Genomic DNA, 57,671 nt, shown 5'->3' with positions numbered 1-57,671 from the left:
CCGCTTATTTGGGCCCACCAAACTTCACGGCTCGTGCCTTGCAACGCGTCCAAATGACCTCCAGCGGCGCTCATGTGCAATTAAGGGACACAGCCTGATCCCCATAGTAGAGAGCGACAGCGGGTGGCGACCAATACATTGTTGCCCGCTGATTTATTCTGTTTACCTATAAATACCCTGCATCGGGAGGCCCGAAAAACCATGAAAAAGCCACTACCCGACCCTAGCCGGATCAACTTTCGCCTGCTGCACTATTTCCGCGTGGTGGCGGAGGAGATGAACTTTACCCAGGCCGCACAGCGGCTGAACATGTCCCAACCGCCGCTCAGCAAACATATCAAAGAGCTGGAAAGCCAGCTGGGGGTGGAACTGTTCAAACGCACCACCCGCTCCATGGCGCTGACGCAGGCTGGCCGCACGCTGTTCCATAACGTCGAAACGTTGCTCGATCAGGCGGGCAATGCGCTCAATCAGGTGCAGCAACTGGGCCGTGGCGAGGCCGGCCATATGGTGATTGGCATGGTAGGCACCTCTGTCTGGGGCGGTTTGATCCCGGCACTAAAACGCTTTACCGGGCAGGAAGAGAAGGTCACCTGGACGTTGAATGAACAAACTCCCAGCCAGCAGATCGTCTCATTGCAGAAGCGGCATATCGATATCGGGGTCTGGCGTGAGGCAAAACAACAGGCGCTGCCGGGGCTGGCCTGTCAATTATTGGCGCGGGAGAAGATCTCGGTGGTGCTGCCAACGGGGCATCCACTGGCAACCGGGGAAGAAATCCAACTGCAAGCCCTGGAGCATGACAAATTTATCGTGCTGCCGCCCAACGAGGCCAGCCTGGGGCTGTATCTGCACAACCTGTGTCTGCAACATGGCTTTGCGCCGGACATCGTCCATCAGGTTAATGAACCGCAAACCCTGATGGCGCTGGTGGCGGAAGGCTTTGGTATTACGTTACTGCCGGACAGCTACGGGCGCATACCCTGGCCCGGCGTACGCTTCTGCCCGTTGCAGGCGGCCCCTTCGGCGGATCTGTATGCGATCTACCACGCCGAAAGTGCCACTCCGGTGGTGAAGGCGTTCCTGAAAATGCTGCGAACGCCCGGGGCTGTTTAAGCGGAAGCCTGAACCACAAACTGGCCGGTCGAACCGCGATCGGCCATTTCCAACGTCTGGCTGTAGAACAGGAACGGGAAGTGCTCCGAGGAAACCTGGTTGAAGTACACCAGTAGCTCCACGTCGCCGTCGACCCAGACGGTATCCTTCCAGCCGCGATCTTCCGCCATCGGCTGCGCGCCATTGACGCGTTTTATCAGGAACTGTACGCCCTGAATGTGGAACGCCTGTGGCGTATCGGCATGAATGGTCCAACGCTCCCAGGTGCCCTGCATCGTTTGTACGTCGATGCGGTTCATATCCCAGATAGCCCCGTTGATCCCGGCCATCTTGTCGCCCAGACGGAATTCACGTGAGCGGCTGACGTTACCATCCAGCAGTTGATCTGCCAGCAGGCGCATCGGCAGATTGTCGGTGACCAGCGGCAACAGGCCTGTCGGTTTCAACGTCAGTACCTGGGTGGAAACCAGCATGCTGGAAGGTTCAAACAGGCCACGTAGACGATCCATGATCCCTGCCGCTTCACCGGCGGTGAGAGTCACTTCGGCCCCCTGCGACATGTCGATCAGCACTTCGCGGCGCTCACCAGGAGCCAGAGAAAGTTGCTGTACCGCGACCGGTGCAGGCAGGAATCCCTGATCGCTGGCAATCACGTTGATCGGCCGCCCATCGCTAAGCTGCAACGAATAGCGCCGTGAGTTTGAGGCATTCAACAGGCGCAGGCGAACCCAGCCACGTGAGACTTCGATAAACGGGTTCTGCACGCCGTTGACCAACAGCGTATCGCCAACAAAGCCCCCCTGCGCCGGAGGATCGTATTCCGGCGTACCGAAGTTATCCAGGCGCTTATCCTGAATGATCAGTGGGAAATCATCGACACCGTAATGGTTCGGCAGCGGCAGGTTTTTACTGATTTCATCCTCGACCAGCCATAGGCCGGCCAGACCGTTGTAGACGTGCGGCGCCATACGGTTCGGCGTATTGGCGTGATACCAGCAGGTGGCCGCAGCCTGACGAATAGGGATAACTGGCGACCAGTCAACATTGGGCGACATCATGCGCGGCGCACCGCCCATCAGGGTACCAGGTACCTGCAACCCACTGACTGTCATCGATACCGGCTCGGGCAGGCGGTTGCTGTAGATCAGTTTGACGTCGTCACCGTTGTAGACCCGCACCGTCGGCCCCAGATACATGCCGTTAACCCCCCAGACGGACGCTTTGCGGTTGTCCATAAAGGCCCAATGGGCACGTTGCAGGGTTAAAAACAGCGGTTGGCCACGGCGGGATTCCAGCAGTGGCGGGATCGGTAACGGAGTTGGCATCCCGCTCGCTTCGGCCCTCAGCGGCACGGTTCCCGCGCATAGCGCCAAGCCCGATGCCTGAATAAACTGACGTCGACTGAGTGACATATCTTCTCCATGAAAACAAAGCTGAACCGTGTGCAAAGCCCCGCTAAAGCGGGGCATAAACGGCATGAGGCCGTATGAAAATAGCTAACTGCGTTCTATTATTTTTTGGCGGCGTCTAACTTGGCGACTTCCGCATCCAACTGGTCAATCTTCGCCTTCATCAGCTCGCGACAATGGGCCGCCAGCTCACGCACCTGTTCTTTACTGTAATTACTGGTATCGACAGGTTCCAGCATCTCCACAATCACATGGCCGTTGTTCCAACGATTCAGCTTGATCTTGTCGGTAGAAGAAACACAGATCGGCACAATCGGCACACCGGCCGCGATCGCCGCGTGGAACGCACCGGTTTTAAACGGCAGTAAGCCACGGCCACGGCTGCGGGTTCCTTCCGGGAACATCCAGATCGAGATGTCCTGTTTCTTGAAGGCATCCACCACCTGAGCAATGGTGCCATGGGCTTTAGCGCGGTTATCCCGGTCAATCAGCAGGTTACCGGTCAACCAGTAAAGCGGGCCGAAAAACGGGATCCACACCAGGCTTTTTTTGCCCACGGTCACGGTGCGTGGCTGTACCGCATTAGAAACCGTCACCATGTCGTAGTTGTTCTGATGGTTGGCAATGTAAATACATTTGCCGTTATTGTCCGCGCCAGCAGGCTTGCGGAGTTCAACCTGGATGCCGAACACTGTCGACAGGCGGCCAAACAGATGGCCAAAGGTCGCTACATGGCGGGGGTTACGCGGGCTGAACAAGCAGTAAAGCGAACCGAAAAAACTCACCAACAGGCAATAGACCGTGACGATTATCGCACGTAATATCAATAACATAACAACCTCATTAGCACACTGCCAACCCGGCCACTGAGCGGCCGCGAAGATTTCTTTTTGTATGAGGAGCGCAGGCAGAAGAACGCACGGCGCTTCTAAGTTCTCTATTTTCCCGCCAGCCAGCGATCGGCACAATAAATTTATAGCCGGAAAAATTAACTAACTTAAGAAAATAAACCAAGAAAAAAGTCTGATCGATAGTTAAGCGGGCGCAGTATGTTGCGCCCCTACGTTCTGCGAAACCGTTGAGATTTACTCTTCGCTGTCACCCATCGATGCGCGCTCCGGCATATCCACCTCAACCCGATCGATACGCTGCAGGCCACGTGGCAACAACGTGCCCTTACGGCCACGCTCGGCGCGGAATTTCTGCAGATCTTCCGGGCGCAGTTTCAGCTTGCGTTTGCCCACGTGCAGGGTGATCGAGGTCTGCGGCGGCAGTACGAACAGCCAGGCCAGTTTATCTTCCCCGCTGGCGGCCTGCGCCGACGGTATCGAGATAATCTTGTTGCCCTTGCCCTTCGACAGCTGTGGCAGATCGGCGACCGGGAACATCAGCATACGACCAGCGGCGCTGATAGACAGCAGCATATCGTCGCTGCCGTGGATTTCCATCGGCGGCAGCGCCTTGGCGTTGTCCGGCAGCGTAATCATCACCTTACCGGCGCGGTTGCGTGCAACCAGATCGTTGAAGGTACACACGAAGCCGTAGCCAGCATCGGAAGCCATCAGCAGCTTCTGATCGTCCGCAGCCATCAGCACCTGCTCGATGGTGGCACCCGGCGGTGGCGTCAGCTTGCCGGTTAACGGTTCACCCTGGCCACGTGCCGAAGGCAACGTCAGCGGATCGAGCGCATAGCTGCGGCCAGTCGAATCGATGAACACCACTGGCTGGTTAGTCTTGCCACGCGCGGCGGCAAGGAAGCTATCCCCGGCCTTGTAGCTCAGGCCGCTCGGATCGATATCGTGGCCCTTGGCGCTACGCACCCAGCCCATTTGCGACAGCACAATCGTCACCGGCTCTGAAGGCACAAAATCGTGCTCGCTCATGGCCTTGGCTTCTTCACGTTCGGTCAACGGTGAACGACGATCGTCGCCATAAGCCTGCGCATCGGCCTGGATCTCTTTCTTGATCAGGTTGTTCAACTTGCGCTCGGAAGCCAGCAGCGCCTGCAGATGATCGCGCTCTTTTGCCAACTCATCCTGCTCGCCGCGGATCTTCACTTCTTCCAGCTTGGCCAAATGGCGCAGCTTCAGCTCGAGGATCGCTTCGGCCTGGGTATCGGAGATGCCAAACCGCTGCATCAACACCGGCTTCGGCTCATCTTCGCTGCGAATGATGTGGATCACTTCATCGATATTGAGAAACGCGACCAGCAAACCTTCCAGGATGTGCAGCCGTTTAAGCACTTTTTCCAGGCGGTAATTCAGGCGGCGGCGCACCGTATCGCGGCGGAAGACCAGCCATTCGGAAAGGATCTCCACCAGCCCTTTGACCTGCGGGCGGTTGTCCAGACCGATCATGTTCATGTTGATGCGGTAGCTGCGCTCCAGATCGGTGGTGGCAAACAGGTGGTTCATCACCTGATCCAGATCGATACGGTTCGAGCGCGGCACAATCACCAGACGGGTCGGGTTCTCGTGGTCGGACTCATCGCGCAGATCTTCCACCATCGGCAGCTTTTTGGCGCGCATCTGGCTGGCGATTTGCTCCAGCACTTTGGCACCTGAAACCTGGTGCGGCAAGGCGGTGATCACCGCGCTACCGTCTTCTTTCTTCCAGATGGCACGCATGCGTACCGAGCCACGGCCATTCTGGTAAATTTTGCGGATCTCTTCGCGCGGGGTAATAATTTCCGCTTCCGTCGGGAAGTCCGGCCCCTGCACAAACTCCAGCAAATCGTCGAGCGATGAGCCTGGCTTGTCGATCAGGGCTACCGCCGCGGCGGCAATTTCACGCACGTTATGTGGTGGAATATCCGTTGCCATCCCTACCGCGATACCGGTCGTCCCGTTGAGCAGGATGTTCGGCAGACGTGCAGGCAGCATCTTCGGTTCTTGCATGGTGCCGTCGAAGTTGGGCACCCAGTCCGTGGTGCCCTGGCCCAGCTCGCCCAGCAGCACTTCGGCGTATTTCGACAGGCGCGATTCGGTATAACGCATCGCGGCGAAAGATTTAGGGTCATCCGGTGCCCCCCAGTTCCCTTGGCCATCTACCAGCGGGTAACGGTAAGAGAAGGGTTGCGCCATCAGCACCATAGCTTCATAACAGGCGCTATCACCATGCGGATGATACTTACCCAATACGTCACCGACGGTACGGGCAGATTTTTTGAATTTGGCGTTATTGCTAAGCCCCAGCTCCGACATGGCATAGATAATGCGGCGCTGTACCGGCTTTAAACCATCGCCGATATACGGCAGCGCCCGATCCATGATGACGTACATGGAATAGTTCAGATAGGCGTTTTCAGTGAATGTGTGCAGCGGTAGACGCTCAACACCGTCATGAGTCAGTTCGCTCATTACTCAGATATCCTCAGACGACAAAGGGTCGATTCTGCCCGCGATAGTAACCCATCTGCGGGGTGGCTGTCACAGATGCTGCGTGGATCGGCCATTGATGCTGGCGATCGCCCCGGTTTATGCGAAATTTTGCCATCAGTGGCCGCCTTTCTTGACTCACAGTCAACACTGTTGTGCGCTAGATCGCATTTTTCCCTGCTTCAGGAAGGATTACACTCCGTTTCAACGATATGCCTTACGGCCATCACATTCTATATTCTGACAGGAACCCAGCATCCATGAGCAATATCCTGATTATTAACGCCAAGAAGCAATTCGGCCACTCCAACGGTGAGCTGAACCAGACCCTGAGCGACGTAGCGGAAACTTTCCTGCGCGATGCCAAGCACGATGTACAGGTCACCGTAGTCGATGACGGCTATGATATCGACGCCGAAGTGCAGAAATACCTGTGGGCCGATACGGTGATTTACCAGATGCCAGGCTGGTGGATGGGCGAGCCCTGGATCCTGAAAAAATATCTCGACGAAGTGTTCACCGCTGGCCACGGCAGCCTGTATGCCAGCGATGGCCGCACCCGTTCCGATGCCAGCAAAAAATACGGTTCTGGCGGGCTGATCCAAGGCAAGACCTACATGCTGAGCCTGACCTGGAATGCCCCATTGGAAGCCTTTACCGACCCTGACCAATTCTTCCACGGCGTGGGCGTAGACGGCGTTTATCTGCACTTTCACAAGGCCAACCAGTTCCTGGGGATGGAAGCACTACCGACCTTTATCTGCAACGATGTGATTAAACAGCCGGATATTGCCAACGATATCGCACGTTTGCGCGCACATCTGGGCGAAGTCTTTGCTTAACTGTGATGGGTTTTATCAATCATACCTTTAACCAGTGAGGCCGTAATGATCACCGTAATTGCAGAAATCAGAACCAGACCGGGTCATCGTGAAAGCGTATTAAAAGCGATTGAGAAGCTGTTGCCAGCGGTGTTGGCGGAAGAGGGCTGTGGCGGCTATCAGCCAATGATCGACGCCGACACCCAGGCACCGTGGCAGAAGCGTTCGCCGGATTCGATCTTTATGTTGGAAAAATGGCAGAGCCAGGCGCATCTGGAACAACACCTACAGACGGATCACATGCTCAAGCACCGTGAAACCATCAAGGACAGCGTGCTGGACACGACCATTTACGTACTGGATAACGCCTGACTCACATCTGTGCATCGGTGATATGCGCGCTGACATAGTCTAGAAAACAGGTGATCCGTGCGGCCAACTGGGCATTGCGATAATACACCGCATTGATTGGCTGGCGGACATCCAACGTTTCGGCCGCCAGCAACTGAACCAGACGCCCTTCCCGCTGATCTTCCCGCGTCATAAAATCGGCCAATTGGGCAATCCCTTCTCCCCGTAGCGCCAGTTGCCGCAGCGTTTCGCCGCTAGAGGCTGATAGCGTTGGGATAATGGCAAAGCGCTCCGCCTGCCGATGGCGCAGCGGCCACAGATTGAGCGACTCGGGCTGCGTAAAGCCCAGCAGGCTATGGTGGTTTAGCTCTTCGACACTCTGCGGTGCCCCAAAGCGGGCAATATAGTCCGGGCTGGCGAGGATGCGTAACCGGCTGGCCCCCAGCAAGCGCGCGTGGATGGTGGAGTCTCGCAATGCGCCAATACGAATGGCGATATCGGTGCGCTTCTCCAGCAGATCGATAATCAGGTTATCGGTGTTCAGCTCCAGCTCAATCTGTGGGAAACGTTGGCGGAAACCGGCGACCAGCGGCACGATCACATGTTCCATAAAGGGCGCGGCAGCGTTAACCCGCAGCCTGCCCGCCGGGTTCAGACGACGTAGCGCCATCTGCTCCTCGGCATGTTCCACCGAATTGATAATTTCCCGCGCATGGGCCAAAAAGCTCTGCCCCTCTTCGGTCAATTCCAGACGACGTGTGGTGCGGCGCAGTAACGTGGTATCGAGTTTTTTTTCCAGACGGCTCAGCGCCCGGCTGATGCCAGAGGTGGTTTGGCCAAGCTGCTCGGCGGCGGCGGTAATCGAACCGCTGTCGATCACGGAGGTATAAGCCAATAGTTCTTCGAGGGTGATTTTCATGCATTCCGCCCTGGGTTATCGGGCGCAGCACGCAGTGCGCCAGGGATGGCACAATGTCAAAACGTGGGGCCGCGGTTGCGGCCCCACAGGCATCAGACTGAAAGCTCGGCGGTATCGCCCTTGTCTTGCAGCCAGTTGCGGCGGTCTTCCGAGCGCTTCTTCGCCAACAGCATGTCCATAATGGCCATGGTCTGATCGGTATTCTCGTCATCGATGGTCAACTGCACCAGACGGCGAGTGTTGGGATCGAGCGTCGTTTCACGCAGTTGCAGCGGGTTCATTTCACCCAGCCCTTTAAAGCGCTGTACGTTCGGCTTGCCCTTCTTACGCTTCAACTGCTCCAGCACGCCGGCTTTCTCTTCCTCGTCGAGGGCGTAATAGACTTCTTTGCCCAGGTCGATACGGTATAGCGGTGGCATCGCAACGTGCACATGGCCACCCTTTACCAGCGAACGGAAGTGGCGCACAAACAACGCACACAGCAGCGTGGCGATGTGCAGGCCATCGGAGTCCGCATCCGCCAGGATACAGATTTTGCCGTAGCGCAGTTGGCTGAGATCTTCGCTGTCGGGATCGATGCCGATCGCCACCGAGATATCATGGACTTCCTGCGAGGCCAACACTTCGTCTGAGGAAACTTCCCAGGTGTTGAGGATCTTGCCCTTCAGCGGCATGATTGCCTGATATTCGCGATCGCGCGCCTGCTTGGCCGAGCCGCCCGCCGAGTCCCCTTCCACCAGGAACAGTTCGGTCATGCTCAGATCCTGCGAGGTGCAGTCCGCCAGTTTGCCCGGTAACGCAGGCCCACTGGTCAGCTTCTTACGCACCACCTTCTTCGCCGCACGCAGGCGACGTTGAGCGCTGGAGATCGCCAGTTCGGCCAGTTGCTCGGCCGCCTGGACGTTCTGATTCAGCCACAGACTGAAGGCATCTTTCACCACGCCGGAAACAAACGCCGCGCACTGGCGAGAAGAGAGCCGCTCTTTAGTCTGGCCCGCGAATTGCGGATCCTGCATTTTCACCGACAGCACGTAGGCACAGCGATCCCAGATATCTTCCGCAGACAGCTTCACGCCGCGCGGCAGAATATTGCGGAATTCACAGAACTCGCGCATCGCATCCAGCAGCCCTTGGCGCAGGCCGTTGACGTGCGTGCCGCCCTGCATGGTGGGGATCAGGTTGACGTAGCTCTCCGTCAGCAGTTCCCCGCCTTCCGGCAGCCACAGCAATGCCCAGTCCACCGCTTCGGTATCACCGGCAAAATTGCCGACAAACGCCTTTTCCGGCAGGGTGATCAGACCGTTCACCGCTTCCATCAGGTAGTCGGTCAGGCCGTCCTGGTAGCACCAGCGTTGCTCGGTGTTGTTCAGCTTGTCGATAAAGTAGATTTCAACGCCGGGGCACAGCACCGCTTTGGCTTTCAGCAGGTGCGACAGGCGGGAAACCGAGAAGCGCGGGCTGTCGAAGAACTGCTCGTCAGGCCAGAAGTGAATGCTGGTGCCGGTGTTGCGCTTGCCGCAGCTACCGGTCACCGCCAAATCCTGCACCTTGTCGCCGTTCTCAAAAGCGATGCTATAGACGTTACCGTCGCGCTTGACGTTGACTTCCACCCGCTTGGACAGGGCGTTGACCACCGAAATCCCCACGCCGTGCAGGCCGCCGGAGAACTGGTAGTTTTTATTGGAGAATTTCCCGCCCGCATGCAGACGACACATGATCAACTCAACCGCCGGCACGCCTTCTTCAGGGTGGATATCCACCGGCATGCCGCGGCCGTCGTCGATCACTTCCAGTGACTGATCGGCGTGCAGGATCACGTCGATACGCTTGGCATGGCCCGCCAACGCTTCATCGACGCTGTTATCTATCACCTCTTGGCCGAGGTGGTTCGGACGCGTCGTGTCGGTATACATACCGGGACGACGGCGCACTGGTTCTAGACCGCTGAGTACTTCAATGGCATCAGCGTTATAGCTGGATTGAGTCATCGTTGATTATTTTTTCGTGGTTGAGGGAAGGTGCCGAAATCGCCCGCTGCCTGTTCAGTATATCTGTGATAGCTGAAGTTGCTGCGGCGTCATAGCCCTAAAAAATCCACAATCTGGGGGAAGTAGTGCTCGAAACCGACGAAAGCGTGGTTTCCGCCCGACTCCACCGTTTGCCGGCAGGCGGTGTAATAAGCCACTGCCTGACCGTAATCGAGAATTTCATCGCCCGTTTGCTGTAGCAACCAGATTAAATCCGGCGACTCCAAGGGATCGACCTGCATCACTTTCAGATCATAAACGTGGCGTGACTCTAACACATATTGCTGCCCGGTGTAGGGGTTCTCGTTGCTCCCCAGATAGTCGATCAACAGCTCATACGGCTTCACCGCAGGGTTTACCACTACCGCTGGCAACGCAAAACACTGCGATAACCAGGTGGCATAATAGCCGCCCAACGAGGAGCCTACGACGCCCATCGTCTGGCCTGCCCGCGCCATCACCATATCTTCCAGCATTTCCGCCGCCTCCGCCGGGTAGGGCGGCAACTGCGGTACCAGCATGTCGATATGGGGATGATTTTCCGCCAGCCAGGCTTTGAAAGCCGTGGCCTTGGCCGAAAGCGGCGAGCTGTTGAAACCGTGCAGGTAAAGTAAGGTTGAAGGCATCAGTAGCCGTCCGAATCCATGTCGGGGCGGAAGTCATCGTTTTCCAGCCGGAATACCTGGGTTTCCACCCGGCCATCCGGCAACAGGTCGAGATAGCGCCAACCTGGGGAAACGTCGTCGATCGTAAAATTGGTGCAGTGCGGCTTGAATTGCACACAGGTGGACGGCGTGGCCAACAGCCGACGCCCGTGCCAACCCAGATCCAATTCCTGGTGGATATGTCCGCACAGCAAGGTATTCACTTTCGGATAGCGCCACAGCACGGCCGCCAGCGTATGCGGGTTACGCAAACTGTGTTGATCAAGCCAGGTGCAGCCGGAAGGCAACGGATGGTGATGCAGTAACAGCAGCGTGTAGCGCTCTGGATGAGCCTCCAGACAACGTTCCATCCACTCCAGCTGGTATTCACTCAGCTCGCCGTGCGGCACGCCAAACACCTGGCTATCCAGCAATAACACCTGCCAGTTGTCCCCCAGCAGCACCTGCTTGGAAGGTGAGATACCGGCTGCGGCCAGCGCATCTACCATCGCAGGCTGAAAATCGTGGTTCCCCGGCAGCCAGACACAGGGCGCGGGCAAACGGGTGATGCCATCGGCAAAGTGCCGGTATGCCGCCTGGGAATGATCCTGCGCCAGATCACCGGTTGCCACGATCAGGTCGCACTCACGCTGCTGCGCGATCACCGCATCCAGCACCGCGTGATAGCTGGCATAGGTATTTATGCCAAGCAAGGTCTCATTCTTGCCAGCAAACAGGTGGGTATCAGTTATTTGTAGGATCCTGACCTTGGCCCCACTCGCCACGGGCAGTCTAAACAGGCTTTCCAAATGGTGTCCTTTGTTATCTCCGTCGACCTAACAAGCCGGAACCGCCATTGCTCCATGCGCTAAACAGTAGCGCAACCAATCAGCAAGAAACTGGTTAATTTGATGCTTTTCGTCACGTTGATGCAACTTTTTGTTCGGATAATCATAACGCGCTTTAAACCGATAGATCTGCTGACTGGAACACACTTCCGCAACCATCGCGTCGTGGTACAGCCGCACCGTCATCGCAGGCAGGCTCCAGTAGCTGACCGCAGGCGCAGTCTGCTCGATCTGCACCAGCGTAGTGTAACGGGTAGATTCAACAATAGTCAGACGATAGTGGGCGCCATTCACCTGATAAGTGACGGTTTCATCGACTTCGTCGTTACGCGGCATCAAACGCCGCAATTGCGCGAAGTTGGTTTCACACAATCTCATCATTTCGGGGAAGTCAGGGGTATAGCGCTTTTGCATTTAGTTGGCCCATTCTGCTTTAAGCGATTCATGGTGCAACGCCAGCCACTGCAATGCAATCACTGATGCGGCATTATCAATCGCGCCTTCTTCAACCCAGCGGTAAGCCTGTTCGCGGCTGACCACGTGGACACGGATATCTTCATGCTCTTCGGGCAATCCGTGGATCCCTTCGGCCGTCAGGGCGTCAACCTCACCAACCATAATAGACAGACGTTCGCTGGTGCCACCAGGGCTGGCCAGATAGCTCAGCACCGGCTTGCAGCGCCCCACCACCACGCCAGCCTCTTCCAATGCTTCACGGCGGCATACGTCTTCAACGCTCTCTCCCGTTTCGATCATACCCGCAACCATTTCCAGCAGCCAAGGAGAAGCTGAGCTATCGATGGCCGGGATCCGCAGTTGTTCAACCAGCACGACTTCATCCCTGATGGGATCATAGGGTAGCAACACCGCCGCATGGCCGCGCTCAAAAACTTCGCGAGTGACCTCACCGCTCATTTCGCCGTTGAACAGACGATGGCGAAAGCGATATAAGTCGAGTGAAAAAAAACCACGGTATAGCGTCTCTCGTGCAATAATTTCTACATCATTTTTGTCGAAAGTAACGGGTGAAGGTTGCGAACGTTTCATCTACGAATTCTCCTGTGTGATTATGCCGGCAAAATAAAGGGATTTGATGACAGAAACGGCGGGGTTATCTTCACCCGCTTTGTGTTAGATTGTGAACCATGATATCAGGTAGCGCAGATGCAAATAGCCAAGTGTCAGTCAACGTAGCGTACACCAAGGTAAAAGTTCTGTGAGATGGCACATTAAGCCACCCTCAGCGCTCGGCAGACTCTGCTAGAATTGGCAACTATTCGTCTATCGTCAGCGCTAACATAGCAATATTGCTGCACAACAAGGAATGCAAATGAAGAAACTGCTCCCCCTTCTTATTGGTCTGAGCCTCGCAGGCTTCAGCACCATGAGCCAGGCAGAGAACCTGTTGCAGGTTTACAAACAGGCCAGGGAAAGTAACCCGGATCTGCGTAAAACCGCTGCCGACCGTGATGCGGCGTATGAAAAAATCAACGAGGCACGCAGCCCGTTGCTGCCACAGCTTGGCTTATCTGCCGGTTATACCTATAACAACGGCTTCCGCGATGCCAATGGGCTTAACAGCAACACCACCCAAGGCTCGCTGGCGCTGACCCAGACTATCTTTGATATGTCCAAATGGCGCGCGCTGACGCTGCAGGAAAAGACCGCCGGCATTACCGATGTCACTTTCCAGACGTCATCCCAGAAATTGATCCTGGATACGGCCACCGCCTACTTCAACGTACTACAGGCGATCGATGCCCTGTCCTACACCCAGGCGAATAAACAAGCGGTTTACCGTACGTTGGATCAGACCACCCAGCGTTTTAACGTAGGCCTGGTTGCCATTACCGACGTGCAGAACGCCCGTGCCAACTACGATACCGTGTTGGCCAACGAAGTAACCGCCCGTAACAACCTGGATAACGCGGTAGAATCGTTACGCCAAATTACCGGCGCCTTCTACCCGGAACTGGCCTCGCTGGATACCAACAAGTTCAGCACCAAGCGCCCGGATGCCGTCAACAGCCTGTTGAAGGAAGCAGAAAGCCGTAACCTGAGCCTGCTGTCTGCCCGCCTGAGCCAGGATCTGGCCCGTGAGCAGATCAAATCGGCGCAAACCGGCTATATGCCAACGGTTGATTTAAATGCTTCTACCGGGATCACCAATTCCAAATACAGTGGTTCCAGAGCTAACACTGGTACTAGTGGCAACGACTCGATTAATGGTCAGAACCAGGTCGGCATCAGCGTTAGCGTGCCACTGTACAACGGCGGCATAACCAACTCGCGGGTAGAACAGGCGCAGTACAACTTCGTCGGTGCCAGCGAGCAGTTGGAAAGCGCCCACCGCAGCGTGGTGCAAACCGTACGTTCCTCCTTCAACAACGTTTCTGCGTCCATCAGCAGCATCAGCGCTTATAAACAAGCGGTGGTTTCTGCCCAGAGTTCTCTGGATGCGACCGAAGCCGGTTATGAAGTGGGTACCCGTACCATCGTTGACGTGTTGGATGCGACAACCACGCTGTATAACGCCAAGCAGCAGCTTTCCAATGCGCGTTATTCTTACCTGATCAACCAGTTGAACATCAAATCCGCGCTCGGCACGCTGAACGAAAACGATCTGATGATGCTGAACGGAGCACTAGGCAAGCCAATCTCCACCGCACCAGACGTGGTGGCCCCACCAACAACGGCGCAAGATGCCTACGTTGACGGTTCCAGCACCACCCGGCCAACGGCCAGCAGATAATCTGCGGCGGCTTTGAGCTACCGAATAACGGAGCCCGGTTTTTACCGCGCTCCGTTTTTTTATCCAATGATCCTGCTTCTGCCCATCGCCTCACAGCCTCTGTAAATGGGTTAATGTTATGATTAGTTCCCTATTTGGGTTTACCTGCTGAACGGGATCTGATGGACAACGCTTCACTCTGGCAACGGTTGATCACCGAAGGCGCGTTACCGCCACAGTTGCGCCCTTCCCCTGCCATTTATGCCTCCTGGCTACGCTGCAGCCACCTGATGCAACCCGCCGTGTGGAAAGCCCCACATCGCGCCCTGGGCACCACCTTCGACTCGATCTGCCGGCGTAAGGATGATTTCATTACGCTCGGCCAGGCGGCGTTGGAGGATGCCTGGGAATATATGGAACAGCGCCACTGCGTGTTGCTGATCCTCGACGAAAGCGGCTGTACGCTGTGGCAATGTGGCGACAAGACGACCGGCGAACAGCTGCTCGAACTGGGTTTTGCTCCCGGCGCTTATTGGGCAGAAGGCGACATCGGCACCAATGCCCCTTCTCTGGCCGCATCCGAGGGCCATCCGGTACAGATCCATAGCGATGAACACGTGCGCCAGGCGCTGCATGGCTGGTCATTCTGCGCCGCACCGGTGCATGACAATAGCGGCCGCCAGCGCGGTATGCTGGCTTTGGGCTGCCAGTTGGCCGATTGTAATGCGGGCGATCTTTCCCTGATCCTGGCGATCGCCCGGGAGATCGGCAATGCCCTGAACGCCGACGGCCTGCTGGCCGAATCCAACCGCCATCTCAATCAGCTCAACGGGCTACTGGATAGCGTAGACGACGGTGTCATGGCCTGGGATCACCGGGGTTATCTGCAATATATCAACCCGCGCGCCGCCGCTATGCTGAAGCTGCACGAACAGCAGAGCCAGGGCAAGCCGCTGACACAGTTATTGACGCTACCGGCCTTGCTTAACCGCGCCATCAGCCAACGCCAGCCGTTACAGCATGTGGAAGTCACCTTTGAAAGCCAGGGCCAGTTTATCGCCGCGCTACTCACCCTCAAACCGATCCTGGACGGTGAGCACTGTAGCTTTATCGCCTTGCTGCATCCCTTGGAAAGGCTGCATCAGTACGTCAGCAGCCAGATCGGCCGGGTCAGCCACACCTTCGAACAGATGCCTTCCGGCACCCAGGAAATGCGCCGCCTGATCCGCTATGGCCAGCAGGCGGCGAAGGGCCAGCACCCGATTTTACTGTGCGGTGAAGAAGGGGTGGGGAAAGAACTGGTCAGCCAGGCCATCCACAATGCCAGCGAACGGGCCGTCGGGCCTTATATCGCCTTAAACTGCCAGTTGCTGCCCGAGGCGCAAGGGTTGAAGGAGCTGTTGGGCAGTGATGCCAATGAAGAAGAAGCGGGCCAACTCAGTAAGTTCGAACTGGCCAACGGCGGCACGCTGCATCTTGAACAGGTCGAATACCTGCCGCTGGCCATGCAGTCCGCTCTGTTGCAGGTGCTAAAAACCGGAGTGGTGATGCGTATGAATTCCAGCCGCGTGATCCCGGTGAACGTACGGGTGATCGCTACCAGCGCCGCCAACCTGCCGCTGTTGGTGCAGCAGAACCGCTTCCGCCGCCAGCTGTTTTATAGTCTGCAGGCCTTTGAGATCCAAATTCCGCCGTTACGCCAGCGCCTCAGTGACATCCCTTTGCTGGTCCAGCACCATCTGCGCGCTCTGGAGCAACACTTCCAATGTCGTTTCCGGGTGGACGACGACGTTATGACCCAGCTTGGTCTGTACCTGTGGCCGGGTAACGATCTGGAACTGAAAGGGGTGATAGAGCGCGCCGCGATGATTTGCCACGGCCACCATATTCAACTGGCCGACCTACCCGCTCATTTGCTCAGCCATCAGCCGCTAGTGGAAAGCGACTCTCAACCGGCTATGCCACTGATGACGCTGGCGGAAATGGAGTTGCAGGCTATTATCCGCGTAGCCAACGTCAGCCACGGGCAGCTTAACGAAATGGCGCAGCTGCTGGGCATCAGCCGCACCACTCTGTGGCGTAAAGTCAAACAGTTGAATATCGATATCAGCCAGTTCAAGCTGCGGGGTTAATGGCTGAGCTGTAAGGTACCGCGCGCCGCGTCCAGCATCGCTTTCTGGCCGCTACGGGTCTTGCTCATACATTCGCTCATGCCGACCACCATCGGGATCCCCATCGCTTTGGCCAGAATAGCGGTGTGTGACAAGGCGTTGCCGCCGCTCAGGCAAATCCCGAGAACCATGCGCCGATCGAGCATCACGACGTCGGAAGGCATCAGCTCATCCATCACCAGGATCGCAGGCTCATTGAGCACGATCGCCGGAATAGGCTGCCGTGACAGATGGCTCAGCGTACGGCGCAGCATGTCACGCACGTCCAGTTCCCGCGCCTGCAAATACTCATCATCCAGCGCCCGATAATCGGCGGCAATCTGCTCCAGCTCCTGCCGCCACGCCAGTTCCGCGCTGCACTGCTGTTGGGCAATACGGGTAAAGGCAGCCTGTTGCAGATCGGGATCGTCTAGCAGCATGCTGTGCGCCCCAAAGATCGCCGCCTGCGGTTTGCCGATCAGGTTGCCAGTGCGATCGGCCAGCCTGTTCAAATCGTCTAACGTCTGCTGCAATGCGATACGCAGGCGCTGCTGTTCGTTGAGCACGTCATCGGCCCCTAGCTGGCGTTCTTCCGTTTGTGGCCAGAAGCTCGATACCTGGAATATCGGACCACTGCTGACGCTTTCCTCCACGGGGATACCGTGCAGCGAAGGCAGTTGCTGCTCAGATACGGTTTCGCCAAAATGCTGCTCTGCCAACGCCTTGAAAGCCGCCAGCGCTTCATCAGCCTGTGCGCCATCGGCAATCAGGCGGATAGTGTCGCCGTGGCGAACCTGCAACAAAGCCAGTTGATTAAGGCTGCGTGGGTTGGCACATTGGCCATGCTTTTCCAGCACCAGTTCCGCTGCAAATGGAGCCAGAGCCTCTGCCAGACGCGCTGCCGGGCGAGCGTGCAATCCGTGTGGATTCTGTACCGTCCAACTCAGGCTTTTTCCCTGACTCAGCGGTAAATTCAGTGGCTTACTGGCGGGTATCTCCTCACCGAGCTGTGCCTGCTTGGCCTGCAAGGCTCCTTGCGCCTCTGCCAGCACCTGCTTCAGGCTACCGCCCGCATTAGCCGCTACGACCGCGGCCAGCGTGCCTTCCACCAGCGGTGCCGCACACAGTACCACCTTGGCCGCCACCTCTGGGTCGAGCAGCTCAAGCGCGGTTTCCGCACTCAATAATGCGCTGCCGAGATCCATCAGCACCACGATCCCCTCTCCGTCAGCCACGGATTCGATCGCTTCCATCACTTTCACCGCATCGGTGCCGATCGGGTGTAGCTCATCATCGACCCCCGCCGCCAGCACCAGTTTGCAACCCTCGCCGCGCATCATCTGGCGGGCGAGTTGCTCAACACCCTGCGCCAGTTGTGCACTATGCGAAACTACGACGATATTGATCATCCTGCCTCCTCGACCACCTGGGCCAGCGTTTTTATCATCAGCATGACTGAGGTTGCGCCTGGGTCCTGATGGCCGATGCTGCGTTCGCCCAAATAGCTGGCGCGCCCTTTACGGGCCTGCATGACGATAGTGGCCTGTGCTGCCTGCTCCGCCCGAACGGCGGCCTGTTGTAGCGCCTGGGTCACGCTGAGCTGCTGCTGTAACGACTCGCCCAGGCTTGCAACGACCGGCCCCCAGACATCACACATGGTTTTATCGCCCGGCTCTGCCTTGCCACGCATCGCTACGCCTTCCGCGCCTTCCTGGATCACCTGCTTCAACTCCGCCAGATCCAGGCTCTGCTTGGCGTTGGCTGCCTGAGCCGCACGGATGAAAAAGGTGCCGAACAGCGGACCACTGGCACCACCAACGCTGGAGAGCAGCGTCATGCCGGTGTTTTTGAGAATAAAGCCGATGTCCTTGTCCGCTACCGAAGGCAGCTTTTCTACCACCTTGCTAAAGCCACGGTTCATATTCAGGCCGTGGTCGCCATCACCGATATCGCTATCCAACTGAGTCAAGAAATCGCGTTCGCGGGTAAAGACCTCACCACAACGCATCAACCACTCAACGACCTGCTGTTTGCTTAATGTCATGTTTCCTCCTCAGCCCCAGCGTAGCGCTGGCGTGTTCACCGGCGCATCCCACAGCGATAACAGCTCGTCATCCACTTGCAGCAAGGTGATGGAAACCCCCTGCATATCCAATGCGGTGCAGTATGACCCCACCAGATTGCGTTCAATGACGATCCCGGCCGCAGCACAACGCTGCGCCAAACGGTGGTAAACTCCGTACAGTTCGGAAAGCGGCGTAGCCCCCAGGTTATTGACCAACGCAATCACCCGGTCCCCCTGCGTCAAAGCTCGTTTGCTCTGGCTCTCTTCACGCCATTCTCCCTGCTGACGATCCCAAACGCGGATCGAGCGCTGGTAATCACCGTGATCGATCAGGGTATGGAACATGTCATCCACCGTTTGATCGAGGGTGGTGAACGTCCGCCGTTCGATCCCCGGTTCGCCGTGGATGCCAACGCCGAACTCCATCTCGTTATCCGCCAAAGTAAACGACGGTTTACCTGCCGCAGGCACGGTGCAAGCGCCCAGAGCAATCCCTAGCGAGTGGCCTTGGTTGTTGATTTTGTGCCCCAGTGTGACCAGCGCGTCCAGATCGTCACCCCGTACCGCTGCCGCGCCGAGCAGTTTCTCCATCAGCACCGTATTGGCAACGCCACGTCGGCCTGCGGTGAACAGGCTATCTTTGACCGCTACGTCGTCATCCACCAGCACCGTTGCCACTGGCACGCCGCTGTCATGCAGCAATTCGGTCGCCGTTTCAAAGTTGAGGATGTCACCGGTGTAGTTCTTGATGATCAGCAACACCCCGGCGCCGCCGTCAATAGCTTGGCCGCAGTCGTACATTTTATCCGGCGTCGGTGAGGTGAAAATCTCCCCTGGGCAGGCACCGTCCAGCATTCCCTCGCCCACGAAGCCGCAGTGCATCGGCTCATGGCCACTACCACCGCCAGACAGGATCGCCACTTTGCCTGGGATCGGCCCCGCCGTGCGGGTCACAAACACAGGATCCTGATGCACCTGCAGCTCCGGGTGAGCGGCAGCCATGCCGAGTAACTGTTCGTTAAGTACCGAATCGACCTGATTGATTAGCTTTTTCACGGTTAATTCCTCTGTAGAGAACAGCGGGCGCGTTGAGCGCGCCCGATGATTTATGCGCGTTGCAACCAGGCGCTGCCCAGTTTGTCTGCCGTCAGGATAGCCGCCAGTACGCTTTCCGGCGTCACGCTAAACGGCATGTTGTGGATGGTTTCACCTTTGGCACAGCTGGCCTCTGCCACCTTGCCGATTTTTTCTGTCAGTTCACCGGTGACGCCCATTTGTGCCAGGGTGATCGGTAACCCGACCTGCTGGCAGAAGTTCAGCACCGTTTCAATCTGTGCCATTGGGCTGTTTTGCAGCACCAACTGAGACAGGGTGCCGAACGCCACTTTTTCCCCGTGATACAGATGATGGCACTCTTCCAACACGGTGAAACCGTTGTGGATGGCATGCGCCGCCGCCAGACCGCTGCTTTCAAAACCAATACCGCTCAGATAGGTGTTGGCTTCAATGATGCGCTCCACCGCTTCGGTGACCACACCAGACTCCGCAGCCAGCTTGGCCTTGACTCCTTCAGCCAACAGCGTTTCATAGCATAGACGCGCCAGATTGAGCGCCGCCAGCGTAGACTTGCCGCCCGCCATGCTGGTGGCCTGGGCATCGAAGCAGGCCTGAGCTTCAAAATAGGTGGAGAGCGCGTCGCCCATGCCCGCCACCAGCAGGCGTACCGGCGCTTTGGCGATAATGGCGCTGTCCATCACCACCATATTCGGGTTGGCGGGGTAGATCAGGTATTCTTCAAACTCGCCGCTTTCGCTGTAGATCACCGACAACGCGCTGGTAGGCGCATCCGTCGAAGCAATGGTTGGCATCAGAACCACTGGCACATGCTGGTAATAGGCAATCGCCTTGGCGGTATCCAACGTTTTACCGCCACCGATGCCGATCACCCCTTTGCAGCCGTGGCTTTTCAGCTCCTGACCAAGGCGGTCGATTTCCTTGCGGCAGCATTCGCCATTAAACGTACCAGCGTGATACTTCACCCCGTGCTGATGCAGGCTGCCCATCACAGTATCGCCCGCCAGTTTCATGACGAAATCGTCGGCGATCACAAAGTAATGATCGGCAAGGGCTTTGGCATATTGGCCAACGGAGGCCAACGCATTGGCTCCCTGGATGTATTTGCTCGGGGATTGAATAATTCTCAACATAACTGACTCCTTGTAGAGACGTTAACCAAGTAACGTTCAGATTTCAGAGGGTGATATCGACGTATTGTTCTGTTGCTGACTATACGACCTGCCGGCCGCTTGGCGAGTAAGGAAAAAAACGTTACATAATGGAACGTAGCTTCGGGCAAAACGTTCCATTATGTAACGCTTTTGCTGCAGTTATGCGCAGTAAAGCGAACTGGCGCACACCGTAACGTATAAGTGCGTAAAGAGTGGATCCTGCGGGTGTTTCAGCTTTAATTTTGAGCATCTTTCCCCTATCCTATCGACCACTACTGGGCAAGGGCGAATACAGCCCGCATGATGGGATAAATATCGATGAAACGGACCAAAAACATCAACAAAGACACCTTCCGCAAATCCTGGCGCAGCTACCGTGTTGCCCCCGTGGCTTTGGCGATCAGCGCAGTGTTTATGCTGGCCGGCTGCGAACAGGCGGATGAGACGGTTTCCCTGTATAAAAATGCTGACGATTGTTCAACCTCCAACCCGTCGATGAGCGAGCAGTGCACCACTGCGTATAACAACGCGCTGAAAGAAGCGGAAAAAACCGCACCTAAATATGCCACTCGTGAAGACTGCGTAGCCGAATTCGGTGAAGCGCAATGTACTCAGGCTCCAGCACAGGCTGGCATGGCCGCAGAATCACAAAGCAGTGGCAGCATGTGGATGCCGCTGATGGCGGGCTACATGATGGGCCGCATGATGGGTGGCGGGGGCTACGCTCAACAGCCGCTGTTTTCCTCTAAAAACGCCGCCAGCCCAGCAAACGGCAAGTTTGTTGACGCCAGCGGTAAAAGCTATGGCCCGGCAACCGCAGGCGGCCGCTCCATGACGGTACCTAAAACCGCAATGGCCCCTAAACCCGCGGTGACCAATACCGTTACCCGTGGTGGCTTCGGTGAGTCCGTGGCCAAACAGACCAGCATGCAACGCAGCAGCGCTACCTCCAGCAGCTCACGCAGCATGGGCGGTTAAGACATGAAACGCGTTGCGATTAGCGAGCGCCCAGACTGGCGCGAAAAAGCCACCGAATTTGGTTTCGCCTTTCACACCATGTACGGCGAACCCTACTGGTGTGAAGATGCCTATTACCAATTCACATTGGCGCAGATCGAAGAGATTGAAGATGCGACCGCCGAACTGCACCAAATGTGCCTGAAGGTGGTGGATAAGGTGGTCAACAGCGATCAACTGATGACCAAATTCTGCATCCCCAAGCACACCTGGGAATTCGTTCGCAGCTCCTGGCGCACTAATCAGCCTTCGCTGTATTCACGCCTCGATCTGGCCTATGACGGCATCAATCCACCCAAGCTGTTGGAAAATAATGCCGATACGCCAACCTCATTGTATGAGGCAGCGTTTTTCCAATGGCTGTGGCTGGAAGATCAGATCAACGCCGGCAAGCTGGATCCCGCCGCTGACCAGTACAACAGCCTGCAAGAAAAACTGATCGAACGTTTCGCCGATCTGCAAGCCAACCACGGCTTTAGCCTGCTGCATCTGGCCTGCTGCCAAGACAGCGAGGAAGATCGCGGTACGGTGCAATATCTGCAAGACTGCGCGCTGGAAGCAGGCCTGCCGACCGAATTCCTGTTTATGGAAGAGATTGGCCTGGGCGAGAAAGGCCAGTTCACCGATCTGCAAAATCAGGTTATCAGTAACCTGTTCAAGCTCTATCCGTGGGAATTTATGCTGCGCGAGATGTTCTCCACCAAGCTGGAAGATGCTGGCGTACGCTGGCTGGAACCGGCCTGGAAGAGCATTATCTCCAACAAGGCTCTGCTGCCACTGTTGTGGGAAATGTTCCCGGATCATCCAAACCTGCTGCCAGCCTACTTTGCCGAGGACGATCATCCGCAGATGGATCATTACGTCACCAAACCGCTGTTCTCACGCGAGGGTGCCAACATCCAGATCGTCCAGAACGGTCAGGAAGTGGCGCGCGTCGATGGGCCATACGGCGAAGAAGGCATGATTGTGCAGCAGTTCCATCAATTGCCCCAGTTTGAAGGCAGTTATACGCTGATCGGCAGTTGGTTGGTCAACGATCAGCCTTGCGGTATTGGCCTGCGTGAAGATCGCGAGTTGATCACCCAGGATCTGTCGCGCTTCTACCCGCATATTATTCTTGGTTAATCCGTAGGGTCGAACATACTCACCGGAGGGGCGTCGCACAATGCGCCCGATCTGAGGCGCGAAATTTTCGCGCCTTTTTTATTGGTCCTCTCTGGTGATTAATCGATTAACCTCATATACTCAAACGGTCTGTTCTCCTCGGGCGGAGCTACCAGATATGAAGCTGACTTCCCTTATCCCGCCGCAGGTAAACCTGCATGATGGGCGCTTTACCGCACCTGATGTACAACATAAATCCACCACCCTGGGCAACCTGGCAGGGATATTTGCCGATCGTCACGCCTGGCAGGCAATGCCAGCAGAGTTTGCCGTCTACAACGTTGAAATGCTGCCTTCCCCATCGCTGGAAGGTGAGTTGTTTGTCGGCACTACGCACTTGCAGCCGGGTAAGGTGGGTAACGAGTTCTTTATGACCCGTGGGCACTTCCATCAGCGTCGTGAACAAGCTGAATTCTACTTCGGGTTACGGGGTAAGGGTTTGCTGTTGCTACAACATCAGGACGGTGACTGCATCCTTGAGCAAGTGTTTGCTGGCAGCGTCCACCATATCCCCTCCTTCACCGCCCACCGTCTGATTAACACCGGCGATGAGGTACTCTCGGCATTAGCGGTCTGGCCAACGGTGGCCGGGCATGATTACAGCGCCTTACAGCCAAAGGGCTTCAAACTGCGGGTGTTCGCCGATGGCGCAGGTTGGAAAGCGAAGGCCCAATATGAGTGACTCAATGCTGCCGTATGGATTGGACGTGCGCGTTACCCGCGAGCCGATGGGTTTTGGCTATGGGGATGAGGTGATAGGGCCGCTGCCAGAGATCCGCACGTTGGATCAAATCCGCCCTTCGCTTCGCGACCCCGACTGTGATGGCCCAGAGCAGGTATACGCCATCGTTATGGACGTGGCCAAGCAGCAACATCTGGTGGAGTTAAAAAAGCGCATGTTGTTATTTGGTATCGTAACCTATGCCAAAGGCCAACTGGGGCGTGAACCGATACGCAGCCAAGGGCATATTCACCGCGTCAGCCAGCACAGCGGCTGGTCTCCGCCGGAGCTGTACGAAATCTGGCAGGGCAAAGCGATCATCTATATGCAGGAACGGGTCGAACGGGACCCAGGACGCTGCTTTGCCGTCCATGCCGGACCAGGGGAGAAAGTGCTGGTGCCGCCGGGTTGGGCGCATGCCACCATTTCCGCCGATCCCCATCAGCCACTGACCTTCGCCGCCTGGTGCGATCGCGAATACGGCTTTGAGTATGAGGCGGTACGGGCCTACAAAGGGCTGGCATGGTATCCATTATTGCAGGGCGATAACATCGTCTGGCAGCAAAACCCGCATTATCAATCCGGCAGGTTGCACGCCATTGGGCCACGGCATTACGCCGAGTTTGGTCTGAGCGATAAGCCGCTCTATGCGCAATTTGAGGCGGACCCGGCACGCTTCCAGTTTATTTCCAAGCCGGGCAGCGTAGCGGAAAAATGGCAGAGATTTGAACCTTGATAGAAGACGGGCGCAACCTTTGGCTGCGCCCGATGGATGATGGTTCAGGAGAACAGGCCGCAGGCGACTCCGGCAGCGGCCAACAACAGCAGGCCTAGCATCGCCTTCACCGGTGAAAGCCCGCGCTTAGCCATCAGATACCAGGTAGCCAGCACCACGATCAGCGGCATCAAGTTAGGGAAAATACCATCCAGCATGTGTTGCAGCTGAATGTTCACCCCATCCTTGGTGATAAACTCCAGCCCTGTACCCAGCTTGACGTAGCTGGCGGCCACGCCGCCCATGACAAACACCCCCAGCAGGGAAAGCGCTTCACGCAGGCGGGAGGATTTGCTGCTGACCAGCATCTCCACCGAGCCGGACCCCATGTTATAACCCTTCATAAACAGCCAGTAAGAGCCAGGGATAACGATCAGGCTAAAGGCAATAATGTAAAACAGCGGCCCAATCACGCTGCCACCGGCGGCCAGTGCCATGCCGATACTCAACAGGATGGGGATCAACATCCCCGGCAACATGGAATCGCCGATCCCGGCCACTGGCCCCATCAGGCCCACTTTCAAGGTGTTGATGGTTTCACCATCAATCGGTTCCCCGTTGGCCCGTTTCTCTTCCAGCCCGATCACCATACCGTTGACGATCGCGCCCAGCTGCGGCTCGGTATTATAAAATGAGGTATGGCGGCGAATGGCTTCAATGCGCTGCTGCTTGTCATGATACAGTTTTTTCAGCGCGGGCATCATGCTCAGGCAAAAACCATAAGACTCCAGCCGCTCAAAACTCATCGAGGACAGGTTATACATCATCCAGGCGCGCCAACAGCGGCGCAGATCCTGTTTATTCAGTTTAGGTGTTGGCGTTTCCATCAGAATTCATCCTCATCGTCGGCCTGGGGCCCAGCCTGTGCACTGGCGACCTGCGGCTCCGGCTTATAGTTGTAGTGGATCAGCGCTAACAGCGCGCCAACAATCACCAGCGCCACCATATTCAGCTTGAGGAACACGATGCAGATAAACCCCACCAGGAAGTAAATCAGCATGCTGTAGTTTTTAATGATCTGCTTGAGAAGAATGGCAATCCCCACCGCAGGCAGAATGCCACCGACCACGTTCATGGTGGTTAGCACCAGCGCGGGCAGGCTGTCCATGAAGGCGTTGATGTAGCGAGCCCCGAAGAACACCGCGATAAAGGTCGGCACAAAGCGCAGCAGGAAGTTGGTCACCTGCGGCCAAATGGCGCTGTTAAGATAGATCCCCCGTTCATCCCCCTGCTCTACCGCCACGTCCGCTCGGTGGTTCCAATAGGAGTTGAGCACCATCATGGCGTTGAACAGCACGGTGCCCATGATGCCGATAGTCGCTGCCAATGCGACCGCTACCTCCGGGCCCTTGCCGGAAAGTATCCCCAGCGCAATCGCCGGGAAGGCGACAAAGTTGAGATCGGCCGGCATCGATCCTCCTGGTGTTACCATGGCGATATATACCGCCTGAACCGCAACACCGATGATGATACCGGTCTGTACATCGCCGAGGATCGCCCCCACCAGCATACCGGAGACCAACGGGCGGCTGAGAATATACCAGCCTCCGGTCAGCCCCAGCAGCCAAGGGCTACTCAGCGCGCCGAGATAGCAGAGTATCCCGATAAGCGTCGCTTCAAACCACATAGTTAACTCCTGTCAGTCAGACCTGTTTGAGTTTCTTTTTGGCATCTAGCCAGCTGAAATGACTGGCGTCGGGTACCAGACGGAATTCGATCGCGTGGCCATGTTCGCTGAGAAAATCGAAGGCAGCGCTCTCTTCTTGATTGACCGACTGGTTCGGACCAATGGTCACGGTCTGTGCCCGTGCCGACATCGGCCCAACGTTGATCTTCTGGTTACGGTTTTTTAAATCGATACCGGCTTCCAACAGCCTGCGCAGCGTGACCGGCGATTTACCGATCACGAAGTATTGCTTGTCGCTAGCGATCACCTTCGGCAGCTTTTCTATCGCCTGTGCTACGGTGAATAACCACACCTTGGTGTCTTGTACCGCTCCTTTCATCACCGATGACAGCAACGGATCTGCCGCTACCTCATCGTCGATCGCCACAATCCCGTCGCAGGGCAGCTCCTTCGCCCAACGGGTAACCAGCTGGCCGTGGATCACCCGATCGTCGATACGTACAAATGAAATTGCCATGATTTTTCCTCAGAAATCGTCCGGTTGTGCTGCTTGCGCCGGGCGGGCAACCACGATGGTTTCGCCCCCCTGCGCTACTAACTCTTGTGCGGCATGCTGCACATCCACGCCCTCCAGCAAGTCGGCACTCATCAGTAACATGGGGAAATTCACTCCAGTCACTACTGCCATCGGCACAGCGTTATTGGGGTCAAACGCATGCCGACAGGCCACGTTATAAGGAGTGCCACACAGCAAATCGCACAGCACCAATACACCATCAGCACCGGAGCTGACCCGCTGCAGTTCGGTGGCAAAATCCTGCTTGAAAGCCTCAATACCACCAGTCTCAAAGAGGCTGACGTAACTGGTGTGCGGCAACTCGCCATAAACCATGCTGGCGCTGGTCATCAGAGCCTCAGCCAGCGGGCCATGCGAGATCACAATCACTTTCAACATCGGTTTATCCCCTTACCCAGGCTTTGATGGTGGCGAGGGTTTTACCCTGGCTGCTGCCATAAGGGCTGATACGATAAGATCCCACCGCCGCCGGGACGATAAAGGTTTCCGCATAATGCACCACAAACGGCGCGAATCGGCCCTCAGGGCTATCGACGATCGCCTCCTCACCTTCAATCAGATTCAGCACGTTCACCCGCCCTTCGGTATGGTGCAACACCGGTTCATTGAACCAATGGCGACGAGTTTCAATAAATTCACGCTCATGCAGGCCGGTGCGCTCTTCCCGCCAGCCCGGCCCTTCGGCAACTGGTTCGATACGGTTTACTAAGTGCTCCTGCACCCAGGCGGTGTCACGCTGCCAGTCGATCACCTGCTCGCCATGCTCCAAATGTACCGGTCGCGGCTGCCCATCCAGCCCCAGACGACCCCAATCCCAGAGTTTGAAGGTGAAGATGTAAGGCGTGGCGCTGATTTCCAGCACCATTGCCCCATCGCCGGAACAATGTACCGTCCCCGCCGGGATCAGGAAGTGATCGTGTTTATTGGCCGGGAACTGGTTAACAAACCTTTCATCATCAAAGGCTTTTTCACCCCGCTGAGCAGCAGCCAGATCGGCCATCATAGCCTGTGGGTCGGTGCCGGTTTTCACGCCCAGATAAACCTTGGCTCCCGGCTCCGCCGCCAGAATGTAGTAACTTTCATCCTGGGTGTAATGCATGCCGAAATGCTGCTGGATATATTCGGTAATGGGGTGAACCTGGAAGCTGAGGTTTTGGCCGCCGACGGTATCCAGGAAATCAAAACGGATCGGGAATTCAGCGCCGAAGCGGGCATGTACTCGTTCCCCCAACAGAGGGCGAGGATACAGCAGCACCAAATCCTGTGAGGGGATCTCGACCCGGACGTCACCAAACCGCATTAGCAGGCTGTTTTCCTCGGGCACGCAGTCAAAACACCATGCATAGTTGGCTGCCGCCGGATCGAGATCGAACTGTTGCTTCATCCATTGACCGCCCCAAACGCCAGGGTCAAAAAATGGGACTACGCGAAACGGTTGCCGGGTGGCCTGTTGCAACCCGGCGTGGAACGCAGTACCGGCTACCAGCTTGGGTGAACCAGCCTGATTGGTATCCAGCACAAAGTTGGCTCGCTGCAACAAGGGGGTTTTGTGACGATCAAAGACCCGCCACTCTACAAAAAACGCGCGCTTATAACGGCGCAGTACGTCTTCATTCAGGTTGGCAACGCCCCAGTTGCCCAACTCGCCCCGGCGAAAACGTTGTTGTATCTCCCAGCGCGCCAGATCGGCATAAACCAGCACATCCCCTGCCGCGATGAGTGCCGCCCCTGGCCCATACACCACCACCAAGCCGCTTTCGACGGCCGCGATTGCCGCACGTTGCTGCTGCACGGCCTCATCGGCAAAAAACTCCGGCATTTCGTGGCAGGACAACACGCCAAAGACCCGGTCATCCGTCAGATTACGTTCAATCATCGCGTGGATATGGCTTTCATCATATTTGGCCTGCTCGGCGTTGAGTACCAGAGCGGGTAACAAGGGATCGATCAGTTGTGACTTGAGCTCCGCCAGATCCACGCCATGGTAACAATCCACAACCAGTACGGTTTTAGCCAATCCTTGCGCAGCGATATGGCTACTGATGGCCTGCACCACGGCTGGCCAACCTTGCCAGGCAGCGCGGTCAAACCCCTGCACCACCAGTTCCGGGTATTTGTCATAGTTTGCTTTACGATGTTGCTCGGACATGATCTGTTGCCTATGCTCTGAAAACATAACCAAAGATTAATCGATTAACCCAATCTTAAACAGCGTGGTTAACGGGATTAACCTCAAAAAACGGCGATAAAGCGGACTAAAGCCCAAGTTATTGCGATATATATCACAAATAATTTTCATCATTTGCCAACAAAAGGTTAATCGTTATACCTTAATGTGAGATCCCGCCTGCAAACAGGATATGAAATGAGCACCATCACGCTGGCCGACGTCGCCGCCAAAGCAAAAGTCTCCACCGCCACGGTTTCCATGGTATTGCGCAATCGTGGTCGCATCTCGGATGAAACCCGCAAGCGCGTACTGAGCGCCATCGATGAGCTAGGCTATGTCTATAACCAGACTGCGGCTAACCTGCGCAATCGCAGCAGTAATCAGGTCGGCCTACTGCTACACGACATCACCAACCCGTTTTATGCGGAAATGACCGCCGGGCTGAGCCAGGAGATGGAGCGCCACCAGCTCATGCTGTTTTTGGCTAACAGCGAAGAGTCTGCCCCCAGACAGCAAAAATTTGTCGACTCGCTTTTGCAGAACAATGCCAGTGGCATGGTGCTATGCTCCGCACGACAAACGCCGCCGCTGTTCTTTGAAACGCTCAAACGCCGCAAGATCCCGGCCATTATGGTGGTTCGCCCGGTTGCGGACGCTCATTTTGACTTTGTCGGTACCGATAACTTTTTGGGCACTCAGTTAGCCACGCAGCACCTGCTGGATCTGGGCCATCGGCATATCGCCTTTATTGGTGGTTCGGTCAGTTCCACCTCGCGCGCGCAACGCCTGGGTGGCTATACCAGCAAGCTGTTGGAAAAGGGCATTCAGGTCAGAGGGGAATGGATTGTTTGCAGTGAGGCTAGCCAAAGCTCCGGTGCTAAAACCGCAGAGCAACTGTTTACGACATACCCAGAGCTCACCGCCGCATTATGCTATCAGGACATCGTGGCGCTGGGGGTGATGCAGACTTTACGCAAACTTGGCCGCCAGGTAGGCCGCGATTTTGCACTGATTGGCTTTGACGATATTACCGAGGCTTCCCTGGTACAGCCGGGGCTAACCACGGTGTCCGTCGCCTCACGCGAGATTGGCCGTAAGGCCGGAGAACTGTTGTATAGCCGTATTCAGGGTAACGATGAACCGCCAAAGCGCATCATTCTACCGCCTTCGCTGGTGATCCGTGAGTCCTGCGGTTATGGGGTGTAATAGATTTTTTGTAGAGTTTCAGCAAGCGTTTCGAATATTGCGATTTTCGATTATTTCGAATATATTGTATTTCGTGCTATAGAAATCAGAGAGACATGCAATTATGACCAGTGCAACTTTTTCCAAAATCAACTTGCCTGGTGTGCAAGAAAAAGAGATTGCCCAAAAAGGTTATCGAGATTTATCGGCGATGTTGGCAACAAAACTAGATATTCGCCACTTCTCGATCAGGGACAATGAGCAAAATGAACACTCTATTGAGGTTCCACCTTCTGCGGTGAAAATGCTCGTTGAGATACTAGGAGAACTAGCAAACGGGAACGCAGTTCAGGTTGTGCCCGTTCATGCGGAATTGACTACCCAAGAAGCCGCCAATTTACTTAATGTATCCAGGCCGCATGTTGTGAAGATGCTAGAAGAAGGCAAAATCGAATTCCATAAAACAGGGCGTCATCGCCGCATACGCTTTGCAGACCTTATGGCCTACAAAGAGCAACGAGACATCGAAGCTGCTGCAGCAATGGATGAACTGACTCGTCTTTCACAGGATATGGATATTTATTAATGACGCATTCGCCTTACCCAGCATTGCTTGACGCTTGTGTGCTTTACCCAGCAAGACTGCGAGATCTGTTGATGCATTTAGGCCTAAGAGGTCTTTATCAGCCCAAATGGACAGCGCAAATCCACGAAGAGTGGAAGCGTAATCTGCTGGTTAATCGGCGAGATTTGCAGGCCGAGCAGTTGGATCGCGTTCATGCTCTAATGGATAAGGCAATGCCGGATGCGAATGTAATAGGCCACGAACAATTGGTAGACAGCATTAGGTTGCCTGACCAAGACGATCGCCATGTTCTGGCAGCTGCAATAATTGCAAACGCTGAGGTCATCGTCACTTATAACCTTAAAGACTTTCCGGTAGATTATTTATCGACTTTTGGAATCGAAGCCATACATCCTGACGACTTCGTGTCAGACCTTATTGATCTTAACCATGCGTTAGCACTTGAGGCGGTGACAAATCTAAGGCAAGCACTGAAGAATCCCCCCATGACAGCGGATAGTTTTCTAGCTTCACTCACTCAAATTGAGATGGCAAAAACGGTTAAGGCATTGGAAGACTACAAGTTCATACTATAAGAAGCCCCGCAAAGGGGCTTCTATATCAACCAATCTGCACCGAAAGCATGCTCAGCGCGGCCATTTCGATCCCATCGATCGGTACCGAGATCGGCTCTTTACCATCCCAACCGCCCAATACATACAGCAACGGCAGATAATGCTCTGGCGTCGGGTTCGACAACGCTGCGCCTTCATGCTGCATATAATTCACCAGCGGGTGATGTTCGCCCTGATAATCCAGGTTATCACGCACGTACTGGTTGAATGACTCCGCCCAAGGATACGGGCTGGTGTCCCCCTGCCATTTCACCATGCGCAGGTTATGCACCACGTTGCCGCTGGCCACGATCATTATCCCCTGATCGCGCAGCGCCGCCAGCTTACGGCCCAGCTCAAAGTGGTATTCCGCTGGCTGAGTCCCATCGATGCTCAGTTGCACCACCGGGATATCGGCTTGCGGGTACATCTTGATCAGCACGCCCCAACTGCCGTGATCCAAACCCCATTCGCTGGTATCGGCAATCACCTGCGCCGGCGCCAACAGGCTTTGCAGCTCTGCCGCCAGCTCTGGTGAACCCGGTGCCGGATACTGTGTATCAAACAGCGCCTGCGGGAAGCCGCCAAAATCGTGAATGGTTTTTGGGTGTTCCATCGCCGTCACTGCCGTCCCACGAGTGTACCAGTGGGCAGACACAGCAACGATTGCCTTTGGCCGTGGTAATTGCTCACCCAACGCACGCCAGGCCTGGGTATAGCGGTTTTCTTCCAGCACGTTCATCGGGCTTCCGTGGCCAAGAAAGAGTGCAGGCATACGAGAGGTGGTCATAAAATATCCTTGGTTAGCGTGACAAGTGTTCTGCTGACTACATTACGCTGTTTGCCTTACCAAGGCAGCCGGATAACCCTGATGGTGATCTTCAAGAAATTTGAATGGCAGGAACGATTGAAACCATCAGCCAAATCCACTCGATTTATGGCTTGGCTCTGTTAGTATCAGAAACTGATAAATATTATTAGCATACAAGGAGAATGCATGTCTGTACCGCTGATCCTGACCTTGTTAGCCGGAGGCGCTACCTTTGTCGGTGCCCTGCTCGGCATTATTGGCCAGAAGCCCTCCAACCGCCTGCTGGCGTTTGCGCTCGGCTTTGCCGCAGGGATTATGCTGTTAATTTCATTGATGGAAATGCTGCCCGCTGCGCTGCACACCGTCGGCATGTCGCCCATGCTTGGCTACGGCATGTTTATGCTCGGGCTGTTAGGCTACTTTGCGCTGGATCGCATGCTGCCACACCAGCACCCACAAGACCTGGTGCAAAAACCCATCAAGCCCCATAACCTTAAACGCACCGCCATGCTGCTGACGCTTGGCATCAGCCTGCACAATTTCCCGGAAGGGATTGCCACCTTTGTCACCGCCAGCGCCGATCTGGAACTGGGGATGGGCATTGCGCTCGCGGTCGCCATCCACAATATTCCAGAAGGGTTGGCAGTCGCCGGGCCGGTATATGCGGCAACCGGCTCTAAAACCAAAGCGCTACTGTGGTCTGGGATCTCCGGAATGGCAGAAATTCTGGGTGGCGTGCTGGCCTTCCTGGTGCTCGGCCCGATGGTTTCACCGGTAGTGATGGCGTCGATTATGGCTGCGGTGGCCGGGATTATGGTGGCACTGTCGGTAGATGAACTGATGCCATTGGCCAAAGAGATCGACCCACACAATAATCCAAGCTACGGCGTGCTGTGCGGCATGGCGGTGATGGGGTTTAGCCTGACGCTGTTGCAAAGCGGCGGTATCGGCTAAAGAATTTTAAGCACAAAAAAGCCGCTTCATCAGCGGCTTTTTCACTTCAGTCAGCAACTCAGCTGGCTTTCTTTTCGCGTGACTGGCGATAGGCCACCAGATCTTCGATAGTCAGCACCACCATGTCATGCTGCTTGGCAAAGGTGATCACTTCTGGCGCATGCGCCATGCTGCCGTCATCGTTAGTCAACTCGCACAGTACGCCAGCGGGTTTGAAACCGGCCATTGAAACCAGATCGATGGTCGCTTCGGTGTGGCCACGGCGGTTCAATACGCCACCAGGCTGAGCACGCAGCGGGAACACATGGCCTGGGCGGTTCAGATCGCTTGGCTTGGCACCGTCTGCAATGGCTGCACGGATAGTCGTCAGGCGATCGCTAGCCGATACGCCAGTGGTCACGCCCTGCGCCGCTTCAATCGTCACGGTAAAGGCGGTCTGGAACTGACTGGAGTTGTTGGTGACCATCATCGGCAGCTCAAGCTGCTGGCGGCGATCTTCAGTGATACACAGGCAAACAATGCCGCTACCGTGGCGAATGGTCAGCGCCATCTGTTCAACGGTCATGGTTTCTGCGGCGAAGATCATGTCACCTTCGTTTTCACGGTTTTCATCATCAAGCACCATTACACCGCGGCCGTTGCGCAATGCATCAAGAGCGCGTTCAACGCGTTCTTCCGGCGTGCCGAAATCTGAAAGTAGAGTCTGATTCATGGTAAAAAACCTCATTAAAATTATGGATTACCAGAACCAGGGCGATCTTGAGGAGTGGCTATGCCAATAGCCAAAAAAATAACGCAAGCGGGGCATACGCCCGACAGGTGTCGTTACTCTCTCCCATCCGGACTATAACCGTCGGCCCCGGAATTACACCGGATCTGCTGACCTCTAACCCACTCCTGAGAGATAGGTTGAGCGCTCGCGGGCTTTCACCGTGAATGGTGATTTACCGCCGGTGGGGACTTGCACCCCGCCCTGAGAATAAGCATCTCGACTATAACCCCATCGCTTTAGTGTTTCAAGCCATCCGGTCGCGTAATGAGGGATCGCGCAGCAAATACGGTAATAGTTTATCCGGCGAGCAACTCGCATTACACTAAGCATCAGCCACCAAATATCAGAAAGGGAAACGCCATGATTGACCCGAAAAAAATTGAACAGATCGCACGCCAGGTCCAAGAGTCGATGCCTAAAGGCGTACGTGAATTCGGGGAAGACGTTGAGAAAAAAATCCGTCAGGTACTGCAAGCGCAGTTGACCCGTCTGGATCTGGTTAACCGCGAAGAATTTGACGTGCAGACCCAGGTCCTGCTGCGCACCCGTGAAAAGCTGGCATTGCTGGAACAGCGTCTGACCGAACTGGAAGGCAAGCTGAATACCGCGCCGGTAGCCAAGCCAGCAGACGAATAAGTTGTTGTAAGGGGCGCACCAGTGCGCCCTTATTGCTTGGAGACCACTGCCTGCGTTTTACGCGGCAGCACCAACCAGATCAGCACCAACATCGCCAACGCATACAGGCTTTTCCAGCCGATAATCACCAGTAATAACAAGCACAACGCGGAGCCAACGATCGCCATCAACCGCGAACGCCCCTGCAAGATCCGCCAACCCGCCAACATACACAGCAGATAAATCAGCACGAAAATGCCATTGGCGTATACCAGCAGCGTATCCAGTGGCAGCTTCAGGGTATAGATCAGTAAAGTGAACAGCAGACAGCAACCGACCACCGCGCTCAATGCATTGACCGGCACCTGGCCCGCGGAGAGTTTGGCTAAACCGCTAGCAGGCTTTTCCTGGGCCTGAGACCAGACCAGGCGGGCAAAGCTCTGGGTGTAGATATTCACGCTGGCAAAACAGGCCAGATAGCCGATGATGCAGGCAATCCACAGCGCATGTTCGCCAAACAGTTGCACCACGATCCCCGGCAACGAAGCGGCCGCCGCCTGATGTTCGCCGTAAGCATGGAAGTGCAGCACGGCTACGGTACAGCCCCAATAGACCGCCCCCGCCACCAACAGCCCAAGCATTAACGCGCGCGGAAAGTCCCGCTCTGGATGGCGAAACTCGGTCGCCAGATGAGCAAAAGCCTCCAGCCCGACAAAGCACCAGAACATCACCGCCAACGCGTGGAACATATTAGGAGGAGAAATATCGCTGACCGCAGGCCATGGGATTTGGGATGGAGTAATGCCGCCTTGCCACCAGATAGCCCCCACCAGAGCTATCACCAGAAGGGCAATCAAGGTCTGAATATTGGCACTGGAACCGGCACTGCGTGTGCCAAGCAGCCAAATCACCACCAGCGTGACAATTTGCACCAGCAACAGGCCGTTGGCATCCCAACCCAAAGTAGCCTGCCAGAACCCTGCGGCGATTTGTAATGCGGCGGGCAAGCCAACGGGGATCACAGAGAGGAACAGCCAAGCGGTTACCTTTGCCATGCGTGGCCCAAAGGCCAGGCCGACAAAATGCGCGGCGCCACCGGCGCTGGGGAAATGGCGGCCCAATGCCGCAAAAGCGATAGCGATCGGGAATACCAGCACAATCAGTATTGGCCAGGCCCACAGGCTGTCGCCGCCCGCCACCTGCGCCGCCAATGCCGGAACGGCAAAGACCCCGGTACCCAGCAGTGAAGTGGACAATAGCCCAACGCCCTGCGCTAAACTCAGCTCCTGCTTAAGTCCACTCACTGCAAACCACCCTGTTTACCCGTCGTCTTTCAAGCTGCAGCGTTGTTACCTGCGCTTACCCACAGTTTGAAATCCATAGGGTATAGATATATGGATAAAGTTAACCACGACCATCCTTGATAGCCTTGATGATATTGGTGGTGGATAACCCATCTTCAAAGTTCAGTACCCGCACATCGCCACCGTTGGCCCAGACTTCAGCACTGCCAGCAATCTCATGCGGCTGGTAGTCTCCGCCCTTCACCAGTAAATCTGGCAGCACTTCGGCGATCAGGCGTTGCGGCGTATCCTCTTCAAACGGCACTACCCAGTCCACGGCACCCAGCGCGCCCAATACCACCATACGGTTTTCCAGCAGGTTAACCGGGCGGGTTTCCCCTTTCAGGCGCTTGGTTGACGCATCGCTGTTCACCGCCACGATCAGGCGATCGCCCAATTTGCGCGCATTTGCCAGGTATGAGACATGGCCAGCGTGCAGAATGTCGAAGATGCCGTTGGTCATCACCACTTTCTCGCCGCGTTGACGCGCCTGCGCTACCGCTTTTTTCAACTCGGCCTCGGTCATTACGCCAAAGCCGGTTTCGGCGCGGCCACGAATGGCGTTTTCCAGTTCGACTGGCGAGACGGTCGAGGTACCCAACTTACCCACCACCACACCGGCGGCGGCGTTAGCCAGGAAGCAGGACTCTTCCAGCGTATTACCCGCAGCCAGAGCGGCAGCCAGTACACCGATCACCGTATCACCGGCACCGGTCACGTCGAACACTTCCTGCGCCTGAGTTGGCAGATGCAACGGCTCACGGCCCGGCTGCAGCAAGGTCATCCCCTGCTCGGAACGGGTGATCAGCAATGCGGACAGTTCAAAGTCCGCCACCAGTTTCATCCCACGCGTCACCAGCTCTTCTTCGCTCTGACAATGACCGACCACGGCTTCAAATTCGGACAGGTTTGGGGTCAGCAGCGTGGCGCCACGGTAACGTTCAAAATCGGTGCCTTTCGGGTCGATCAGTACCGGAACCTTCGCAGCACGTGCCAGTGCGATCATGCCCTGCACCTTGCTCAACGCGCCCTTGGCGTAATCCGACAGCACCAGTGCGCCAATCTGCGGCAATGCCTGCTGGATACGCTCCATGATCGGCTGCGGATCGACGTTGGAAAAACCTTCCTCGAAGTCCAGGCGGATCAGCTGTTGGTTACGGGAAAGTACGCGCAGCTTGGTGATGGTCGGGTGCGTCGGCACCGAGACAAAGTCACAACGCACGTTAACTTCGTTGAGCTTGGCGCTCAGCGCACGCGCCGCGTCATCAATCCCCGTCAGGCCCACCAGGCGTGAATTGGCACCCAACGAGGCGATGTTCATCGCGACGTTAGCCGCACCACCGGGACGCTCTTCGATGGTTTCAACCTTGACCACCGGCACTGGCGCTTCCGGTGAAATACGGCTGGTCGGCCCATACCAATAGCGATCCAACATGACGTCACCAACCACCAACACACCGGCGCGGCGAAAATCAGGTAGTGTAACTTTCATCCGATAACTCCAAACAAGTCATAAAAATAAATTCGGCAGATATTAGCATAATAGCCTGCAATACCCGTAAAAACTGCCCCCTCACCCCAACCCTCTCCCACAGGGAGAGGGGGTTGATAGCCCCTGCTCGTTTGGCTGTAAGGCGATAATCTCAACAAACTCGATCGCCTCCTCAGCCAAGGTGAGTCACTATAATTTCAAACACACTCGATCACCTCTCCTTTTGTAGGAGGGAGTTGATAGCCCCTGCTCGTTTGGCAGTAAAGCGATAATCTCAATCGCCCCCTCAACCAAGATGAGTCACTATAATTTCAAACACACTCGATCGGTCCCCTCTCCCTTTGGGAGAGGGTTAGGGTGAGGGAACCCATATGCCCCCTCAGCCCAGCCATTTACTCCAACTGACACGCACCTGCTCACGCTCGGCGGTAAACAGCTCACTGCTGACTTTGCTGGAGTGCTCCTGCAACGCCAGATGGTGGATCTCATCACGCATGGTGACATAGGCCTGGGTCAACGCCTGGGCCTCGTCTTCCGGCATGATGTCGTAATTGGCCATCAGCTCAAAGATACGCACGTTATCCGACCAACGCGTCAGGCGCGGTTCGCCCGCGGCATAACCTAAGACCAGGTATTGGGCAATAAATTCGATATCGGTGATCCCGCCTTCGTCCGCTTTGATATCAAACAGATCGCGCTGTTTGCTGCCCAGATGGTTGCGCATTTTCTCGCGCATTTCACGCACCTCCTGCTGCAACTTGTTCACTTCACGCGGTTTGCACAAAATTTCGCGGCGGATCGCATCGAACTGCTGGTGCAGCGCCGGATCGCCATACACGATGCGCGCCCGCACCAGGGCCTGATGCTCCCAGGTCCAGGCTTCGTTACGCTGATAGTCGGCAAAGGCTTCGACGGTACTGACCAGCATCCCGGCAGCACCGGAAGGACGCAGACGGGCATCCACCTCATAGAGAATGCCTGAAGAGGTGCGGGTGCTGAACAGATGCATCACTCGCTGTGCCAGGCGCAGATAGAACTGACGGCCATCGATGCAACGATCGCCATCCGTCATGACGTCTGATGGACAATCCAGCAGGAACACCAGGTCTAGATCCGAGCTATAGCCCAGTTCCCAGCCCCCTAGCTTACCGTAGCCGATTACCGCGAACCCTAACCCCTCCCGTTCATGCAGATGGGTTGGTTGGCCGTAACGCGCAACCATGTCTTTCCCCGCCTGCTGCACCACCGCATCAATGATAGCCTCGGCCAGATAGGTTAAGTGATCGCTCACTTTCATCACCGGCAACGCCTCGGCGATATCTGCAGCGGCAATGCGCAAGTGCTGTGCCTGCTTGAACTGCCGCAACGCTTCCAACTGCTGTTCTTCATCGTCTTCCGGCACCCGCAGGCGGTATTGGCGCAGTTCGCTACGATAGGCATCCGGGGCCACCGGTTGGTACAGCGTGGCCGGATCCAACAGCTCATCAAGCAACAGCGGATAACGCGCCAGTTGGCTGGCCACCATCGGTGATGCGGCACAAAGGCGGATCAGGTGGCTGAGGGCGGCATGGTATTCCACCAGCAGCTCAAGGTAGGTAGTTCGGGTCACGATGCTCAGTAACAACTGGGTCAGGCGCGTCAGAGCCGTAGCTGCGTCCACGCGCGAACACACTTCGGCCAGCAAGCGTGGCATCAGTTGATCCAGCACGTCGCGGCCACGCGGGCCAATAGTGCGTTTGTCCACGTCGTGGCGGAAGTCGGCGATGGAACGCAACATCTGCCGCCGCGCCTCTTCGTCCAGATGGGGTGTCAGTGGTGCCAGCTCGTTCTCGTCCAACGCATCCTGCCAAAGGCTGTGATAATGCTGGTAGTTGGGATCTTCGCCTACGTCTGGGCTGTCGTCGCCGATCAGGTCATCAAATACCGCACGGACCTGGCGCATATGCTCTTCCAGCACCGCCATCAACGACGGCCAGTCTGGCTGATCCATTCCCCAGGCCAGACGCGCCTGATCCAACTCGTCCTGCGGCAGGGTTTGCGTTTGCTGGTCGGCAATCGCCTGCAACAGATTCTCCAGCCGCCGCAGGAACAGGTAGCCGTTACTCAGCTCAGCGACCTGCTGTGCGGTCAACAACCCAAGTTCACCAACCGCCTGCAACGTCGGCAGCAGTGAGCGCCCCTGCAAACTGGGTTCACGCCCGCCACGGATCAGTTGGAACACCTGGGTGATAAATTCGATTTCGCGGATGCCACCGGCACCCAGCTTGATGTTGTCCTTCAGCCCCCGCCGCCGCACTTCGCGGGCAATCATGCCCTTCATATTACGCAGCGACTGGATCACGCTGAAATCGATATAGCGACGGAACACGAATGGCCGCAATGTCTTGCGCAGTTCCTGGCTGTAGGCATCTTCATGCCCCCCCATCAGGCGCGCCTTGACCATCGCGTAGCGTTCCCAGTCGCGCCCCTGCTCCTGGTAATAATCTTCCAGCGCGGCAAAGCTCATCACCAGCGGGCCGCTATCGCCAAACGGCCGCAGACGCATATCGACGCGGTAGACAAAGCCGTCAATGGTTTGCTGATCCAACGCTTTGATAAGCCGTTGCCCAAGGCGGGTAAAGAATTGGGCGTTATCCAGCTCACGCCGCCCACCCTGCGTATGGCCGTTTTCCGGATAGGCAAAGATCAGATCGATATCAGAGGAGAAATTCAGTTCGCCACCGCCGAGTTTGCCCATCCCCAGGATCAGCAAAGGCTGCGGCACGCCATCGGCATTACAAGGCGTGCCCCACTCGCGGCAACAGGTTTGATAGAGCCAGTCACGGGCGCTAACGATCAGCGTTTCTGCCAGGGCACTCAGCTGTTGTAGCGTTTCTTGCGTGGTACATAGCTGCTGAGCCTGCGCCCAGGCAATGCGCACCAGGCTCTCACGGCGGAACAGACGGAGCACACGCATCAGCTGCGCTTCGTCCTGCACCTCTTCAAGCTCATCCTGCAACCAGGCGGCATAGTGCTGCCACTCATCGGCCACCGGCGGCTGCTGGCGTAACGTTACCAACCATTCAGGATGGCCGAGCAACATGTCGCTGACAAAATCACTCGACGCCAGAACGCTTTGTTCTGCGGCGCTGAGCATCAACTCCGCGCCCTGAGTTTCCTGAAATCGCTGCACGATGTTCTGTGCCTGAAGCTGTAACGCAGCAGAGAGTGGCAACATAGTGAATGACCCGTTCTGTGGCCTGCAGCCCGGCAGGCCCGCTGGAGTTAACGAACCGCGCCGTTTAACCAGAATGGCGCATGGGATAATGCCTGTTTGCGGCTGGCTTCATACCAACCCTGCCGACGTTCGGCAATGGCTGATTGCAGCTCGCGCCAGCTGTCGATATACGGCCCGGTTTCGCTATCCGGATAGGCACCAGAAAGCAGAATAAATGCCAACACCTGGCGCGTCAGACGGGGCAGTTGCTCTTGATATTCATCTTCATTCAGGGTGCGTGTAAAGGCTTCTTTCAGCTCTGCGGCGCTACGGCCCAGCATGATGTCGCTAAAACGCTTGAATGAACCATCCAGCTTAGCCTGCGATTTGGCATCGATAAACGGCCGCCATGCGCCGGTGATCAACCACGATGTGAGTGCCAACTTACATTGCAGATACTCCGTGCCGTAGCACAGCTCCTGCGGCTGGGTGGTTTTATCCACCAGCAAAGGCTCCAACGCCGTCAACCGGGCGCGCAGATCGGTGCTTGCCTTGCGCGGAACCAATCCGCCAAAGATCACCAGCGCCTGGCGGATCAGTCCGATCGCTTCCATTACCGCACGACGTGCCTGCTTATCGCCACGCAGCCACAGCTCTTCGTGATACTGCCAGTGGCTCAACGCCAGCTCGAAAGCGGCGACCATGCCCTGTTCTACCGTGGATTTAGGGGCTGGCTTCAACACGCTTAATGGGCGTAACTCACGTTCGGCATTGCCCTGCGCCAGATGATATCCCCGGGCCGCTTTGCTGAGGCTGCCCTGGCGTAAACCACCTTGTTCCGCTAGCGCGGCTGCCAATGCCAGCAAATCAGCAGTCTCACCGCTTTTCAGCTCCAGCTCCAGCTCGCATAACGGTTCGGCCAGTTCACCCGCACGGACTTCGCCCTGATCGAGGCCAATCTCAATCTCGCTTGCGCCGTAAGTGACCACCCACTTTTCACGCACAAAGTCGGTGCGGAACAGCGGCTGCAACGCCTTTTGCAACGGCGCTAGCTTGCAGCCCTCCGGCCAGATATCCGCCGGGAATTTTTTCAGCGCCAGCGCGGGTTTGGCGATGGCGACGTTATATTCCGGCCGCTGGTGCAGCCCACCCACCACCGAACCGGCGGTTTTGATGGTCATTTCATAGCTATCGTCAAAACCGCGGATACGCAGGCCCATATCATGGTTGCGCAGGAAGTTGTCGGCGGTTTCATAGTAGATATTGGTCAGCTTCTGTGGCGCAGAATGCTGATTCGGCCAGGCGGCAATCCGCTCCGGCAGGCTGGCAATCGCTGCGGGGGAAACAATAAACTTCAGTTCTATTTCAACGCTCATAGTTCTTTTACACCAATAGGTTAGGCATTCGCGTGAGTCTTCACGGCGGCGGAGTCTGCCGGCCGCACTCAGCCCGACGACGCACAGTGAGAGTATCTTACCGCGATTCCCCCTGACTTGACTCTGCCAACTGCAGAAAAAACCTGTTACGTTATAGAAAGCTGCGCAACTGATGGGATTTAGCATAGTAAGATAGTTCCCATTCCGGTTTTGGCGTTGCGCCGTCAGACTGAACGCTCTACTATCGTTCCATAAATCCACGCAGAAACGATGACATAATGCAGAAATTACGCCTGATTTGCCTTGCCGTGCTAAGTTTTAGCATCACTTGGGGCGCACATGCCGAAGATAAACGCTATATCTCCGATGAATTAAATACTTATGTCCATAGCGGCCCAGGTAACCAATACCGTATCGTCGGCACCTTGAATGCCGGTGAAGAAGTCACGCTGTTGAGCGTCAATGATAGCACCAGCTACGGCCAGATCCGCGATTCCAAAGGACGCAGCGTCTGGATCCCGATGGATCAGCTTAGCCAGACGCCAAGCCTGCGCACCCAGGTGCCAGAGCTGGAACAGCAGGTGAAAACCCTGACCGACAAGCTGGCCAATATTGATAATAGCTGGAACCAGCGCACCGCCGAGATGCAGCAGAAGGTGGCCGCCAGCGACAGCACCATCAGCGGCCTGCAGCAGGAAAACCAGGATCTGAAAAATCAGCTGGTTGTGGCACAGAAGAAGGTGAATGCGGTGAATCTGCAACTTGACGACAAACAGCGCACCATTATTCTGCAATGGTTTATGTACGGCGGCGGCGTTGCCGGCGTTGGTTTGCTGCTCGGTCTGGTGTTGCCGCATCTGATCCCACGCCGCAAGAATAATCGCTGGATGAACTGATTACCGTTCCGCCAGTTTAAGCGCCTACGGGCGCTTTTTTATTGCCTGACGCATCCACTGCCCAATTGATGTAATCTGATCAAAAGAGCTATTGATAGGAGTTAAACCGTGAAAATTTACCTGGTCGGCGGTGCCGTCCGTGACACCCTGCTCAACTTACCGGTAGTGGATCACGACTGGGTGGTGGTCGGCGCAACGCCTGCCGATCTGTTGGCTCTTGGCTATCAGCAGGTGGGTAAAGACTTTCCGGTATTCCTCAACCCGCAAACTCATGAGGAGTATGCGCTGGCCCGCACCGAACGTAAATCCGGACAGGGTTACACCGGATTTACCTGCTACGCCGCCCCAGACGTGACGCTGGAAGAGGATCTACTGCGGCGCGACCTCACCATCAACGCCATGGCGCGGGGTGATGATGGAGTTTTGGTTGACCCCTATAACGGCAAGGCCGATCTCGACGCCCGCCTGTTGCGCCATGTCTCCGACGCGTTTGGCGAAGATCCGCTGCGAGTGTTACGCGTAGCGCGTTTTGCCGCCCGCTTTGCTTCCTTGGGCTTTACCGTCGCCCCTGAAACCAGCGCGCTGATGCAGCAGATGGCCGAAAGCGGTGAACTGGCCTCCCTGACGGCGGAACGCGTGTGGAAAGAGACCGAGAAGGCGTTACAGAGCCAGAGCCCGCAGGTGTATTTCCAGGTGCTTCGCGACTGCGGAGCGTTGAAAGTGTTGTTCCCGGAAATCGACGCCCTGTTTGGCGTTCCTGCCCCAGAGAAATGGCATCCGGAAATTGATACCGGCATACACACGCTGATGACGCTGGCGATTGCCACCCAGCTCAGTCCAGAGGTGGATATCCGTTTCTCAGCGCTGTGCCACGATCTTGGTAAAGGCATCACGCCACAAGAACTCTGGCCACATCACTATGGCCATGGCCCTGCGGGCGTCAGGCTGGTTGAGAAGCTTTGCCAACGGCTGCGAGTGCCTAATCCAGTACGTGAACTGGCGAAGCTGGTGGCGGAGTATCACGACCTGATCCACACGGTTAATAAACTGCGGCCAGAAACGCTGTTAAAACTGTTTGATGCCATCGACGTGTGGCGTAAACCGCAGCGGCTAGAGCAGATGATCCTCACCAGCGAAGCCGATGCCCGCGGGCGCACCGGTTTTGAAAACAACCCTTATCCGCAGGGCGATTACCTGCGCCAGGCCTATCAGGTCGCCAACGCGGTTTCTGTCAAAGAGGTGGTGGAAAGTGGCCTGCAAGGGTTGGCGATCCGCGACGAGGTCAAACGCCGCCGCCAGCAGGCGTTGGCGGACTGGAAGAAGCAGCAAGAACCTCATCCTTAAGTAAAACGGGCGCAGTATGCGCCCCTACCTACCCCTCCAGCACCAACGAATCACGGCTGATTTCGGCAATACTTTTCGCCCCCGTGAGCGTCATCGCTACGCACATCTCTTTTTTGATCAAAGCGAGCAGGTTTTCCACCCCCGCCTGGCCTGAGGTTGCCAAGGCATAAACATAGGCTCGCCCCAACAATACGCTATCCGCCCCGAGCGCAATCATGCGCACCACGTCTAATCCGCTGCGTATCCCACTGTCTGCCAGGATGGTGATATCGCCCTTCACCGCATCGGCAATCATTGGCAGCGCACGAGCAGAAGAGAGCACCCCATCCAGTTGGCGACCACCGTGGTTAGAAACCACAATGCCGTCGGCACCAAAGCGTACGGCATCACGCGCATCGTCGGCGTCGAGAATGCCCTTTATCACCATCGGCCCCTGCCAGAAATCACGGATCCATTCCAAATCACTCCATGAAATCGAAGGGTCAAAGTTGGCCCCCAGCCACCCGATATAATCTGCTAATCCGGTGGGCTTTCCGAGGTAAGCGGAAATATTGCCCAGATCGTGCGGGCGCCCATTCAGGCCAACATCCCACGCCCAGGCAGGATGGGTCACGGCTTGCCAATACCGCCGTTGGGCGGCATAGGGGCCACTCATTGCCGAATGCGCATCGCGGTAACGAGCGCCTGGTGTCGGCATATCCACGGTGAATACCAAGGTGGTACAGCCCGCGGCTTTCGCCCGCTCCAAGGCATTACGCATGAATCCACGATCTTTCAACACATACAGCTGGAACCACATGGGCCGCTTGATGGCCGGCGCCACCTCTTCGATTGGGCACACCGATACGGTGGAAAGCGTAAACGGAATGCCTTGTTGCTCTGCGGCCCTTGCAGCCTGCACCTCGCCACGGCGGGCATACATGCCACACAACCCTACCGGGCCAAGGACGACGGGCATCGCCAAAGTTTCGTTAAACAGTTTGGTTTCCAGGCTGAGTGCCGACATGTTCTTAAGAACACGCTGCCTCAATGCGACCTGAGCCAGATCTTCCACGTTACGCCGTAAAGTGTGTTCGGCATAAGCGCCGCCATCGATGTAGTGAAACAGAAACGGCGGCAGTTTACGTTGTGCCGCAGCGCGATAGTCCGTGGCTGCTGAGATAATCATCAAGCGATCTCCCTTGTTACGGTGAATTGTCATCAGGAAGGCGGGTAATCCGCGCCTGCCTGGCCTCGTCCTCATGCAGATTTTTAATGGTGGAATGCACGAATCCCAGATGAGATTTGGCCGCTTTACCCGCCCGTTCAGGATCGCCTGCCAGGATCGCCAGCAGCAGTTCCTCGTGCTGTTCAGTCAGCCGGGTGAAGATCGTCGGCTGGGTGTACATACGCTGGCGGCTATGCATGACGGAGGAGCGCATCAAATCGAAAAAACCGCGCATGGTTTGCAGTAACACCACGTTGTGTGAAGCCTCGGCAATTGCCAAATGGAAGCGCACATCCGCCTGAGCGGCAAGTTCAGGATGATCGCTCTCCTGAAGCGCCAACATGGCGTCAAAGCACGCCTGTAGCTTCTCTTTGTCTGCGGCGGTGGCGCGCATTGCCGCGTGCCAGGCGGTGCTTGCCTCAATGGCGTGCCGAGCTTCCAGAATGTCGTAACGATAGTCAGGATCGTCGGCAACCAAGGGTCTCAGCGGCTCCACGATGCATTGCTCCGACCAGGGGGAAAGCTCGTCGCAGACATAGGTTCCACCGCCACGTCGGCTAGTGAGCGTTTTTTCACCAATCAGCTTTTGAATCGCCTCACGTAAAGAGGAACGCGAGACGCCCAACTCGTTAGCCAACTGGCGCTCGGCGGGCAAGCGCATCCCCATTTCCAGTTGGCGCTCGCGGATCATCACCTTGATACGCTCAACCAAACGATCGGCCGAGCGTAGTGGATAAGTAGGTTGAAGATTTACGGTCATGGGATCATCCATGTTAGCCAGTAAGCCTGAAGCGTTGTAATAACCCCCACCATACAGGTGAAAATCAGGCTGTGTTTTACCGTAAAGCGGAACAGGTCAGATTCTTTCCCCACCAACCCCACGGCGGCACAGGCAATCGCGATAGACTGTGGTGAGATCATTTTGCCTGTGACTCCGCCGGTGGTGTTAGCCGCAACCAACAGCACATCCGAAACGCCAATTTGCTGGGCTGTGGTGGCCTGTAGAGCGGCGAACAACGCGTTGGACGAAGTGTCTGAGCCGGTCAGGAATACGCCCAACCAGCCAAGGAACGGTGAGAAAAAGGTGAACGCGCTGCCGGTATGCGCCAATGCCAGCGCCAAAGTTGCCGACAGGCCGGAATAGTTAGAAATAAAGGCAAAGGCTAACACCATGCCAATGGAATAGATGGGCAGCATCAACGCCTTTAGCGTTTCAGCAAGTGTGGTGAGCGCATCTTTGGGCTTCATGCGCAGGTAAATCACCGAGGCGATCGCAGCAACCATAATGGCGGTGCCGGTGGCAGAGAACCAGTCAAGTTTGAAAACGGCGGCATAAGGCGTGATGTTTGCCACCACCGGCGGCATTTTGGCGACCAGCTTATCCAGAAAAGGCACCGGAATAGAGAGTACCCAATCGTACAGCGCACCACCTTGAGCGAACAACGCTTTAAACGGCGGGATGCTCCACAAGGTGACCGTAGCAGTCAGGAAAATAAACGGCATCCAGGCGCGAATAATCTGCCCTAAAGCATAGTGTTGCTGCACCAGCGTTTGGTCGACGACGGCACCTTCGGCATTATCAAAGCGGAACAGGCGTTTTGGCTGCCAGACACGGAGAAACAGCGTCAGGCATACCAGTGAAACCAGCGAGGAGATGATGTCTGGCAACTCTGGCCCAAGAAAGTTGGAGCTGAGATACTGCGCCAAGGCAAAGCTTCCCCCCGCCACAACCACCGCAGGCCAGGTTTCTTTAATGCCGCGCCAACCGTCCATAATCGCCATGATCCAGAACAGCACGATAATCGTCAGGAACGGCAATTGCCGCCCGACCATCTGGCCGATTTCAAAGCTGTCCAACCCGGTCACCTGACCCGCGACGATAATCGGGATGCCCATAGCGCCGAAAGCCACTGGAGCGGTGTTGACGATCAGACAAAGCCCTGCGGCATACAACGGATTGAACCCCAGGCCAACCAACAAGGCGGCGGTAATGGCTACCGGTGCGCCAAACCCGGCGGCCCCTTCCAGAAAGGCACCAAAACAGAAGCCGACGATCAGCATCTGTAAACGTTGGTCAGGGGTGATAGAGAGAATGGAAGAGCGAATGATGTCAAACTGCCCGGTCTTCACCGAAATCTGGTAGACAAATACCGCGGCAATAATGATCCAGGCTATCGGCCACAACCCATAGAAAAAACCATAAACCACCGCAGCGAGCGCTCGGTCAATGGGCATCCGGTAGAGGAATAACGCCACCAGCAAAGCTATCCCAACGGTTAACGTTGCTGCAATATGCCCCTTGAGCTTCAGTTTAATCAGCGCCAAGAAAAAAAACGCGATAGGCAGTGCCGCGATCGCACTTGATAGCCAGATATTGCCAATGGGATCATAAACTTGTTGCCAGACTTCCATGTAGATAACTCCCGCGATTATTCACTTACTCCTCCGCTTAATGGGTCGTACCAACAGGGCGAAGTCATATAATTGATAACCGATAGTTAACTTACTGTTAAAAACATGCAATGTGTCTGTTTGGTTTTTTGCCGTTTATGTGCCAGAGGTTCACATTTTTCCGGCATTGGTCGGACCAAAAGGGGAGAGGCGAAGGCAACTAAATATAAACATAGTGGGCAAAGAGCCCACTATTGGAGAGGAGAAAACGTTCGAGCTGGTGCCAGAATTAATGAATAAACACCATGTAGACCGCCGCCGCGACGATAAAGCGGTAGATGGCGAAAGGCACAAACGAGATACGCTTGATAAGCTGAAGGAAGGTCTTGATCGCGATTAGCGCTACCACAAACGCAGTGGCGAAACCGACGGCAAACATCGGCAGGTCATTGAGCGTCAGGAAGTGCAGGCTCTTGTACAGATCCAGGCCGCTGGCACCGATCATCATCGGCACCGCCAGAATAAAGGAGAACTCCGAGGCCGCAAAACGGCTTACGCCAACCAGCATGCCGCCCGAAATGGTGGAGCCGGAACGGGAAAAGCCAGGCCACAGCGCCAGACACTGGAAGCAACCGATCAAAAAGGCCTGCCGGTAGGTAATATCATCCAGCCCGACCGCGCTTGGTTTTTTCGGTTTCAGCCATTCGGCGGCCAGCAGCAACAGGCCCCCGACCACTAACGCATACATCACGTTTTTCGGTTCAAATAGCGATTTGATCATGTCGTGGAGCAGCAGCCCTAGCGCCACTGCCGGGATCATCGCCAGCAAGATATGGCCTAACTTCAGTTGCCCTGCCGTCTGCCCTTCATGAGGTACCGGTTTGCCACCAAAGTGAATGCCGATCAGGCCAAACAGACGCCGCCAGAACACCACCACCACCGCCAGGATCGAACCCAACTGGATAATGACTTCGAAGGTTTTTGCCTTATCACCGGTAAAACCCAGCAATTCGCCAACGATAATCATGTGCCCAGTCGAGGAAACCGGCAGGAACTCTGTCAACCCTTCGACTACCCCAAGCACGAATGCCACAAACAATGAATGCATGTCCGCCATCAGACCACTACCCCATTTCAAATTTAAGGTACAAGCACAAAAAAGCGGCAATGTTCAATACCTTGCCGCTTAAACAATTCTAGTTACAGACCAGCATATCGGTCTTTAGTTGCATATTGGTGACAACTTGTCAGGCTGGACGCTGGCCGCGCTCGATGATCACCCCTACCCGGCTGGCATGCGCTACCGCACCTGGCTTACTGACCTTAATACGGACCCAGGGAGATTTAAAGCGCCGTAGCAAAATTTCGGATACCTCCTCTGCGACACGCTCCACCAACGCAAAACGATTGGGCTGCACATGTTGGATGACCGCATCGCTGATGTCGGCATAGCTCAGACAATCATTCACATCATCGCTGGCGGCCGCCTGGCGGTTGTCCCACGCCATTTCGATATCGAACACCAGCTTTTGCTGAATGGTTTGTTCCCAATCATAAACGCCAATGGTGGTGATCACGGTAAGCTCTTCAATAAATACGATATCCATCACGTCATTCTCAGTTTTTGGCCTTGCCGGATACCACTTCCGACGGAATATGCGTATTATCCATAGATGTTGCGAGTAAAACGACCATTATTAGACGGAACCGCGTTATGAGTGCTACCGCGCTTGGCATGATTATCTTCGCGTATCTGTGTGGCTCAATTTCCAGCGCGATCCTGGTTTGCCGGATCGCCAGGCTACCGGATCCGCGTGAACATGGATCGGGAAACCCAGGAGCGACCAACGTCCTGCGTATCGGTGGCCGCCTGGCGGCGGCTACGGTGCTGGTGTTTGATATTCTAAAAGGGATGCTGCCAGTCTGGTTGGCCTATGCATTCAACGTTCCACCGCTGTATCTGGGCCTGACGGCGATCGCCGCCTGTCTTGGGCATATCTACCCGGTGTTCTTCCACTTCCGTGGGGGCAAAGGCGTGGCGACGGCGTTCGGCGCCATTGCACCGATCGGCTGGGATCTCACCGGCCTGATGACCGGCACCTGGCTGCTGACCGTGCTGCTGAGCGGCTATTCTTCGCTCGGGGCGATCGTCAGCGCGCTGATTGCGCCGTTCTACGTCTGGTGGTTCAAACCGCAGTTTACCTTCCCGGTGGCGATGCTTTCCTGCCTGATCCTGATGCGCCATCACGACAATATCCAGCGCCTGTGGCGCGGCCAGGAAGGGAAGATCTGGGGTAAGTTCCGCAAGAAGAAAGACGGTGCTGTGGAACAGGAAGAAAAACCGGAAGAGTGATCAAGAAAGGCTGGAAACTTCAGCCTTCTAACCCCCCCCCAAGCCTCTAAACATATTGTGACCGAGCGTTTCTCCACATTTGAAGGTCTCGCATGGAAAAACACAGGGTCACAAGCCGCGCCTTTGGCTGACGCCCGCGATGACGGATCTCGCTTCCCCTGCGCACTGACGCCCCTAACCAAATCTTGCCATCTCGTTTGCAACGGAAATTTACGGTTTATGATCAAGAGTCAGTCTAGGGTTTGGCACAATCCCTCTCGGTGATCCAGGCAGGTAACCAGAACCAGGTAACCAATACCGCTTACGTTGACATTTCAAGCGGCAGCGCCAATCTGCCATACGCAGTGCGCTACTATGCAGAAGGTGCAACCCCGGATACCGTGGTCAGCAATGTAGTCTATTCTATTCAATATCAGTAATACCTTCCGGGAGGGGCATCCCCCCCTATCCCATATTGGGTTTGGAGTTTTTTATGAAACTTTTTTCTCAAAATATCTGCCAAATTTTTACTCTTACAGCCGCTACCTTATTCAGTGCTCACTCATTGGCTAGTGTCGTAGTAAGCGGCACTCGTGTCATTTACCCATCAGATGCTAAAGAAGTCAGCGTCAACATCAGCAACGTGGGCCCTTCGCCGGTGCTGCTGCAAGCTTGGTGACTTCGGTATCAAGCTCTTGAGGGGGCAAGGTGTCAAAATTTTTGCGGCATATCATCTGGGATCGCATCGCCCTTATGGGGATAGCGACACTCACAATTTTTCTGGTAGGTAGAGCTCAGGCTGAAGACGCTCCTACGCCACAAACACCCCCAGCAAATCTCGAATTCGATTCGTCGTTCCTGAATGTTGATGATGAGGCATCGGTAGATCTCAGCCGTTTTGCCGAGGGTGCCTCTGCTCTGCCGGGCATTTACAAAACCGCACTGTACGTCAATGATCAACTAATCAGTAACACCGATATTGAATTCAAGCCACGGGCCGACAAGTCGGTCTATCCCTGTCTGACCAGCGACATCATTAAAAATATCGCCTTCAACTACGAGAAGCTGCCGCCAGACTTTTTTAGTCGACAGGCCGACAGTGACATGTGCCTGGATCTACAACAAAAACTACCAGAAGCGCAGGTCAACTTCGACAGCAATGAACAACGTCTGGATATCATCATCCCCCAGATTTACATGCTGAATGTCGCCCGGGGTACCGTTAGTCCAGACCTCTGGGACAGTGGGATCCCCGCCTTCCTGCTTGGCTATAACGTCAATGGTTATACCAGCGAGTCGCATGGCGAAAGCTTCAACTCGTTGTTTGCCGGCGTAAACGCCGGGTTGAATCTGGGGGCCTGGTATCTGCGCCACAACGGCTCCTATAACCAGATGAGCAACGGGCCAAGCCAATACACCAGTATCAATTCTTACCTGCAGCGTGATATCCCACAATTAAAGGGCCGCATGCTTTTGGGTGAGTCGAATACCACCGGCCAGCTGTTTGATACATTGCCCTTTACCGGTGTGCAACTGGCCACCGACGAACGGATGTTACCGGAGTCTCAGCGCGGTTATGCACCGGAAATTCGAGGGATTGCCCGGACAAACGCGCGAGTGACGGTAACCCAGAATGGCCAGGTATTGTATGAAACGACCGTCACGCCTGGGGAATTCCTGATCAATGACCTGTACCCAACCGGCTATGGTGGCGATCTTGTCGTCACCGTGCGTGAGTCTGATGGTACCGAACAAACCTTCAGCGTACCCTATGCCTCGGTAGCCCAGTTGCTCAGACCGGGATCGTCACGGTATGCGATCACCGCTGGTGAGCTGCGTGGGGAAAACCTGCGTGAGAAGCCTGCACTGCTCCAGACCATCTGTCAATATGGGATCAACAACGCCATCACCGGTTATGGCGGCATTCAGGCCAGCCAAGATTATTACGCCTTACAGCTCGGGGCCGCTTTTGGCCTGCCGATTGGAGCTCTGGCCCTTGACGTTACCCAGGCTCAGACACAGCTGAATGACAGTACTAATATGGATGGGTTACATCGCTCTGGTGGCTCCCTGAGTGGGCAAAGATACCAACTCACTTACAGCAAGCTGATTAGTGAGACCAACAGCAACCTTTCCGTCGTGCTGCATCACTCCTCTTCGCAAGGCTACATGGACTTTTTGACGGCCATGCAAACACGAAATGCCGTAGAGCAAGGGTACGATCCGGATACGATATACCGCATTAAAGATCGCCTGACTCTGACTGCCGGGCAGGGACTGCCGGATAACTGGGGGCAGTTGTATGTCAGCGGGTCGGTGCAAAATTACTGGAACCAGGATGGCAGCGATATGCAGTACCAGGTGGGATACAATAACCGATACAAAAGTCTCTCCTATGGCATCAGTGCCAACCGTAGCCATTCCAGTCTGGGCACAATGCAGACCAACTTCCTGTTGAGTTTCAGCCTGCCTCTGGGACGGGATGACCAAACCCACACACCTCAGTTGCGTATGGACCTGTCCCACGATAGCAGTGGCCGCGATGGCCAACAGGCCACCGTTTCAGGTAGCGCCGGAGCAGAAAACCAGTTCAGCTATGGGCTAACCGCCATGAACGCTAACCAGGGGATGGGCACCAGTGGCTCCGTGAGCGGCAACTACCGTAGCCCAGTCTCAGCATTGAGTGGAACCTACAGTACGGGACGAGGCTACCAGAGCGGATCGGCTGGCATGACTGGTACGCTGATCGGCCATGCAGGGGGGCTGACCTTCACGCCATACACCTCGGATACTTTTGCTTTGGTCGAAGCCAAAGGGGCTGAAGGGGCCAGCGTGTCATCCTATCCGGGAGTGAACATCAACTCTCGAGGTTATGCATTGGTTCCTTACCTGAACCCGTACCAGATGAACGACATCAGCATTGACCCGAAAGGCACTGCGTCCGATGTCGAGCTGAACAATACCAGCCAGAAGGTGGCACCGTATTCCGGTGCAGTGGTGAAACTACAATACGCCACCAAACGGGGTACACCGATCCTGATTAATGCCACCTATCAAGAGGGGCCGGTTCCCTTTGGGGCCGACGTTTTTGATAGCAAAGGCAACAGCGTGGGGTCCGTGGGACAAGGTGGGCAAGTCTATGCCCGTGTCGCGGAAGACAAAGGGCTACTCACGGTCAAATGGGGTGAGAACAACAACATGCAATGCATCATCGGATATATGCTAATGCCTGAGGCAAGAGACGGTACTATGATGTCCATTCAGGTCTTCGACTCGGAATGTCAATAGAGAACCGGTGCCCCCGCTCTTTGGCTGCTGTCGGTATAGCGAAAAGGCATAAACCAGCGGTATGCAGGGCCGGGATTCCGGCCCTTGGCTTTTACACCGCAGGCAGCTCTGCCAGCGGCCAACGTGGGCGTACGGTAACGCCCAACTCCGGGTTACCGCCGTTTTTCATTCGAACCATCCCGGCATAAGCGATCATGGCCCCATTGTCGGTGCAGAATTCCGGGCGGGCATAGAACACTTCGCCACCGCGTTTTTTCATCAATTCAGCCAGCTTGCTGCGCAACGTGCGGTTGGCGCTGACGCCACCGGCCATCACCAGGCGTTTAAATCCAGTCTGCTCCAGCGCGCGTTTGCATTTGATCGCCAGCGTATCCACCACCGCATCTTCAAAGGCACGGGCAATGTCGGCACGGGTTTGATCATCGTTGCCGTTAGAGCGGATAGTATTGGCCGCAAAGGTCTTCAGGCCGGAGAAACTGAAATCCAGCCCTGGGCGGTCCGTCATTGGGCGTGGGAAGGTAAAACGCCCTTCCGTGCCCTGCTGCGCCATTTTCGACAGCATCGGCCCGCCGGGATAATCCAGCCCTAACAGCTTGGCGGTTTTGTCGAACGCTTCGCCAGCGGCGTCGTCGACCGACTCCCCCAGCAAGGTATATTCACCGATCCCGGTCACGCTGATCAGTTGGGTATGGCCACCAGACACCAGCAGCGCCACAAACGGAAATGCGGGCGGATTATCTTCCAGCATCGGTGCCAGCAAGTGGCCTTCCATATGATGTACCGGCACCGCAGGCACACCCCAGGCAAACGCCAACGCGCGGCCAATGGTTGCCCCGACCAACAAGGCCCCCACCAGACCCGGCCCGGCGGTGTACGCCACGCCATCGATATCGCCAGGCTTCAGGTTCGCCTCTTTCAGTGCAGCCTGGATCAGCGGCACGGTCTTGCGCACGTGATCGCGAGAAGCCAGCTCCGGCACCACGCCGCCGTAATCGGCATGCAGTTTCACCTGGCTGTAGAGTTGGTTGGCTAACAAACCGGCTTGATCGTCATACACTGCAATACCGGTTTCATCGCAGGACGTTTCTATACCCAATACGCGCATTACATTTCCCATCATTCACGTGCGGCCGCCAGTTTATCACAATCAACGCCATTTACCGCCAGCCTGCTGCACCCTGGGCGCGATGGCGCGCTATGTCGATGATTCACAAGGTTGCCCGCCGGGTGATTAAAAACGAGCAATTTTTTCTGATTAGTCTATAATCGGCGGCCGATGCATAATTGCGCGAGTTTGCCGGAACGCGGCGTGTTTCAATTTGCTATGGTGCTTTACAAAGCAGCATCCATTGAAGTAAAATTCCGCACCATTTTGAAAAGGCTGGCGCTTGGCCAGCAGCAAACCGAATTCTATTGAGGTGAGAGGCACATGCCGGTAATTAAAGTACGTGAAAACGAGCCATTTGACGTTGCACTGCGTCGTTTCAAGCGTTCCTGCGAAAAAGCAGGTGTTTTAGCTGAAGTTCGTCGTCGTGAGTTCTATGAAAAACCGACTACCGAACGTAAACGCGCTAAAGCTTCTGCAGTAAAACGCCACGCGAAGAAACTGGCTCGCGAAAACGCACGCCGCACTCGTCTGTATTAATCCTTCGGGGGTAACCCCACCGCGTGATTTTTTTCTTTTTCAAGAACACGCAGACCGAGTAGTTGCATACGAAGGCCGTGCTTTCCGAAAGGAATGCGCGGCTTGTTCTCGTTTATAGGCAATCGTAACAGGGGCTTATGGCTGGACGAATTCCGCGTGTATTTATCAATGACTTGCTGGCTCGTACCGACATCGTCGATCTGATCGACGCCCGGGTAAAGCTTAAAAAGCAGGGCAAGAACTATCACGCGTGCTGTCCGTTCCACCACGAAAAAACGCCTTCATTCACCGTTAATGGCGACAAACAGTTTTATCACTGTTTTGGTTGTGGAGCGCACGGTAACGCCGTCGACTTCCTGATGAATTACGACAGACTCGAGTTTGTCGAAACCATTGAGGAACTGGCCACCATGCACGGGCTGGAAGTGCCTTACGAGGCAGGCACCGGACCGACGCCAATCGAACGCCATCAGCGTCAAAGCCTATATCAACTGATGGAACAGCTCAGCACGTTCTATCAACAGTCACTGCATCAATCCAACGGGACGCAGGCGCGTAACTACCTGCAACAGCGCGGATTAAGTGACGACGTTATCCGCCATTTTGCCATCGGCTTTGCACCTGCCGGTTGGGATAATGCGTTAAAGCGTTTCGGGCGTGATACCGACAGCCGGGCAGCACTGAACGATGCCGGAATGTTGGTGACTAACGATCAAGGGCGCACTTACGATCGCTTCCGCGAACGGGTGATGTTCCCCATCCGCGACAAACGCGGGCGGGTAATCGCTTTTGGCGGGCGCGTACTGGGCGACGGTATGCCCAAGTACCTGAACTCGCCGGAAACCGAAGTATTCCACAAGGGCCGTCAGTTGTACGGCCTGTATGAAGCACAGCAGAGCCATGCCAACCCGCAACGTTTGCTGGTGGTCGAAGGCTATATGGACGTGGTGGCGTTAGCGCAATATGGCATTGATTATGCCGTTGCCTCACTCGGAACCTCGACAACGGCTGAACATATTCAGCTGCTGTTCCGCGCCACCGATAACGTTGTCTGCTGTTACGACGGCGACAGGGCTGGCCGTGAAGCCGCCTGGCGCGCGTTGGAAACCGCACTGCCCTATCTGAACGATGGGCGCCAGTTACGGTTTATGTTTTTGCCAGACGGCGAAGACCCGGACACCCTGGTCCGTAAAGAAGGCAAAGACGCCTTCGAACAACGAATGGAGCTGGCGCAGCCGCTTTCCACTTTCCTGTTCGAAACGTTGATGCCGCAGGTCGACCTGAGCAGCCCGGATGGCCGTGCCAAACTAAGTACCTTGGCGCTACCGCTGATCACTCAGGTGCCAGGCGAGACACTGCGTCTCTACCTGCGCCAACAGCTAGGCAGCAAACTGGGCCTGCTGGACGATAGCCAGCTCGACAAGCTGATGCCCAAACAGGCGGAAAATGCGAATACTTATCAGGCGCCCCAGCTAAAACGCACAACCATGCGTATACTGATAGGATTACTGGTGCAAAATCCGCGTTTGGCTACACTTATCCCTTCCCTGGAAGGGCTCGAGCAGACTAAACAGGCGGGTTTACCGCTATTTGTTGAACTGGTGCAGACCTGTTTAGCCCAGCCGGGCCTGACTACCGGCCAGTTGCTGGAGTTGTACCGAGATAACAAATTGAGCCAGCAGCTTGAAACCTTGGCGACATGGAACCATATGATCGTTGAGGAACAAGTTGAGCAACACTTTTTAGATACTCTGACGAATCTCTATGACTCGGTGCTGGAAAAACGTCAGGAAGATTTGATCGCACGTGACAGAACGCATGGCCTGAATGCAGACGAACGCAAGGAACTCTGGTCATTACAACTGGCATTGGCGAAGAAAGACTGAATACCAAACGGCTTAAGTGCCGATAAATGCGAGGGCAGAGCCCTGCAATATGCCGCCACAGTGGGCCGCGGCAACAACAAAAACGCCCCAAATGCTATTGTTGGCGGTTTCGCCGACCGACACCAACCCAAATACTCTGAAGTGTGGATACCGTCTTATGGAGCAAAACCCGCAGTCACAGCTTAAACTTCTTGTCCAACGTGGTAAGGAGCAAGGCTATCTGACCTATGCTGAGGTCAATGACCATCTGCCGGAAGATATCGTCGACTCCGATCAGATCGAAGACATCATCCAGATGATTAACGACATGGGCATCCAGGTGATGGAAGAAGCACCGGACGCCGATGACCTGCTGCTGGCTGAAAACACCAACAGCACAGACGAAGATGCGGAAGAAGCTGCCGCTCAGGTGCTGTCCAGCGTAGAATCTGAAATCGGGCGTACCACTGACCCAGTGCGCATGTACATGCGTGAAATGGGTACCGTTGAGTTGCTGACGCGTGAAGGCGAAATCGACATCGCCAAGCGTATCGAAGACGGCATCAACCAGGTGCAGTGCTCGGTTGCTGAGTACCCTGAAGCCATCACCTATCTGCTGGAGCAGTACGATCGCGTCGAGGCTGGCGAAGCACGCCTGTCCGATCTGATCACCGGCTTCGTCGATCCTAACGCGGAAGAGGACATCGCACCTACCGCAACGCACATCGGTTCTGAATTAACCACCGAAGAGCAGGACGACGACGAAAAAGACGAAGACGAAGAAGACGAAGCTGAAGACGACAACAGCATCGATCCTGAACTGGCGCGCCAGAAGTTTACCGATCTGCGCGATCAGTACGAAGCCACTCGTCTGGTTATCAAAAAGAACGGCCGCAGCCACGCCAGCGCAGCAGAAGAGATCCTGAAGCTGTCTGAAGTGTTCAAGCAGTTCCGCCTGGTGCCAAAACAGTTCGACTTCCTGGTCAACAGCATGCGTACCATGATGGATCGCGTTCGTACGCAAGAACGTATCATCATGAAGC

General features: G+C 55.8%; 52 protein-coding genes, 1 pseudogene and 1 riboswitch (1 of these 54 only partly in view). Of the genes and pseudogenes, 23 read left to right on the top strand and 30 right to left on the bottom strand.

Annotated elements, in window-relative coordinates:
- Window positions 1-201: 201 nt before the first annotated feature.
- Window positions 202-1,116 carry a LysR family transcriptional regulator gene (locus N6G83_RS43015; RefSeq protein ID WP_024529144.1) on the top strand — a complete coding sequence of 305 codons (915 nt, stop codon included), beginning with the start codon at window positions 202-204 and terminating at the stop codon, window positions 1,114-1,116.
- Here the strand turns inward: N6G83_RS43015 and ftsP are convergent.
- The 3 genes from ftsP to parC form a co-directional block, all read right to left on the bottom strand.
- A complete protein-coding gene (gene ftsP / locus N6G83_RS43010) occupies window positions 1,113-2,528 on the bottom strand; it encodes a cell division protein FtsP (RefSeq protein ID WP_024529145.1) in 1,416 nt (471 codons plus the stop codon). The two genes, N6G83_RS43015 and ftsP, sit on opposite strands and share 4 nt — an antisense overlap.
- A gap of 98 nt (window positions 2,529-2,626) precedes the next feature.
- A complete protein-coding gene (locus N6G83_RS43005; protein WP_211134503.1) occupies window positions 2,627-3,358 on the bottom strand; it encodes a 1-acylglycerol-3-phosphate O-acyltransferase in 732 nt (243 codons plus the stop codon).
- A gap of 252 nt (window positions 3,359-3,610) precedes the next feature.
- The gene (gene parC, locus N6G83_RS43000; protein ID WP_211134502.1) at window positions 3,611-5,884 is read right to left on the bottom strand and encodes a DNA topoisomerase IV subunit A; all 2,274 of its coding nucleotides are present in this window, start codon (window positions 5,882-5,884) and stop codon (window positions 3,611-3,613) included.
- Window positions 5,885-6,162: 278 nt separating this feature from the next.
- Here parC and N6G83_RS42995 point away from each other — a divergent pair, with 278 nt between their 5' ends.
- Together N6G83_RS42995 and N6G83_RS42990 are read left to right on the top strand one after the other, a co-directional pair.
- Window positions 6,163-6,744 (top strand): NAD(P)H-dependent oxidoreductase, encoded by a 582-nt coding sequence (locus N6G83_RS42995; RefSeq protein ID WP_024529148.1) that lies wholly within the window; start codon window positions 6,163-6,165, stop codon window positions 6,742-6,744.
- A gap of 45 nt (window positions 6,745-6,789) precedes the next feature.
- Window positions 6,790-7,095, top strand: a complete 306-nt coding sequence (locus tag N6G83_RS42990; protein WP_024529149.1) for a putative quinol monooxygenase — start codon at window positions 6,790-6,792, stop codon at window positions 7,093-7,095.
- Window position 7,096: 1 nt separating this feature from the next.
- On the opposite strand, the gene N6G83_RS42985 is transcribed toward N6G83_RS42990, so the two are convergent.
- The 6 genes from N6G83_RS42985 to nudF form a co-directional block, all read right to left on the bottom strand.
- The gene (locus N6G83_RS42985) at window positions 7,097-7,993 is read right to left on the bottom strand and encodes a LysR family transcriptional regulator (RefSeq protein ID WP_211134501.1); all 897 of its coding nucleotides are present in this window, start codon (window positions 7,991-7,993) and stop codon (window positions 7,097-7,099) included.
- 92 nt (window positions 7,994-8,085) lie between these two features.
- Window positions 8,086-9,981, bottom strand: coding sequence for a DNA topoisomerase IV subunit B (parE, locus tag N6G83_RS42980; RefSeq protein WP_021179517.1), 1,896 nt, complete (start codon window positions 9,979-9,981; stop codon window positions 8,086-8,088).
- An 89-nt stretch (window positions 9,982-10,070) separates the two neighbouring features.
- A complete protein-coding gene (yqiA, locus tag N6G83_RS42975; protein WP_065684669.1) occupies window positions 10,071-10,646 on the bottom strand; it encodes an esterase YqiA in 576 nt (191 codons plus the stop codon).
- The gene (gene cpdA, locus N6G83_RS42970; protein ID WP_024529152.1) at window positions 10,646-11,473 is read right to left on the bottom strand and encodes a 3',5'-cyclic-AMP phosphodiesterase; all 828 of its coding nucleotides are present in this window, start codon (window positions 11,471-11,473) and stop codon (window positions 10,646-10,648) included. Before cpdA ends, yqiA begins: the two co-directional genes overlap by 1 nt.
- A 27-nt stretch (window positions 11,474-11,500) precedes the next feature.
- Complete coding sequence (locus tag N6G83_RS42965; protein WP_021179514.1) at window positions 11,501-11,926, bottom strand: DUF1249 family protein; 426 nt, start codon at window positions 11,924-11,926, stop codon at window positions 11,501-11,503.
- Window positions 11,927-12,559 (bottom strand): ADP-ribose diphosphatase, encoded by a 633-nt coding sequence (gene nudF, locus N6G83_RS42960; protein WP_074031225.1) that lies wholly within the window; start codon window positions 12,557-12,559, stop codon window positions 11,927-11,929. It abuts the gene before it with no gap.
- A 283-nt stretch (window positions 12,560-12,842) separates the two neighbouring features.
- Here nudF and tolC point away from each other — a divergent pair, with 283 nt between their 5' ends.
- A complete protein-coding gene (tolC, locus tag N6G83_RS42955; RefSeq protein ID WP_211134500.1) occupies window positions 12,843-14,264 on the top strand; it encodes an outer membrane channel protein TolC in 1,422 nt (473 codons plus the stop codon).
- 161 nt (window positions 14,265-14,425) lie between these two features.
- A complete protein-coding gene (gene dhaR, locus N6G83_RS42950) occupies window positions 14,426-16,375 on the top strand; it encodes a dihydroxyacetone kinase operon transcriptional regulator DhaR (protein ID WP_211134499.1) in 1,950 nt (649 codons plus the stop codon).
- Here the strand turns inward: dhaR and dhaM are convergent.
- The 4 genes from dhaM to N6G83_RS42930 are packed head-to-tail and all read right to left on the bottom strand — an operon-like array spanning window position 16,372 to window position 20,665.
- On the bottom strand, window positions 16,372-17,802 hold the full coding sequence (dhaM, locus tag N6G83_RS42945) for a dihydroxyacetone kinase phosphoryl donor subunit DhaM (protein WP_211134498.1): 1,431 nt from the start codon (window positions 17,800-17,802) through the stop codon (window positions 16,372-16,374). The two genes, dhaR and dhaM, sit on opposite strands and share 4 nt — an antisense overlap.
- A complete protein-coding gene (gene dhaL / locus N6G83_RS42940; RefSeq protein WP_098929767.1) occupies window positions 17,799-18,437 on the bottom strand; it encodes a dihydroxyacetone kinase subunit DhaL in 639 nt (212 codons plus the stop codon). Before dhaL ends, dhaM begins: the two co-directional genes overlap by 4 nt.
- A 9-nt stretch (window positions 18,438-18,446) precedes the next feature.
- Window positions 18,447-19,514, bottom strand: a complete 1,068-nt coding sequence (gene dhaK / locus N6G83_RS42935; protein WP_098929766.1) for a dihydroxyacetone kinase subunit DhaK — start codon at window positions 19,512-19,514, stop codon at window positions 18,447-18,449.
- Between the two features lie 50 nt (window positions 19,515-19,564).
- Window positions 19,565-20,665, bottom strand: a complete 1,101-nt coding sequence (locus tag N6G83_RS42930) for a glycerol dehydrogenase (RefSeq protein WP_024528281.1) — start codon at window positions 20,663-20,665, stop codon at window positions 19,565-19,567.
- Window positions 20,666-21,004: 339 nt separating this feature from the next.
- On the opposite strand from N6G83_RS42930, the gene N6G83_RS42925 reads away from it, so the two are divergent.
- The 4 genes from N6G83_RS42925 to N6G83_RS42910 all read left to right on the top strand — a co-directional run bounded on the left by N6G83_RS42925 (window position 21,005) and on the right by N6G83_RS42910 (window position 24,324).
- Window positions 21,005-21,664 carry a DUF1190 family protein gene (locus N6G83_RS42925; RefSeq protein ID WP_024483036.1) on the top strand — a complete coding sequence of 220 codons (660 nt, stop codon included), beginning with the start codon at window positions 21,005-21,007 and terminating at the stop codon, window positions 21,662-21,664.
- Between the two features lie 3 nt (window positions 21,665-21,667).
- Window positions 21,668-22,828 carry a glutathionylspermidine synthase family protein gene (locus tag N6G83_RS42920; protein WP_024483037.1) on the top strand — a complete coding sequence of 387 codons (1,161 nt, stop codon included), beginning with the start codon at window positions 21,668-21,670 and terminating at the stop codon, window positions 22,826-22,828.
- A gap of 157 nt (window positions 22,829-22,985) precedes the next feature.
- Entirely contained in the window at window positions 22,986-23,549 is a 564-nt protein-coding gene (locus N6G83_RS42915; protein WP_211134497.1) for a glucose-6-phosphate isomerase family protein, read from the top strand.
- Window positions 23,542-24,324: a glucose-6-phosphate isomerase family protein gene (locus N6G83_RS42910; RefSeq protein WP_173408713.1), complete on the top strand. Its 783-nt coding sequence runs from the start codon at window positions 23,542-23,544 to the stop codon at window positions 24,322-24,324. Before N6G83_RS42915 ends, N6G83_RS42910 begins: the two co-directional genes overlap by 8 nt.
- Before the next feature lie 44 nt (window positions 24,325-24,368).
- Here N6G83_RS42910 and N6G83_RS42905 read toward each other — a convergent pair whose 3' ends face one another.
- From N6G83_RS42905 to N6G83_RS42885, 5 genes are read right to left on the bottom strand one after another with little or no spacing between them, the layout of a single operon-like run.
- Window positions 24,369-25,190 (bottom strand): PTS system mannose/fructose/sorbose family transporter subunit IID, encoded by an 822-nt coding sequence (locus N6G83_RS42905; RefSeq protein ID WP_211134496.1) that lies wholly within the window; start codon window positions 25,188-25,190, stop codon window positions 24,369-24,371.
- Window positions 25,190-25,990 (bottom strand): PTS mannose/fructose/sorbose/N-acetylgalactosamine transporter subunit IIC, encoded by an 801-nt coding sequence (locus N6G83_RS42900; protein WP_024483041.1) that lies wholly within the window; start codon window positions 25,988-25,990, stop codon window positions 25,190-25,192. Before N6G83_RS42900 ends, N6G83_RS42905 begins: the two co-directional genes overlap by 1 nt.
- A gap of 16 nt (window positions 25,991-26,006) precedes the next feature.
- A complete protein-coding gene (locus tag N6G83_RS42895; RefSeq protein WP_173408712.1) occupies window positions 26,007-26,507 on the bottom strand; it encodes a PTS sugar transporter subunit IIB in 501 nt (166 codons plus the stop codon).
- A 9-nt stretch (window positions 26,508-26,516) separates the two neighbouring features.
- Window positions 26,517-26,945, bottom strand: coding sequence for a PTS sugar transporter subunit IIA (locus N6G83_RS42890; RefSeq protein ID WP_173408711.1), 429 nt, complete (start codon window positions 26,943-26,945; stop codon window positions 26,517-26,519).
- 4 nt (window positions 26,946-26,949) lie between these two features.
- Window positions 26,950-28,716: a class I mannose-6-phosphate isomerase gene (locus N6G83_RS42885; RefSeq protein ID WP_248006584.1), complete on the bottom strand. Its 1,767-nt coding sequence runs from the start codon at window positions 28,714-28,716 to the stop codon at window positions 26,950-26,952.
- 216 nt (window positions 28,717-28,932) lie between these two features.
- Here N6G83_RS42885 and N6G83_RS42880 point away from each other — a divergent pair, with 216 nt between their 5' ends.
- The 3 genes from N6G83_RS42880 to N6G83_RS42870 all read left to right on the top strand — a co-directional run bounded on the left by N6G83_RS42880 (window position 28,933) and on the right by N6G83_RS42870 (window position 31,083).
- Entirely contained in the window at window positions 28,933-29,943 is a 1,011-nt protein-coding gene (locus tag N6G83_RS42880; RefSeq protein ID WP_065684683.1) for a LacI family DNA-binding transcriptional regulator, read from the top strand.
- Between the two features lie 103 nt (window positions 29,944-30,046).
- Complete coding sequence (locus N6G83_RS42875; RefSeq protein WP_098929761.1) at window positions 30,047-30,508, top strand: helix-turn-helix domain-containing protein; 462 nt, start codon at window positions 30,047-30,049, stop codon at window positions 30,506-30,508.
- A complete protein-coding gene (locus tag N6G83_RS42870; RefSeq protein ID WP_098929760.1) occupies window positions 30,508-31,083 on the top strand; it encodes a PIN domain-containing protein in 576 nt (191 codons plus the stop codon). The genes N6G83_RS42875 and N6G83_RS42870 overlap by 1 nt, the downstream gene beginning before the upstream one ends.
- Before the next feature lie 25 nt (window positions 31,084-31,108).
- On the opposite strand, the gene ygiD is transcribed toward N6G83_RS42870, so the two are convergent.
- Window positions 31,109-31,891 carry a 4,5-DOPA dioxygenase extradiol gene (gene ygiD, locus N6G83_RS42865; RefSeq protein ID WP_211134494.1) on the bottom strand — a complete coding sequence of 261 codons (783 nt, stop codon included), beginning with the start codon at window positions 31,889-31,891 and terminating at the stop codon, window positions 31,109-31,111.
- A 207-nt stretch (window positions 31,892-32,098) separates the two neighbouring features.
- Between ygiD and zupT the strand changes: the two genes are divergently transcribed.
- Entirely contained in the window at window positions 32,099-32,866 is a 768-nt protein-coding gene (gene zupT, locus N6G83_RS42860; RefSeq protein ID WP_021806868.1) for a zinc transporter ZupT, read from the top strand.
- A 58-nt stretch (window positions 32,867-32,924) separates the two neighbouring features.
- On the opposite strand, the gene ribB is transcribed toward zupT, so the two are convergent.
- Window positions 32,925-33,578, bottom strand: a complete 654-nt coding sequence (gene ribB / locus N6G83_RS42855) for a 3,4-dihydroxy-2-butanone-4-phosphate synthase (RefSeq protein ID WP_024528279.1) — start codon at window positions 33,576-33,578, stop codon at window positions 32,925-32,927.
- Window positions 33,579-33,689: 111 nt separating this feature from the next.
- Window positions 33,690-33,851, bottom strand: a riboswitch (FMN riboswitch).
- 147 nt (window positions 33,852-33,998) lie between these two features.
- On the opposite strand from ribB, the gene ubiK reads away from it, so the two are divergent.
- Window positions 33,999-34,274 (top strand): ubiquinone biosynthesis accessory factor UbiK, encoded by a 276-nt coding sequence (gene ubiK, locus N6G83_RS42850; protein WP_024528278.1) that lies wholly within the window; start codon window positions 33,999-34,001, stop codon window positions 34,272-34,274.
- Between the two features lie 29 nt (window positions 34,275-34,303).
- Here the strand turns inward: ubiK and yjeH are convergent, their stop codons facing one another.
- The 4 genes from yjeH to N6G83_RS42830 all read right to left on the bottom strand — a co-directional run bounded on the left by yjeH (window position 34,304) and on the right by N6G83_RS42830 (window position 41,660).
- Window positions 34,304-35,557: an L-methionine/branched-chain amino acid transporter gene (gene yjeH / locus N6G83_RS42845; protein ID WP_211134493.1), complete on the bottom strand. Its 1,254-nt coding sequence runs from the start codon at window positions 35,555-35,557 to the stop codon at window positions 34,304-34,306.
- Between the two features lie 100 nt (window positions 35,558-35,657).
- Entirely contained in the window at window positions 35,658-37,088 is a 1,431-nt protein-coding gene (gene hldE, locus N6G83_RS42840) for a bifunctional D-glycero-beta-D-manno-heptose-7-phosphate kinase/D-glycero-beta-D-manno-heptose 1-phosphate adenylyltransferase HldE (protein WP_024528276.1), read from the bottom strand.
- A 379-nt stretch (window positions 37,089-37,467) separates the two neighbouring features.
- The gene (gene glnE / locus N6G83_RS42835) at window positions 37,468-40,305 is read right to left on the bottom strand and encodes a bifunctional [glutamate--ammonia ligase]-adenylyl-L-tyrosine phosphorylase/[glutamate--ammonia-ligase] adenylyltransferase (RefSeq protein WP_211134492.1); all 2,838 of its coding nucleotides are present in this window, start codon (window positions 40,303-40,305) and stop codon (window positions 37,468-37,470) included.
- A 47-nt stretch (window positions 40,306-40,352) separates the two neighbouring features.
- Window positions 40,353-41,660 carry an inorganic triphosphatase gene (locus tag N6G83_RS42830; protein ID WP_024528274.1) on the bottom strand — a complete coding sequence of 436 codons (1,308 nt, stop codon included), beginning with the start codon at window positions 41,658-41,660 and terminating at the stop codon, window positions 40,353-40,355.
- A gap of 278 nt (window positions 41,661-41,938) precedes the next feature.
- On the opposite strand from N6G83_RS42830, the gene N6G83_RS42825 reads away from it, so the two are divergent.
- Together N6G83_RS42825 and N6G83_RS42820 are read left to right on the top strand one after the other, a co-directional pair.
- A complete protein-coding gene (locus N6G83_RS42825; protein ID WP_024528273.1) occupies window positions 41,939-42,556 on the top strand; it encodes a TIGR04211 family SH3 domain-containing protein in 618 nt (205 codons plus the stop codon).
- Between the two features lie 108 nt (window positions 42,557-42,664).
- Complete coding sequence (locus N6G83_RS42820) at window positions 42,665-43,900, top strand: multifunctional CCA addition/repair protein (RefSeq protein ID WP_024528272.1); 1,236 nt, start codon at window positions 42,665-42,667, stop codon at window positions 43,898-43,900.
- Between the two features lie 28 nt (window positions 43,901-43,928).
- On the opposite strand, the gene lldD is transcribed toward N6G83_RS42820, so the two are convergent.
- The 5 genes from lldD to folB form a co-directional block, all read right to left on the bottom strand.
- On the bottom strand, window positions 43,929-45,068 hold the full coding sequence (gene lldD / locus N6G83_RS42815) for an FMN-dependent L-lactate dehydrogenase LldD (RefSeq protein ID WP_199063405.1): 1,140 nt from the start codon (window positions 45,066-45,068) through the stop codon (window positions 43,929-43,931).
- 16 nt (window positions 45,069-45,084) lie between these two features.
- Window positions 45,085-45,867, bottom strand: coding sequence for a transcriptional regulator LldR (gene lldR / locus N6G83_RS42810; protein ID WP_074031209.1), 783 nt, complete (start codon window positions 45,865-45,867; stop codon window positions 45,085-45,087).
- Window positions 45,864-47,519 (bottom strand): L-lactate permease, encoded by a 1,656-nt coding sequence (gene lldP / locus N6G83_RS42805; RefSeq protein WP_074031207.1) that lies wholly within the window; start codon window positions 47,517-47,519, stop codon window positions 45,864-45,866. Before lldP ends, lldR begins: the two co-directional genes overlap by 4 nt.
- Before the next feature lie 268 nt (window positions 47,520-47,787).
- A complete protein-coding gene (gene bacA / locus N6G83_RS42800; protein WP_024528269.1) occupies window positions 47,788-48,615 on the bottom strand; it encodes an undecaprenyl-diphosphate phosphatase in 828 nt (275 codons plus the stop codon).
- Between the two features lie 130 nt (window positions 48,616-48,745).
- Window positions 48,746-49,105 (bottom strand): bifunctional dihydroneopterin aldolase/7,8-dihydroneopterin epimerase, encoded by a 360-nt coding sequence (gene folB, locus N6G83_RS42795; protein ID WP_024483059.1) that lies wholly within the window; start codon window positions 49,103-49,105, stop codon window positions 48,746-48,748.
- A 107-nt stretch (window positions 49,106-49,212) separates the two neighbouring features.
- Here folB and plsY point away from each other — a divergent pair, with 107 nt between their 5' ends.
- The 4 genes and pseudogenes from plsY to N6G83_RS42775 all read left to right on the top strand — a co-directional run bounded on the left by plsY (window position 49,213) and on the right by N6G83_RS42775 (window position 53,118).
- Window positions 49,213-49,851, top strand: a complete 639-nt coding sequence (plsY, locus tag N6G83_RS42790; RefSeq protein ID WP_024528268.1) for a glycerol-3-phosphate 1-O-acyltransferase PlsY — start codon at window positions 49,213-49,215, stop codon at window positions 49,849-49,851.
- Window positions 49,852-50,093: 242 nt separating this feature from the next.
- Complete coding sequence (locus tag N6G83_RS42785; RefSeq protein ID WP_178380937.1) at window positions 50,094-50,270, top strand: hypothetical protein; 177 nt, start codon at window positions 50,094-50,096, stop codon at window positions 50,268-50,270.
- Window positions 50,271-50,323: 53 nt separating this feature from the next.
- A pseudogene (locus N6G83_RS42780) lies at window positions 50,324-50,506 on the top strand (fimbria/pilus periplasmic chaperone); the annotation flags it as partial.
- A 77-nt stretch (window positions 50,507-50,583) separates the two neighbouring features.
- On the top strand, window positions 50,584-53,118 hold the full coding sequence (locus N6G83_RS42775) for a fimbria/pilus outer membrane usher protein (protein ID WP_211134505.1): 2,535 nt from the start codon (window positions 50,584-50,586) through the stop codon (window positions 53,116-53,118).
- Window positions 53,119-53,209: 91 nt separating this feature from the next.
- Here the strand turns inward: N6G83_RS42775 and tsaD are convergent, their stop codons facing one another.
- Window positions 53,210-54,223 (bottom strand): tRNA (adenosine(37)-N6)-threonylcarbamoyltransferase complex transferase subunit TsaD, encoded by a 1,014-nt coding sequence (gene tsaD / locus N6G83_RS42770; RefSeq protein WP_065684694.1) that lies wholly within the window; start codon window positions 54,221-54,223, stop codon window positions 53,210-53,212.
- 324 nt (window positions 54,224-54,547) lie between these two features.
- Between tsaD and rpsU the strand changes: the two genes are divergently transcribed.
- From rpsU to rpoD, 3 genes are all read left to right on the top strand, one after another.
- Complete coding sequence (gene rpsU, locus N6G83_RS42765) at window positions 54,548-54,763, top strand: 30S ribosomal protein S21 (protein WP_001144069.1); 216 nt, start codon at window positions 54,548-54,550, stop codon at window positions 54,761-54,763.
- A gap of 137 nt (window positions 54,764-54,900) precedes the next feature.
- Window positions 54,901-56,649 (top strand): DNA primase, encoded by a 1,749-nt coding sequence (gene dnaG / locus N6G83_RS42760; RefSeq protein ID WP_065684695.1) that lies wholly within the window; start codon window positions 54,901-54,903, stop codon window positions 56,647-56,649.
- Window positions 56,650-56,806: 157 nt separating this feature from the next.
- On the top strand, window positions 56,807-57,671 hold the beginning of the coding sequence (gene rpoD, locus N6G83_RS42755) for an RNA polymerase sigma factor RpoD (RefSeq protein ID WP_024528266.1). The gene runs 974 nt beyond the window's last position; 865 of the gene's 1,839 nt are visible here — the first part of the coding sequence; its start codon is at window positions 56,807-56,809; its stop codon lies beyond the right edge, outside the window.

The sequence above is a fragment of the Serratia sp. PL7 genome, from assembly GCF_945957435.1.
The sequence above is the reverse complement of the archived record's forward strand: the minus strand, read 5'-3'. Positions and strand labels throughout refer to the sequence as shown.

Bases quoted from the DNA above. Each gene is read 5' to 3' on its own strand.
- dhaL (WP_098929767.1), bottom strand. From the start codon at position 18,437: ATGACATTAAGCAAACAGCAGGTCGTTGAGTGGTTGATGCGTTGTGGT.
- dhaM (WP_211134498.1), bottom strand. From the start codon at position 17,802: ATGATCAATATCGTCGTAGTTTCGCATAGTGCACAACTGGCGCAGGGT.
- dnaG (WP_065684695.1), top strand. From the start codon at position 54,901: ATGGCTGGACGAATTCCGCGTGTATTTATCAATGACTTGCTGGCTCGT.
- lldP (WP_074031207.1), bottom strand. From the start codon at position 47,519: ATGGAAGTCTGGCAACAAGTTTATGATCCCATTGGCAATATCTGGCTA.
- dhaR (WP_211134499.1), top strand. From the start codon at position 14,426: ATGGACAACGCTTCACTCTGGCAACGGTTGATCACCGAAGGCGCGTTA.
- folB (WP_024483059.1), bottom strand. From the start codon at position 49,105: ATGGATATCGTATTTATTGAAGAGCTTACCGTGATCACCACCATTGGC.
- N6G83_RS42995 (WP_024529148.1), top strand. From the start codon at position 6,163: ATGAGCAATATCCTGATTATTAACGCCAAGAAGCAATTCGGCCACTCC.
- N6G83_RS42895 (WP_173408712.1), bottom strand. From the start codon at position 26,507: ATGGCAATTTCATTTGTACGTATCGACGATCGGGTGATCCACGGCCAG.
- N6G83_RS42925 (WP_024483036.1), top strand. From the start codon at position 21,005: ATGAAACGGACCAAAAACATCAACAAAGACACCTTCCGCAAATCCTGG.
- parE (WP_021179517.1), bottom strand. From the start codon at position 9,981: ATGACTCAATCCAGCTATAACGCTGATGCCATTGAAGTACTCAGCGGT.
- N6G83_RS43015 (WP_024529144.1), top strand. From the start codon at position 202: ATGAAAAAGCCACTACCCGACCCTAGCCGGATCAACTTTCGCCTGCTG.
- yqiA (WP_065684669.1), bottom strand. From the start codon at position 10,646: ATGCCTTCAACCTTACTTTACCTGCACGGTTTCAACAGCTCGCCGCTT.
- plsY (WP_024528268.1), top strand. From the start codon at position 49,213: ATGAGTGCTACCGCGCTTGGCATGATTATCTTCGCGTATCTGTGTGGC.
- ribB (WP_024528279.1), bottom strand. From the start codon at position 33,578: ATGAATCAGACTCTACTTTCAGATTTCGGCACGCCGGAAGAACGCGTT.
- ftsP (WP_024529145.1), bottom strand. From the start codon at position 2,528: ATGTCACTCAGTCGACGTCAGTTTATTCAGGCATCGGGCTTGGCGCTA.
- N6G83_RS42910 (WP_173408713.1), top strand. From the start codon at position 23,542: ATGAGTGACTCAATGCTGCCGTATGGATTGGACGTGCGCGTTACCCGC.
- parC (WP_211134502.1), bottom strand. From the start codon at position 5,884: ATGAGCGAACTGACTCATGACGGTGTTGAGCGTCTACCGCTGCACACA.
- N6G83_RS42965 (WP_021179514.1), bottom strand. From the start codon at position 11,926: ATGCAAAAGCGCTATACCCCTGACTTCCCCGAAATGATGAGATTGTGT.
- N6G83_RS42775 (WP_211134505.1), top strand. From the start codon at position 50,584: ATGGGGATAGCGACACTCACAATTTTTCTGGTAGGTAGAGCTCAGGCT.
- zupT (WP_021806868.1), top strand. From the start codon at position 32,099: ATGTCTGTACCGCTGATCCTGACCTTGTTAGCCGGAGGCGCTACCTTT.
- N6G83_RS42930 (WP_024528281.1), bottom strand. From the start codon at position 20,665: ATGTTGAGAATTATTCAATCCCCGAGCAAATACATCCAGGGAGCCAAT.
- N6G83_RS42825 (WP_024528273.1), top strand. From the start codon at position 41,939: ATGCAGAAATTACGCCTGATTTGCCTTGCCGTGCTAAGTTTTAGCATC.
- rpsU (WP_001144069.1), top strand. From the start codon at position 54,548: ATGCCGGTAATTAAAGTACGTGAAAACGAGCCATTTGACGTTGCACTG.
- N6G83_RS42990 (WP_024529149.1), top strand. From the start codon at position 6,790: ATGATCACCGTAATTGCAGAAATCAGAACCAGACCGGGTCATCGTGAA.
- hldE (WP_024528276.1), bottom strand. From the start codon at position 37,088: ATGAAAGTTACACTACCTGATTTTCGCCGCGCCGGTGTGTTGGTGGTT.
- tsaD (WP_065684694.1), bottom strand. From the start codon at position 54,223: ATGCGCGTATTGGGTATAGAAACGTCCTGCGATGAAACCGGTATTGCA.
- N6G83_RS43005 (WP_211134503.1), bottom strand. From the start codon at position 3,358: ATGTTATTGATATTACGTGCGATAATCGTCACGGTCTATTGCCTGTTG.
- ubiK (WP_024528278.1), top strand. From the start codon at position 33,999: ATGATTGACCCGAAAAAAATTGAACAGATCGCACGCCAGGTCCAAGAG.
- N6G83_RS42905 (WP_211134496.1), bottom strand. From the start codon at position 25,190: ATGGAAACGCCAACACCTAAACTGAATAAACAGGATCTGCGCCGCTGT.
- ygiD (WP_211134494.1), bottom strand. From the start codon at position 31,891: ATGACCACCTCTCGTATGCCTGCACTCTTTCTTGGCCACGGAAGCCCG.
- N6G83_RS42880 (WP_065684683.1), top strand. From the start codon at position 28,933: ATGAGCACCATCACGCTGGCCGACGTCGCCGCCAAAGCAAAAGTCTCC.
- glnE (WP_211134492.1), bottom strand. From the start codon at position 40,305: ATGTTGCCACTCTCTGCTGCGTTACAGCTTCAGGCACAGAACATCGTG.
- N6G83_RS42985 (WP_211134501.1), bottom strand. From the start codon at position 7,993: ATGAAAATCACCCTCGAAGAACTATTGGCTTATACCTCCGTGATCGAC.
- N6G83_RS42885 (WP_248006584.1), bottom strand. From the start codon at position 28,716: ATGTCCGAGCAACATCGTAAAGCAAACTATGACAAATACCCGGAACTG.
- N6G83_RS42830 (WP_024528274.1), bottom strand. From the start codon at position 41,660: ATGAGCGTTGAAATAGAACTGAAGTTTATTGTTTCCCCCGCAGCGATT.
- lldD (WP_199063405.1), bottom strand. From the start codon at position 45,068: ATGATTATCTCAGCAGCCACGGACTATCGCGCTGCGGCACAACGTAAA.
- N6G83_RS42915 (WP_211134497.1), top strand. From the start codon at position 22,986: ATGAAGCTGACTTCCCTTATCCCGCCGCAGGTAAACCTGCATGATGGG.
- tolC (WP_211134500.1), top strand. From the start codon at position 12,843: ATGAAGAAACTGCTCCCCCTTCTTATTGGTCTGAGCCTCGCAGGCTTC.
- nudF (WP_074031225.1), bottom strand. From the start codon at position 12,559: ATGAAACGTTCGCAACCTTCACCCGTTACTTTCGACAAAAATGATGTA.
- N6G83_RS42890 (WP_173408711.1), bottom strand. From the start codon at position 26,945: ATGTTGAAAGTGATTGTGATCTCGCATGGCCCGCTGGCTGAGGCTCTG.
- lldR (WP_074031209.1), bottom strand. From the start codon at position 45,867: ATGACCGTAAATCTTCAACCTACTTATCCACTACGCTCGGCCGATCGT.
- N6G83_RS42920 (WP_024483037.1), top strand. From the start codon at position 21,668: ATGAAACGCGTTGCGATTAGCGAGCGCCCAGACTGGCGCGAAAAAGCC.
- N6G83_RS42900 (WP_024483041.1), bottom strand. From the start codon at position 25,990: ATGTGGTTTGAAGCGACGCTTATCGGGATACTCTGCTATCTCGGCGCG.
- N6G83_RS42875 (WP_098929761.1), top strand. From the start codon at position 30,047: ATGACCAGTGCAACTTTTTCCAAAATCAACTTGCCTGGTGTGCAAGAA.
- N6G83_RS42870 (WP_098929760.1), top strand. From the start codon at position 30,508: ATGACGCATTCGCCTTACCCAGCATTGCTTGACGCTTGTGTGCTTTAC.
- bacA (WP_024528269.1), bottom strand. From the start codon at position 48,615: ATGGCGGACATGCATTCATTGTTTGTGGCATTCGTGCTTGGGGTAGTC.